The 57,671-nt window shown below is 59.4% G+C and carries 47 protein-coding genes (2 of these 47 only partly in view); 24 read left to right on the forward strand and 23 right to left on the reverse strand.

Features of this window, described 5'->3' with window-relative positions:
- Window positions 1-1,049, reverse strand: partial view of a TraB/GumN family protein gene (locus tag WDZ78_RS16460; protein ID WP_425673608.1) — the 5' portion only. The gene continues 52 nt to the left of window position 1, outside the view; 1,049 of the gene's 1,101 nt are visible here — the first part of the coding sequence; the start codon lies at window positions 1,047-1,049; its stop codon lies off the left edge, out of view.
- A gap of 80 nt (window positions 1,050-1,129) precedes the next feature.
- A complete protein-coding gene (locus tag WDZ78_RS16465) occupies window positions 1,130-2,077 on the reverse strand; it encodes a tyrosine recombinase XerC (protein ID WP_077998708.1) in 948 nt (315 codons plus the stop codon).
- 121 nt (window positions 2,078-2,198) lie between these two features.
- Here WDZ78_RS16465 and WDZ78_RS16470 point away from each other — a divergent pair, with 121 nt between their 5' ends.
- The 8 genes from WDZ78_RS16470 (at window position 2,199) to fdhD (ending at window position 11,336) form a co-directional block, all read left to right on the forward strand.
- Window positions 2,199-4,415: a primosomal protein N' gene (locus tag WDZ78_RS16470; RefSeq protein ID WP_425673609.1), complete on the forward strand. Its 2,217-nt coding sequence runs from the start codon at window positions 2,199-2,201 to the stop codon at window positions 4,413-4,415.
- Window positions 4,416-4,494: 79 nt separating this feature from the next.
- Window positions 4,495-4,881, forward strand: a complete 387-nt coding sequence (locus tag WDZ78_RS16475) for a phage infection protein (protein ID WP_020010884.1) — start codon at window positions 4,495-4,497, stop codon at window positions 4,879-4,881.
- Window positions 4,882-5,142: 261 nt separating this feature from the next.
- On the forward strand, window positions 5,143-5,709 hold the full coding sequence (locus tag WDZ78_RS16480) for a F0F1 ATP synthase subunit delta (protein ID WP_026363766.1): 567 nt from the start codon (window positions 5,143-5,145) through the stop codon (window positions 5,707-5,709).
- A complete protein-coding gene (gene atpA / locus WDZ78_RS16485; protein ID WP_004443771.1) occupies window positions 5,709-7,238 on the forward strand; it encodes a F0F1 ATP synthase subunit alpha in 1,530 nt (509 codons plus the stop codon). The genes WDZ78_RS16480 and atpA overlap by 1 nt, the downstream gene beginning before the upstream one ends.
- A 30-nt stretch (window positions 7,239-7,268) precedes the next feature.
- Window positions 7,269-8,147 (forward strand): F0F1 ATP synthase subunit gamma, encoded by an 879-nt coding sequence (locus WDZ78_RS16490; protein ID WP_020010887.1) that lies wholly within the window; start codon window positions 7,269-7,271, stop codon window positions 8,145-8,147.
- A gap of 23 nt (window positions 8,148-8,170) precedes the next feature.
- Window positions 8,171-9,625 (forward strand): F0F1 ATP synthase subunit beta, encoded by a 1,455-nt coding sequence (gene atpD / locus WDZ78_RS16495; protein WP_026363767.1) that lies wholly within the window; start codon window positions 8,171-8,173, stop codon window positions 9,623-9,625.
- Window positions 9,626-9,755: 130 nt separating this feature from the next.
- Window positions 9,756-10,166, forward strand: coding sequence for a F0F1 ATP synthase subunit epsilon (locus WDZ78_RS16500; RefSeq protein WP_003492358.1), 411 nt, complete (start codon window positions 9,756-9,758; stop codon window positions 10,164-10,166).
- Window positions 10,167-10,520: 354 nt separating this feature from the next.
- Window positions 10,521-11,336, forward strand: a complete 816-nt coding sequence (fdhD, locus tag WDZ78_RS16505) for a formate dehydrogenase accessory sulfurtransferase FdhD (protein ID WP_020010890.1) — start codon at window positions 10,521-10,523, stop codon at window positions 11,334-11,336.
- Window positions 11,337-11,382: 46 nt separating this feature from the next.
- On the opposite strand, the gene WDZ78_RS16510 is transcribed toward fdhD, so the two are convergent.
- From WDZ78_RS16510 to WDZ78_RS16530, 5 genes are all read right to left on the reverse strand, one after another.
- Window positions 11,383-13,152, reverse strand: coding sequence for a methyl-accepting chemotaxis protein (locus WDZ78_RS16510; RefSeq protein ID WP_425673610.1), 1,770 nt, complete (start codon window positions 13,150-13,152; stop codon window positions 11,383-11,385).
- Window positions 13,153-13,477: 325 nt separating this feature from the next.
- Window positions 13,478-13,954: a chemotaxis protein CheW gene (locus WDZ78_RS16515; protein ID WP_003504949.1), complete on the reverse strand. Its 477-nt coding sequence runs from the start codon at window positions 13,952-13,954 to the stop codon at window positions 13,478-13,480.
- A 265-nt stretch (window positions 13,955-14,219) separates the two neighbouring features.
- Complete coding sequence (locus WDZ78_RS16520) at window positions 14,220-18,380, reverse strand: translocation/assembly module TamB domain-containing protein (RefSeq protein ID WP_425673611.1); 4,161 nt, start codon at window positions 18,378-18,380, stop codon at window positions 14,220-14,222.
- Window positions 18,381-18,425: 45 nt separating this feature from the next.
- On the reverse strand, window positions 18,426-20,351 hold the full coding sequence (locus WDZ78_RS16525) for an autotransporter assembly complex protein TamA (RefSeq protein ID WP_425673612.1): 1,926 nt from the start codon (window positions 20,349-20,351) through the stop codon (window positions 18,426-18,428).
- A gap of 175 nt (window positions 20,352-20,526) precedes the next feature.
- Window positions 20,527-20,778 carry a YMGG-like glycine zipper-containing protein gene (locus WDZ78_RS16530; RefSeq protein WP_003504940.1) on the reverse strand — a complete coding sequence of 84 codons (252 nt, stop codon included), beginning with the start codon at window positions 20,776-20,778 and terminating at the stop codon, window positions 20,527-20,529.
- 371 nt (window positions 20,779-21,149) lie between these two features.
- On the opposite strand from WDZ78_RS16530, the gene hemA reads away from it, so the two are divergent.
- Window positions 21,150-22,367 carry a 5-aminolevulinate synthase gene (gene hemA / locus WDZ78_RS16535; protein WP_003504938.1) on the forward strand — a complete coding sequence of 406 codons (1,218 nt, stop codon included), beginning with the start codon at window positions 21,150-21,152 and terminating at the stop codon, window positions 22,365-22,367.
- Window positions 22,368-22,402: 35 nt separating this feature from the next.
- On the opposite strand, the gene dxr is transcribed toward hemA, so the two are convergent.
- Window positions 22,403-23,596: a 1-deoxy-D-xylulose-5-phosphate reductoisomerase gene (gene dxr, locus WDZ78_RS16540; RefSeq protein WP_425673613.1), complete on the reverse strand. Its 1,194-nt coding sequence runs from the start codon at window positions 23,594-23,596 to the stop codon at window positions 22,403-22,405.
- A gap of 188 nt (window positions 23,597-23,784) precedes the next feature.
- Here dxr and WDZ78_RS16545 point away from each other — a divergent pair, with 188 nt between their 5' ends.
- On the forward strand, window positions 23,785-24,486 hold the full coding sequence (locus WDZ78_RS16545) for a phosphatase PAP2 family protein (RefSeq protein WP_020010896.1): 702 nt from the start codon (window positions 23,785-23,787) through the stop codon (window positions 24,484-24,486).
- Window positions 24,487-24,516: 30 nt separating this feature from the next.
- Entirely contained in the window at window positions 24,517-25,770 is a 1,254-nt protein-coding gene (locus tag WDZ78_RS16550) for an FAD-dependent oxidoreductase (protein ID WP_425673614.1), read from the forward strand.
- Window positions 25,771-25,776: 6 nt separating this feature from the next.
- Here the strand turns inward: WDZ78_RS16550 and WDZ78_RS16555 are convergent, their stop codons facing one another.
- Genes WDZ78_RS16555 through WDZ78_RS16575 form a run of 5 tightly spaced genes read right to left on the reverse strand, consistent with a single transcriptional unit; the run spans window position 25,777 to window position 30,075 of the window.
- A complete protein-coding gene (locus WDZ78_RS16555) occupies window positions 25,777-26,703 on the reverse strand; it encodes an ROK family protein (protein WP_020010898.1) in 927 nt (308 codons plus the stop codon).
- Window positions 26,704-26,706: 3 nt separating this feature from the next.
- The gene (gene nagA, locus WDZ78_RS16560) at window positions 26,707-27,879 is read right to left on the reverse strand and encodes an N-acetylglucosamine-6-phosphate deacetylase (protein WP_425673615.1); all 1,173 of its coding nucleotides are present in this window, start codon (window positions 27,877-27,879) and stop codon (window positions 26,707-26,709) included.
- Window positions 27,876-28,898, reverse strand: a complete 1,023-nt coding sequence (locus WDZ78_RS16565; protein ID WP_425673616.1) for an SIS domain-containing protein — start codon at window positions 28,896-28,898, stop codon at window positions 27,876-27,878. The genes nagA and WDZ78_RS16565 overlap by 4 nt, the downstream gene beginning before the upstream one ends.
- 26 nt (window positions 28,899-28,924) lie before the next feature.
- Entirely contained in the window at window positions 28,925-29,677 is a 753-nt protein-coding gene (locus WDZ78_RS16570) for a GntR family transcriptional regulator (RefSeq protein ID WP_425673617.1), read from the reverse strand.
- Window positions 29,674-30,075 (reverse strand): hypothetical protein, encoded by a 402-nt coding sequence (locus WDZ78_RS16575; RefSeq protein ID WP_425673618.1) that lies wholly within the window; start codon window positions 30,073-30,075, stop codon window positions 29,674-29,676. The genes WDZ78_RS16570 and WDZ78_RS16575 overlap by 4 nt, the downstream gene beginning before the upstream one ends.
- 53 nt (window positions 30,076-30,128) lie before the next feature.
- On the opposite strand from WDZ78_RS16575, the gene WDZ78_RS16580 reads away from it, so the two are divergent.
- The 5 genes from WDZ78_RS16580 to WDZ78_RS16600 all read left to right on the forward strand — a co-directional run bounded on the left by WDZ78_RS16580 (window position 30,129) and on the right by WDZ78_RS16600 (window position 35,632).
- Window positions 30,129-31,310: a Gfo/Idh/MocA family protein gene (locus WDZ78_RS16580; RefSeq protein ID WP_425673619.1), complete on the forward strand. Its 1,182-nt coding sequence runs from the start codon at window positions 30,129-30,131 to the stop codon at window positions 31,308-31,310.
- An 11-nt stretch (window positions 31,311-31,321) separates the two neighbouring features.
- The gene (locus WDZ78_RS16585) at window positions 31,322-32,206 is read left to right on the forward strand and encodes a carbohydrate ABC transporter permease (protein WP_020010903.1); all 885 of its coding nucleotides are present in this window, start codon (window positions 31,322-31,324) and stop codon (window positions 32,204-32,206) included.
- Window positions 32,203-33,060, forward strand: a complete 858-nt coding sequence (locus WDZ78_RS16590; protein ID WP_004443724.1) for a carbohydrate ABC transporter permease — start codon at window positions 32,203-32,205, stop codon at window positions 33,058-33,060. The genes WDZ78_RS16585 and WDZ78_RS16590 overlap by 4 nt, the downstream gene beginning before the upstream one ends.
- A 38-nt stretch (window positions 33,061-33,098) precedes the next feature.
- On the forward strand, window positions 33,099-34,331 hold the full coding sequence (locus WDZ78_RS16595) for an ABC transporter substrate-binding protein (RefSeq protein WP_425673620.1): 1,233 nt from the start codon (window positions 33,099-33,101) through the stop codon (window positions 34,329-34,331).
- Between the two features lie 188 nt (window positions 34,332-34,519).
- Entirely contained in the window at window positions 34,520-35,632 is a 1,113-nt protein-coding gene (locus WDZ78_RS16600; protein WP_425673621.1) for an ABC transporter ATP-binding protein, read from the forward strand.
- 151 nt (window positions 35,633-35,783) lie between these two features.
- Here the strand turns inward: WDZ78_RS16600 and WDZ78_RS16605 are convergent, their stop codons facing one another.
- Window positions 35,784-36,269, reverse strand: coding sequence for a hypothetical protein (locus tag WDZ78_RS16605; protein WP_425673622.1), 486 nt, complete (start codon window positions 36,267-36,269; stop codon window positions 35,784-35,786).
- Window positions 36,270-36,512: 243 nt separating this feature from the next.
- Here WDZ78_RS16605 and WDZ78_RS16610 point away from each other — a divergent pair, with 243 nt between their 5' ends.
- From WDZ78_RS16610 to WDZ78_RS16635, 6 genes are all read left to right on the forward strand, one after another.
- Window positions 36,513-37,376, forward strand: a complete 864-nt coding sequence (locus WDZ78_RS16610) for a MurR/RpiR family transcriptional regulator (RefSeq protein WP_425673623.1) — start codon at window positions 36,513-36,515, stop codon at window positions 37,374-37,376.
- An 84-nt stretch (window positions 37,377-37,460) separates the two neighbouring features.
- The gene (locus WDZ78_RS16615) at window positions 37,461-38,243 is read left to right on the forward strand and encodes an SDR family oxidoreductase (RefSeq protein WP_425673624.1); all 783 of its coding nucleotides are present in this window, start codon (window positions 37,461-37,463) and stop codon (window positions 38,241-38,243) included.
- Window positions 38,244-38,287: 44 nt separating this feature from the next.
- On the forward strand, window positions 38,288-40,207 hold the full coding sequence (locus WDZ78_RS16620; RefSeq protein WP_425673625.1) for a beta-N-acetylhexosaminidase: 1,920 nt from the start codon (window positions 38,288-38,290) through the stop codon (window positions 40,205-40,207).
- A 12-nt stretch (window positions 40,208-40,219) separates the two neighbouring features.
- Window positions 40,220-41,653, forward strand: a complete 1,434-nt coding sequence (locus tag WDZ78_RS16625) for a M81 family metallopeptidase (protein WP_425673626.1) — start codon at window positions 40,220-40,222, stop codon at window positions 41,651-41,653.
- Window positions 41,654-41,716: 63 nt separating this feature from the next.
- Window positions 41,717-42,922: an MFS transporter gene (locus WDZ78_RS16630; protein WP_425673627.1), complete on the forward strand. Its 1,206-nt coding sequence runs from the start codon at window positions 41,717-41,719 to the stop codon at window positions 42,920-42,922.
- A gap of 26 nt (window positions 42,923-42,948) precedes the next feature.
- The gene (locus WDZ78_RS16635; RefSeq protein WP_425673628.1) at window positions 42,949-43,689 is read left to right on the forward strand and encodes a copper homeostasis protein CutC; all 741 of its coding nucleotides are present in this window, start codon (window positions 42,949-42,951) and stop codon (window positions 43,687-43,689) included.
- On the opposite strand, the gene WDZ78_RS16640 is transcribed toward WDZ78_RS16635, so the two are convergent.
- From WDZ78_RS16640 to WDZ78_RS16670, 7 genes are all read right to left on the reverse strand, one after another.
- A complete protein-coding gene (locus WDZ78_RS16640) occupies window positions 43,655-44,806 on the reverse strand; it encodes a glycosyltransferase family protein (protein WP_425673629.1) in 1,152 nt (383 codons plus the stop codon). The genes WDZ78_RS16635 and WDZ78_RS16640 overlap by 35 nt on opposite strands.
- Window positions 44,803-46,050 carry a glycosyltransferase family 4 protein gene (locus tag WDZ78_RS16645; protein ID WP_425673630.1) on the reverse strand — a complete coding sequence of 416 codons (1,248 nt, stop codon included), beginning with the start codon at window positions 46,048-46,050 and terminating at the stop codon, window positions 44,803-44,805. The genes WDZ78_RS16640 and WDZ78_RS16645 overlap by 4 nt, the downstream gene beginning before the upstream one ends.
- A gap of 43 nt (window positions 46,051-46,093) precedes the next feature.
- Complete coding sequence (locus WDZ78_RS16650; RefSeq protein WP_020010915.1) at window positions 46,094-47,302, reverse strand: glycosyltransferase family protein; 1,209 nt, start codon at window positions 47,300-47,302, stop codon at window positions 46,094-46,096.
- Between the two features lie 72 nt (window positions 47,303-47,374).
- The gene (locus WDZ78_RS16655) at window positions 47,375-48,550 is read right to left on the reverse strand and encodes an ABC transporter permease (protein ID WP_020010916.1); all 1,176 of its coding nucleotides are present in this window, start codon (window positions 48,548-48,550) and stop codon (window positions 47,375-47,377) included.
- The gene (locus tag WDZ78_RS16660; RefSeq protein ID WP_026363773.1) at window positions 48,547-49,545 is read right to left on the reverse strand and encodes an ABC transporter permease; all 999 of its coding nucleotides are present in this window, start codon (window positions 49,543-49,545) and stop codon (window positions 48,547-48,549) included. The genes WDZ78_RS16655 and WDZ78_RS16660 overlap by 4 nt, the downstream gene beginning before the upstream one ends.
- A 1-nt stretch (window position 49,546) precedes the next feature.
- The gene (locus WDZ78_RS16665; RefSeq protein WP_425673631.1) at window positions 49,547-51,448 is read right to left on the reverse strand and encodes an ABC transporter substrate-binding protein; all 1,902 of its coding nucleotides are present in this window, start codon (window positions 51,446-51,448) and stop codon (window positions 49,547-49,549) included.
- Window positions 51,445-53,337: an ABC transporter ATP-binding protein gene (locus WDZ78_RS16670; protein ID WP_020010919.1), complete on the reverse strand. Its 1,893-nt coding sequence runs from the start codon at window positions 53,335-53,337 to the stop codon at window positions 51,445-51,447. The genes WDZ78_RS16665 and WDZ78_RS16670 overlap by 4 nt, the downstream gene beginning before the upstream one ends.
- A 210-nt stretch (window positions 53,338-53,547) precedes the next feature.
- On the opposite strand from WDZ78_RS16670, the gene WDZ78_RS16675 reads away from it, so the two are divergent.
- A complete protein-coding gene (locus WDZ78_RS16675) occupies window positions 53,548-54,510 on the forward strand; it encodes a glycosyltransferase family 32 protein (protein WP_425673632.1) in 963 nt (320 codons plus the stop codon).
- Here the strand turns inward: WDZ78_RS16675 and WDZ78_RS16680 are convergent.
- Both WDZ78_RS16680 and WDZ78_RS16685 read right to left on the reverse strand, forming a co-directional pair.
- Entirely contained in the window at window positions 54,502-55,245 is a 744-nt protein-coding gene (locus tag WDZ78_RS16680) for a polysaccharide deacetylase family protein (protein WP_425673633.1), read from the reverse strand. The genes WDZ78_RS16675 and WDZ78_RS16680 overlap by 9 nt on opposite strands.
- Window positions 55,242-56,339 carry a glycosyltransferase family 4 protein gene (locus WDZ78_RS16685; RefSeq protein WP_425673634.1) on the reverse strand — a complete coding sequence of 366 codons (1,098 nt, stop codon included), beginning with the start codon at window positions 56,337-56,339 and terminating at the stop codon, window positions 55,242-55,244. The genes WDZ78_RS16680 and WDZ78_RS16685 overlap by 4 nt, the downstream gene beginning before the upstream one ends.
- 127 nt (window positions 56,340-56,466) lie before the next feature.
- On the opposite strand from WDZ78_RS16685, the gene WDZ78_RS16690 reads away from it, so the two are divergent.
- On the forward strand, window positions 56,467-57,671 hold the 5' portion of the coding sequence (locus WDZ78_RS16690) for a nucleotide sugar dehydrogenase (RefSeq protein WP_425673635.1). It continues 136 nt past the right edge of the window; only the first 1,205 of its 1,341 coding nucleotides appear in the window; it begins with the start codon at window positions 56,467-56,469; its stop codon lies beyond the right edge, outside the window.

Here is a 57,671-nt window from a genome sequence, read left to right on the forward strand (position 1 = left end):
CCTTCCTCGCCGGGCAGATGCAGCGCGCCGACGGCCATGAAGACATTGCCCCTGGCAAGCTCGGGGGCTGCCCGCTCCGCCATGACGTGGTTGCGGTCGGTAATGATGCGCTGTTCAAAAGCGGCGTAGCCCTGTTCGTTTTCAGCCGCGGCCTTCTTGGGATCGAGGCTTTTCAGCATCGGCATGGTCATGCCGATATCGCCGGCGACGTAAAGATCGGTCATGGTCGTCATCACGTCATCCATGCGCTCCCCGAGCTCAAGCGTTTCGATCAGCGCCTGAAGATGAAATTCCATCGGCAGTTCGGACATGGCCGTCAGCTGCTCGACCATGGTTTCCAGCCCGACAAGGCGCTTGCCGTCCGCAATCGCATCTTCGGCCAGCTTCTTGTCCAGAAAGGAAAGGCCGGTCGCCTTGCGGGCGAATTCGCAGGCGGGAAGGGCGACGAAGCTCGAAAGCATCCACGGCTTCATCCGCGAAACGGCATTCAGCGGAATGCCGCGTTCCTTGAGGCCTTTTTCGAGGCGGGCGACATTTTCGGGCGACAGAATGTCGGTGATCGATTTGCCATCCAGAAACATGGTGAGCTCAGGCTTGCTCAGCAACGAGGTCGCGACCTTCTTGTCGTCAACGATTTCGTCCGACTCCACGATGACAATCGCGGCTTTTTCAAAGGCGGGGCTGGCGGCGGCAGGCATTTCGAGAACACGCGGATCGGTGACATGCATGGTGCCGAGAAGATAGGACGGAGCCATGCCTGCCTTTTCGATGCGCCAGAAATTGCCCTTGCCGTTCGGGATGGCGGCCGCTTCCTGTTCGATCTTTGCGAAGGCCTGCGGATCGGTCTTGCGCATTTCCACGAGAATGTCATTGCCCGTGCACGTGATCTGCTGCTGCTCTGCGGCTTCCGCTTGCCCCAGCGAAAACAGGGTCATGAGCAGGATTGCAACGGCCGTGACATGCAGGGCCGCAAGCAGCCAGAGCAGGGCATCGCCGGTCTTGCCCATCAGGGTGGCGGTGAGATTTTGTGGTCTTATCAGGCTGTGCATCGGTCCAATCCGGTTGTCCTTCGCTTATAGAACGGCGGCTTGGATGTCTGGTTAATGATTATGGTTAACCATTTCCTGCTTCATGCGCGCGGGTGGGCATTGTCGTAGATTTCCAGCAATCTTGCGGTATCGACACCGGTGTAGACCTGTGTGGTGGAAAGGCTGGCGTGGCCGAGCAGTTCCTGAATGGTGCGCAAATCCCCACCGCCGGCCAGAAGATGGGTGGCGAAGGAATGGCGCAGCGCATGTGGCGTGGCGTTTTCCGGCAGGCCGAAAGCGCCGCGCAGCTTCTGCATTTCCCGCTGGATGATGGCGGGCTGCAGCTTGCCGCCGCGTGCGCCGAGGAACATGGGCTCATCCGCTGACAGGGCATAGGGGCAGAGCTTCTTGTAGGCGTCGACCGCTTCCGTCACCACCGCCAGCAGGGGCACGATCCGCGTCTTGTTGCCCTTGCCGGTAATGCGCAGGCTGCGGGCACCGGGTGGGAAATCAGATGGCGTAAGACCCAGCGCCTCGGAAATGCGCAGGCCGCAGCCATAAAGCAGTGAGAGGACTGCCGCGTTGCGGGCGGCGATCCAGGGCTCTTCGTTCAATTGCGCCTCGGCAGTGGTGATTTTCAGCGCCTGCCGGTCGGTCAGCGGTTTCGGCAGGGATTTCGGCTGTTTTGGCGCGCGCATGGCAGTCGCGCCTGCCGCGTTGACGAGGCCCTTTTTCTGCAGGTGGTGCAGCAGGGAGCGCAAGCCGGCCAGATGCCGGCCGAGCGATCGCGCGCCCGCACCCTCCTTGCGCCTGTTGGCCAGAAAGGCGCGAAGGTCCACCGGACGCAGATCGGCTATGTCGCTTATAGCCGCGGGCTTGCCGATGTAACCGGTGAGGAAAGTCAGGAACTGGCGGGTGTCGCGCTCATAGGCTTCGACGGTATTGTCCGCAAGTCGGCGTTCGCCGGCAAGGGCGGTGAGCCAGGACTGGCGCTCGTTCAGGAGATCGGGTTCAGCAAATGTCAGGATTTCGGTCACACGGCGCTCCATTCCATGTCTCGAAACTATGCGCTTATGATCAGCATTTGGTTAAGAGGTGGACTTTGCAAGACGCGCCCACTACATCCGGGCGGTTTCCTTTTTCCTGTCGCCGGGGCATGGTCGCCACATCATGGCAAAAGATTCGTCCGATCTGTTTGGGGCTCTGTTCGACCCGCCGTCGCCCACGCGCACGGTGCCCGTTCTTGTGCCCATGCCGGCGCCCGGGCCCTACAGCTACGCCGTGCCTGAAGATATGGTGGTAGAAACCGGTTCCGTCGTTCAGGTGCCGCTTGGTCCCCGGCAAGTCTTCGGTGTGGTGTGGGACGATGCCGGCGAAAAGGGTGTCGATCCGAAGAAGCTGCGGCCCATCACCAAGAGTTTTGAATGCCCGCCGCTGAAGGCGGAGATGCGCCGTTTCATCGATTGGGTTGCCGCCTACACGCTTTCTCCGCCCGGTCTTGTGGCACGTATGGCGCTGCGTGCGCCTGCCGCCTTCGATCCCGAACCGATGATCGAGGGGTTGCGGCTGACCGAAGGCAGGCCGGAGCGCCTTACCCCCGCCCGCGAGCGGGTGATGGAGCTGGCGGCCGAAGGACACGGCTGGACGAAGAGCGGACTTGCCCATGCCGCCGGTGTCTCGACCAGCGTCATCGATGGCCTTGTCAAACAGGGCGTGTTTGAGACGGTTTTTCTGCCGGCGCCGCCTGTCGTCGCCGAGCCCGACCCAGACTATGTCGAGCCGCGCCTGGAAGGCCCGCAGAAACAGGCCGCGTCGGAGATACTGGAAGATGTGCGCAAGGGTGGTTTTCACGTCTCGCTCATCGATGGCGTGACCGGTTCGGGCAAGACCGAGGTCTATTTCGAGGCGGTGGCCGAGACGCTGAAGCAGGGCAAGCAGGTTCTCATCCTGTTACCGGAAATTGCTCTGACGGCAGCCTTTCTCGAGCGGTTTCAGGACCGCTTCGGCGCAAAGCCGGCGGAATGGCATTCGGACCTGTCACCGCGCATGCGTGAAAAGGTCTGGCGGCAGGCCGTCACTGGTGAAGTGAAGGTGGTTGCCGGTGCGCGTTCGGCGCTTTTCCTGCCTTTCGACAATCTCGGTCTCATCATCGTCGATGAAGAGCACGACCCGGCCTACAAGCAGGAAGACCGCGTCTTTTATAATGCTCGTGATATGGCCGTCGTCAGGGCGCGGATCGCCGAGTTCCCGGTCGTGCTGGTGTCGGCCACGCCTTCGGTTGAAAGTCAGGTCAACGGCAGTTCGGGACGTTACAATACCATTCACCTGCATACCCGTTTCGGCGATGCGGCGATGCCGGATCTGCATCTGGTCGATATGCGCCGCCATCCGCCGGAAAGGGGAGGATTTCTCTCACCCGTCCTGCTGCGTGGCATCGGCAAGACCATCGAAAAGGGTGAACAGGCGCTGCTCTTCCTCAATCGTCGCGGTTATGCGCCGTTGACGCTCTGCCGTGTCTGCGGCCACCGTTTCCAGTGCCCGCAATGCTCCAGCTGGCTGGTGGAGCACCGCTTCCGCAATCAATTGCAGTGCCACCAGTGCGGCCACAGCGAGCCGACGCCCGATCATTGCCCGGAATGCGGCACCTTCGATCATCTGGTGGCCTGCGGTCCCGGCGTGGAGCGTATCGCCGAGGAGGTGGAGAAACATTTCCCGGAGGCCCGCACCATCGTGCTCTCTTCCGATCTCATGGGCGTCAAGAGGTTGCGTCTGGAGCTGGAGGCGATCGTCAAGGGTGAAGCGGATATCGTCATCGGCACGCAGCTGGTCGCCAAGGGGCACAATTTCCCCCTTATGACGCTCGTCGGCATTGTCGATGCCGATCTCGGACTTGCCAATGGCGATCCGCGTGCGGCGGAGCGAACCTTCCAGCTGCTTTCGCAGGTGACGGGGCGCGCCGGGCGAACGGGGCGCAAGAGCCACGGTCTGCTACAGACCTATCAGCCGCAGCATCCCGTCATGCAGGCCATCGTTTCTGGCGATGCCTCGGCCTTCTACGAACGTGAGATCGTGGAGCGGGAAAAGGCCGTTCTGCCGCCCTTCGGGCGTCTTGCCTCGATCATCGTTTCCGCCGATACGCGCGGGGAGGCGGAGACCCATGCGCGGGGTTTAAGGGCCGCGGCCCCACAGGTTACCGGCATCATGCTGCTTGGCCCCGCGGAAGCGCCGCTTGCGCTCATTCGCGGCCGCTACCGTTTCCGCCTCCTGGTGCATGGGCGGCGCAATTCCGACATGCAGTCTTTTCTTCGTACGTTGCTGGCCAATGGTCCGAAGGAGCGGGGCAGCGTGCATGTGCAGCTCGATATCGATCCGCAAAGTTTCCTTTGAACTTCGCCGACGAGGCGTTTTCCCGCTGTCATGACCGTGTCATAACGCAGCAGGCAATCAAAATGATTTGGGGAACGAGATGGAGTTTTATTTTCCCGCCGAGTTCGGCGAGCAGCTGGCCTTCGGCGCGGCGGTGGTATCGGTCGTGATGGGCCTTTTTTTCATGTTTGCGCCGGGCATTACGCTGCGCGCCTTCGGTCTGCAGCCGGCTGGTGAGCGCAGGGACGGTTATACACTCGTGCGTTCGTCGCTTGCGGGGTTCTATCTCGGTCTTGGCGCTGCCGCCCTGCTTCTCGCGCAGCCTATGGTCTATCTCGCCTTTGGTGCGGCATTCGGCCTCAGCGTGTTCGGCGGCATTCTCTCCATATTGTCAGATGGTGGCGCAACCATGCGGAATTTCTTACTTCTGGTTGTACACTTTCTGCTGTCCGCACTCGCGTTGAGCTACGTGTTCGGGCTGGTCTGAGACGGGCTTTTTGGCTTTTGTGCCGCACCAGAGCCGCATCCCGAGCGAAATCGGAAAATTTAAACGCATTCCCCCTTGCCCAAACGGCGCTTTCCGCTATTACGCGTGTTGCGAGTCCCGGCGTCCTATGCTAGACGGACCGCGAAATTGGGAAAAGGCAGGGGGGAATTCCGGTCTTTTTCGGGGAAATTGAAACGATTTCAAGAATTTGATGCGGTGGAGCCCCATCGCTGATGGTCTTGGACGATTAGCAGGGAAAAAGTGCCCGTGGCAGAGACCTCCCAGGGAACATCCGGTGTAGCGGAAAGGTATGCGTCGTCGCTTTTCGAGCTTGCTTTGGAAGCGGGGGCGGTCGAAGCGGTTCAGGCCGAACTGGACAAGTTTGGCGCCCTTCTCGACGAAAGCGACGATTTGAAGCGTCTGGTTGCGAGCCCGGTGTTTTCCGCCGAGGATCAGTTCAAGGCAATCACCGCGATCTGCGAAAAGGCCGGCATCTCCGGTCTCGCTCTGAATTTCCTCAAGGTTGTTGCGAATAACCGCCGTCTCTTTGCCGTTCCCGGCATGATCCGCGCCTACCGCACCATCGCTGCCGCCCACCGCGGCGAAATCACCGCCGAGGTTACCTCGGCACATGCGCTCGACGAGGCGCAGGAAACTGAACTGAAAGCGGCGCTGAAGAGCGTTACCGGCAAGGATGTGACGATTTCCGTTACCGTCGACCCGTCGATCCTCGGCGGCCTGATCGTCAAGGTCGGCTCTCGCCAGATCGATACGTCTCTTCGCACCAAACTTTCCACCCTTAAGCTTGCACTGAAAGAGGTTGGCTGATGGATATCCGCGCCGCGGAAATTTCCGCAATTCTGAAAGATCAAATCAAAAATTTCGGCAACGAGGCGGAAGTCTCCGAAGTCGGTCAGGTGCTGTCCGTCGGTGACGGTATCGCCCGCGTCTATGGCCTCGACAATGTTCAGGCCGGCGAAATGGTCGAGTTTCCCGGCGGCATTCGCGGCATGGCGCTCAACCTCGAAGCCGACAACGTCGGTGTGGTTATCTTCGGTTCGGACCGTGACATCAAGGAAGGCGACACCGTAAAGCGGACTGGCGCTATCGTTGACGTTCCCGTCGGCCCGGAACTGCTCGGCCGCGTTGTTGACGCGCTCGGCAACCCGATCGACGGCAAGGGCCCGATCAATGCCGCCAAGCGTTCGCGTGTTGACGTCAAGGCTCCCGGCATCATTCCTCGCAAGTCGGTTCATGAGCCGATGTCGACCGGCCTCAAGGCCATCGACGCTCTCATCCCGGTTGGCCGCGGCCAGCGTGAGCTCGTCATCGGTGACCGCCAGACCGGCAAGACCGCGATCATTCTCGACACGATCCTGAACCAGAAGGCCATTCACGACAATGGTCCTGACGGCGACAAGCTTTATTGCGTTTACGTCGCTATCGGTCAGAAGCGTTCGACCGTTGCCCAGTTCGTGAAGGTTCTGGAAGAGCGCGGCGCACTGCAGTACTCGATCATCGTTGCTGCGACCGCTTCCGATCCGGCTCCGATGCAGTACCTCGCTCCGTTTGCCGGTTGCGCCATGGGTGAGTACTTCCGTGACAACGGCAAGCACGCTCTCATCGGTTACGACGACCTTTCCAAGCAGGCCGTTGCCTATCGTCAGATGTCGCTTCTGCTGCGTCGTCCTCCGGGCCGCGAAGCTTATCCGGGCGACGTTTTCTACCTTCACTCCCGTCTTCTCGAGCGCGCTGCAAAGCTCTCCGACGAAATGGGCGCAGGTTCGCTGACGGCTCTGCCTGTCATCGAAACCCAGGGTAACGACGTTTCGGCCTTTATTCCGACCAACGTGATCTCGATCACCGACGGCCAGATCTTCCTTGAAACCGACCTGTTCTACCAGGGCATTCGTCCGGCCGTTAACGTCGGTCTGTCGGTTTCGCGCGTTGGCTCCGCCGCCCAGATCAAGGCGATGAAGCAGGTTGCAGGCTCGATCAAGGGTGAACTTGCCCAGTATCGTGAAATGGCCGCCTTCGCCCAGTTCGGTTCGGACCTCGACGCTTCCACGCAGCGCCTGCTCAACCGCGGCGCCCGCCTGACCGAACTTCTGAAGCAGCCGCAGTTCTCTCCGCTCAAGACGGAAGAACAGGTTGCGGTGATCTTCGCCGGCGTCAACGGTTACCTCGACAAGGTTCCGGTCGCGCAGGTCGGCAAGTTCGAGCAGGGTCTGCTCTCCTACCTCCGGTCGGAAGGCAAGGCGATCCTCGACACCATCCGCACGGAAAAGGCTATCAGCGACGATACCAAGGGCAAGCTCAAGGGCGCTCTTGATAGCTTCGCCAAGTCTTTCTCGTAATCAGGGCTCTTTTACTCGGACGGATAACGGATGCCTTCACTAAAGGATCTGAAAAACCGCATTGCCTCCGTGAAGGCGACGCAGAAGATTACCAAGGCGATGAAAATGGTCGCCGCGGCGAAGCTTCGGCGCGCCCAGGAAGCTGCGGAGGCCGCCCGGCCTTATTCTCAGCGCATGAGCGCCGTTCTCGCCAACATCGCCAAGGCGGTCGAGGCTGACGTTGCTCCGGCGCTGATGACCGGCACCGGCAAGGACGACGTGCACCTGCTCGTCGTCTGCACGGCTGAGCGTGGTCTTTGCGGCGGTTTCAACTCGCAAATCGCCCGTTTTGCCCGCGATCACGCCCGCAAGCTGATTTCGGAAGGCAAGACGGTCAAGATCATCACGGTCGGCAAGAAGGGTTACGACAGCCTTCGCCGCGAATTTGCAGCCAACATCATCGAACGCATCGAACTGCGTGAAGTGAAGAAGGTCGGTTTTGAAAACGCCGACCAGATCGCCAAGAAGGTGATCTCGCTCTTCAACGCGGGTGAGTTTGATGTCTGCACGCTGATCTATTCGGAATTCAAGTCCGTCATCAGCCAGATCCCGACCGGCCTGCAGCTTATTCCCGCCGCAATGCCTGTTGTGGAAGAGGATGCCGCGACGCAGAGCGCCGTCTACGAATATGAGCCGGATGCGGCTTCTATTCTGGAAGACCTTATTCCGCGCAACATTTCGGTTCAGGTTTTCCGGGCTCTGCTCGAAAACGTTGCCGGTGAAATGGGCGCCAAGATGAGCGCGATGGACAATGCAACGCGCAATGCCGGTGAAATGATCAACAAGCTGACGCTTTCCTACAACCGTCAGCGTCAGGCTCAGATCACCAAGGAACTCATTGAAATCATTTCGGGCGCGGAAGCGCTCTGAGGTAAGGAAAGAGGGTAAGGATAATGGCTAAGGCAGCTACCCCCAAGAAAACCGCAGCGGTGAACGGCGCGGGCAAGGTTACCCAGGTTATCGGCGCTGTTGTCGACGTGGCGTTCGAAGGCGAACTGCCTCCGATCCTGAACGCGCTCGAAACCGAGAACAACGGCAACCGCCTCGTTCTGGAAGTCGCGCAGCATCTCGGCGAAAACGTCGTCCGCACGATCGCCATGGACTCGACCGAAGGTCTCGTCCGCGGTCAGCCGGTCAGCAACACGGGCGCTCCGATCGAGGTTCCGGTCGGTCCTGAAACGCTCGGCCGCATCATGAACGTCATCGGCGAGCCGGTTGACGAAGCAGGCCCGATCGTTACGGCCAAGAAGCGCGCCATCCACCAGGATGCGCCGTCTTATGTCGAGCAGTCGACCGAAGCACAGATCCTCGTCACCGGCATCAAGGTCGTCGACCTTCTGGCTCCTTACGCCAAGGGCGGCAAGATCGGCCTGTTCGGCGGCGCCGGCGTTGGCAAGACGGTTCTCATCATGGAACTGATCAACAACGTCGCCAAGGCGCACGGCGGTTACTCGGTATTCGCCGGCGTGGGTGAACGTACCCGCGAAGGCAACGACCTCTACCACGAAATGATCGAGTCCAACGTCAACAAGCTTGGCGGCGGCGAAGGTTCCAAGGCTGCGCTCGTTTACGGCCAGATGAACGAACCGCCGGGCGCCCGCGCCCGCGTCGCCCTGACCGGTCTGACGATCGCTGAAAACTTCCGTGACGAAGGCCAGGACGTTCTGTTCTTCGTGGACAACATCTTCCGCTTCACGCAGGCCGGTTCGGAAGTGTCGGCTCTGCTCGGCCGTATTCCTTCGGCCGTGGGCTACCAGCCGACGCTCGCAACGGACATGGGCCAGATGCAGGAACGCATCACCACCACGAACAAGGGTTCGATCACCTCGGTTCAGGCTATTTACGTTCCCGCCGACGACTTGACCGACCCCGCGCCGGCCACCTCGTTCGCGCACCTTGACGCAACGACGGTTCTGTCGCGTTCGATCGCCGAAAAGGGTATTTACCCGGCTGTTGACCCGCTCGACTCCACCTCGCGCATGCTCGACCCGATGATCGTCGGTGAAGAACACTACGAGGTTGCCCGTAAGGTTCAGTCGACCCTGCAGCGCTACAAGTCTCTCCAGGACATCATCGCCATCCTCGGCATGGACGAACTGTCGGAAGAAGACAAGCTGACGGTTGCTCGCGCCCGCAAGATCGAGCGCTTCCTGTCGCAGCCGTTCTTCGTCGCCGAAGTCTTCACCGGTTCTCCGGGCAAGCTCGTTGCGCTCGAAGACACGATCAAGGGCTTCAAGGGCCTGGTCAACGGCGAATACGACAACCTGCCGGAAGCCGCTTTCTACATGGTCGGTTCGATGGAAGAAGCCATCGAAAAGGCAAAGAAGCTGGCTGGCGAAGCTGCCTGATCATGAATTGGCGGGCGCGTGGTTCAACCGCGCGCCTTGCCGGCAATGACGGCGAAACCGGAACGGCTTTCGCCGGCGTTGTAGAAGACAAGTCCGTGACGCCCGCGTAATTGAAAAGAAGTGAATAGCCATGGCTGACAGTTTCAAATTCGATCTCGTTTCCCCGGAGCGTCTGCTCGTTTCCGAAACGGTTACGGAAGTCGTCATCCCGGCTACGCTGGGTGAAATGACCGTTCTGGCCAATCACGCGCCGACGATGACCACGATCAAGCCGGGTCTGGTGACGGTGAAGTTCGCTTCCGGTGAGACCCATAAATATGTGGTTTTCGGTGGTTTTGCCGATATTTTGCCGACCGGTTGCACGCTTCTTGCGGAATCCGCGGTTTCGGCTGATGATATGTCTCCTGACACGCTGCAGAAGCGTATCGATGCGGCCAAGGCCGAAATCGAAGAGGGCAATCATCACCACGAGCATCTGACCAAGCTTGAAAAGCACCTTTACGAACTGACGAACCTGCATGAGGTTCTCGTCGCTGCTTGAAAGCACCGGGCGGGTTCGAAAGAATGACTGCCCACAAAAAATTCAAAACAGAAAGCGGCCGGTTCGGTCGCTTTTTTGTTTTTGGGCTAGTGTCCGCCGCCCTGTCCAAGCAAAAAATGCCCGTCTCCGCGCATGAGGCCGTCCGTCAGTTCGGCGCGGGCGTCGGAATGTCGCTAGCGAATTACGCCGACGATTCACGGGCAGACAATGGGTAAAGCAGGGATAATAACGCGCCTTCAACGGGTGAACCCGGAAACCGATTCCGATTTTCATGGCTATAGGTTAGATGTGGTGGCGGGAAGAAATGCTGCTTTGGATCCTTAGCGAGACGAGGCAGATTTTCGTCATGGAGGAGTGCTCAGCGTGTCGGCAAAGGCAAGTTACCGAAGGGTCGCAAGAACCGCTCTGCGGGAAGGGGCCATAGTCGAGGGCGAGCGGGCGGTGCCTGAGGAGGTGCCGGTTGCCTTTTCTTATGGCGGCAGCACCCACGCGGTGATGATGGCAAGCCCCGCCGATCTTGTCGATTTCGCAATCGGTTTCAGTCTTACGGAGGGTATCATATCCACCAGGGCGGAAATCCGTTCCATTGAAGTGATCGAGGCCGGGCAGGGTTTTGATGTACAGGTGGATTTGCAGGATGCCAACGCGGATGCGCTGAGGGCAAGACGGCGGCATATGGCAGGCCCCGTAGGCTGCGGTCTTTGTGGCATTGAATCTATAGAACAGGCGGTCCGCGTAGTACCGGAGTTGGGCGGCGTGGAAGTCTCCGTTGACGGAGATGACATCGTTGCTGCGGTGAAAGCGCTGAATGAAGCGCAAAGCCTCAATCGCGAAACGCGGGCAGTTCACGGCGCGGGTTTCTACAATCCTCAAAAAGGGCTGCTTGCTGTCCGCGAAGATGTCGGCCGGCACAATGCGCTCGACAAGCTCGCAGGTGCGGTTATCAACGCGAACCTGTCTCCCGACGCGGGCATTGTGGTGGTCACGAGCCGCCTGTCGGTGGAAATGGTCCAGAAGACGGCCATCCTTGGCAGCCCCATTCTGGCGGCGATCTCCGCGCCCACCGCGCTTGCCATTGAAACGGCTGAGAGCTCGGGTATCACGCTTGTGGCGCTGGTGCGGGGTGAGGATTTTGAAATCTTCACCCGGGCGGATCGTATCATTCTATAACGTTGAGGCCGCCGTTTCCCGGCGGCCTTCCGGTTTCAGAGCAGACCTAGAATTCAGCCCATTCCGCTGCTGCATTTCCCTGAGACCTTGGCGCGGCGGCATATCGCGATTGCGGCGCGGGAAGTCTCGTGACGATGGCAGGCTTTTTGTCCGCCGGGCGGGCGGGCGATGCCTCGTGGGATATTCTGAACTGCCGCAGCAATTCGTGCAGATTTTCCGCCTCCGTGGCGAGGCCGTGGCTGGCGGCGGTGGTCTCCTCCACCATGGCGGCGTTTTTCTGGGTGGCCTGATCCATGACATTGACGGCCTGATTGATTTCCCGCAGACCATTCGCTTGTTCGCGCGAAGCTTCAACGATGGCCGAGACATTGGTGTCGATCTCGCCCATCTGCGACTGGATATCCCGCAGGGCGCCGCCGGTTCTGCCAACCAGATCCACGCCATTGGCGACCTGCTCGCGAGAGGTGTTGATGAGGGATTTGATTTCCTTGGCCGCAACGGCGGATCGTTGGGCGAGTTCCCGGACCTCCTGCGCCACAACGGCGAAACCCTTGCCCGCTTCCCCGGCCCGCGCGGCTTCGACCCCCGCATTCAGGGCCAGAAGATTGGTCTGGAAAGCAATATCATCGATAACGCCGATGATGTTGGTGATTTCACCCGAGGACCGGGAAATCGCGTCCATGGCGGAGATTGCCTGCTGGACGATGTCGCCGGAATGTTCGGCATGTTCTCTCGTTCGCAGCACCAGTTTGCCGGCCTCGCCGGCGCGCCGGCTGGCATCGGACACGGTCGTGGTGATTTCCTCCAGCGCGGCTGCGGTCTCTTCCAGCGAGGCTGCCTGCTGTTCGGTGCGTTGCGAAAGTTGATCGGCGGCGATGCGGATTTCGCCTGAGCCGGAGGCGATTGTCGAGGCATTATGGGCGATGTTCTGCATGGTGGCCTGCAGCTTGGCGACGACCTCGTTGAAGTCCGCACGCAGCTTTTCCATGCTGGGCACGAAGCTGTTGTCGAGACGCTGCACAAGATCACCCTCGGCGAGCGCCCGCAGAGCATCGGCAAGCACGCTGATGGCGCTCATGCGCGGCGTGACGTCGGTGGCGAACTTCACCACTTTCACCACCTTGCCGGCCTCGTCCAGCACCGGATTATAGGCAGCCTGGATCCATATCTCCTTGCCGTTCTTTCCATAGCGAACAAATTCATCCGAGATGAATTCCCCCGCCGCCAGCCGCGGCCAGAAATTGCCATAGGCAGGCGAGGCGGCATAGGCGGGATCGCAGAACATACGGTGGTGCCTGCCCTCAATTTCCTTGACGTCGTAATTCACCGTGGCGCAGAAATTCGGATTGGCGGTGATGATGGTGCCATCGGGCAAAAACTCGATGGTTGCCTGGGAACGGGAGAGCGCCTCCAGCTTGCCCGCATCGTCTACGGCCTTGATCTTCTTGGCGGTGATGTCGGTGGCGATCTTCACGACCTTGTAGGGTTTGCCCGAACGGAAAACCGGGTTGTAAGAGGCTTCGATCCAGATGACCGAGCCGTCCTTACGGATACGGCGATATTCCCTGGCCTGGAACTCGCCGCGGGCGAGAGAGGCCCAGAATTCCTGATATGCCCGCGACGCGGCGAGTTCGCTGTCGCAGAAGATGCGATGGTGCTTACCGACGATCTCGGCGAGATCATAACCCAGCGCCGCGCAGAAATTTTTATTTGCAGTGAGAATGTTACCTTTGAGATCGAATTCTATGACCGCCTGTGATTTCGATATGGCATCGAGTATATTTTTATTATCTGCGTTTTTTCCTAACCCCAGCATTACACGTCCCCCAAAATCAGCCCACGGCGCGGCGAGCCGCACAGGACATGCGGTCCACGTCGTATCATATTGAACACGAACAGGTTTTGCCGCCGAAGGCAGCAATGCAGGCACTTTTGTCTCTTCGCCTTGGTCAGGTATTGGCCCGCGTGATAGTCGTGCTGGCGCGATACTGATCTACGGCTTTTAATATTAGATATCCATAATATTAAAATGTTCTTATTCAATAAGGCGGGGTAAAGGAAAACAAAACCGCCGGGCGAGTGCTCCGGCGGTCTAGGTTGATTGATGATCCTCGTCTGGCAAGGCCAGCCAAAAGGCCTGATTAAGCGGCGAGGTCTTCCGCTTCGGTTCCCTTGAACATTTTTGCGAGGTTCAGGAAGCAGATCATGCCGTGTTCGTTGGCGATGATGCCTTCCGAATACGACTTGTCGAAAGAGGCCGAAATCTCCGGAACCGGCTGAACCTGGTTTGCCGGGATCGTCAGAATGTCGGACACACGGTCGACCAGCATGCCGATGACCATGTTGTGCACTTCCGCCACCACGATGGCGCTTCTTTCATTGGCGACGGTGCTTTTCATGCCGAGCTTGTGGGCCAGATCGATGATCGGAATGACAGAGCCGCGCAGGTTCATGACGCCGATGACGTCTTTCGGCGCGTGGGGAATGGGCGTCGAAGGCGCCCAGCCGCGAATTTCGCGGATGGTCGTCGTCTTCACGCAGAATTCCTGATCATGCAGGCGGAACGCGATGATTTCGAGCGTCTCACCGCCAAAATTGGTAGAGTTAATCATAGCCATCAGAATTCTTCCCAATGCTCGCTGTGGAGGCCGGCGCAAGTGCACCGACACTTGCATATGCGGATTTGGCGTTCTGCCTGGTGCCTGAACAACCGGAAACAATATTTCCGTCTTCAATGGAAGATTCGTAACATGAGATGGTTTCGCAAACCTAAATGCGAAGCGGCCCTGGAGTATTTTCGCTTTTCTTCGAATCACGAAAATACTCTCTTTGATTTTACGCATTGTCCGGACGTAAAACCGCTACGCACTTTTATTGGAAATGCTAATATTCCTTCTCGTAAAATATGCCGGCTGCGCCTTCGCCATCGCCACCCGCTTCCCCGCGTAGCTTCACACCCCGCCCGACATCGAGGTTGATGATGGCTTTTGCGCCGGACTCGCCGCTTTGCTGCAGCTCGAGATAGGTTCTTTCGTTCAGATATTTACCGGCGGAAACACGGGCCTGCCCTTCGGAGTCGGTCGAAATATCGAGATCGTCGACGCCGAGATTGCTTCTGAGCTTGTCGAACAGCGAGGTAGAACGCCCGCCGGCCAGCTGGGCGGCGGCGTCTGCGAGCCTCGCGATCTGCAGAGCCGAGAGTTTCGACATGGACTGGCCGAAGATCAGCTGGGCCATCACCTCGTCCTGCGGCAGGGCGGGTGCCGAGGAGAAAGCAAAGGTCGGATCGTTGGCGGTGCCGGAAACGGACACGGTGATAGTCGTTGAGCCGACTGTCGAATCCGCCTTCATATCGAGGACCGGAACGAGGCCGCCACCAAAACTGATATTGCCTGTCGTGAAATCGAGGCGGCGAGTGAGGATTTCCAGCCGGCCGCGGCGCATTTCAAAGCCACCGGAAATGACGGGAACGGCTGCCGTGCCACGGATCGTCAGATTACCCGTGAGTTCCGCATCGATGCCGCGCCCGCGCACGAAGATACCGCTTGGCGCATTCACCTGCAGATCGAGATTGATGGTGGACGAACTGCCGCTTCCGCCCTGATCAGCCCCGAGCGCCTTGGCCTGTGCGCGCACCTTTGGTGGGGCGTTCTTGTGTTTGACATCGATCTCCGTCAGCGAGGCCGGAAGTTTTTCCGGAATGGTGATGGCGCTTCTGTCCAGCGTCAGATTGCCGCCCAGAACGGGGGAATTCAGCAGCGGGCCTTTCAGCGTCAGCGTGCCGCTCACCACCGTCGTTACCAGCGTGCCGTCATTATAACCGGCGCGATTAAGCGTGATCGATATATCGGCGGGGAAACCCGAACCGCCTGATATGCCGACGCTGCCGGTTCCCGATATCGTTCCGCCGCCCGCCAGCTTGCCGGTCAATCGGGAAATGACTGCGCGGTCGCGGTCGAAGGTGATGGTGGCGCCCAGATCGTTGATGGTCAGGTTCCTGCGCACGTCGGTCAGGCGTGTACCATCGGTGGTGATGCTGCCGGTCACGACAGGTGCGGAAGCGCTGCCGGAAATCTTCACATCGATGGCGGCGCTGCCATCCACGTCGAGGCCCTGCGCTGCGGTTTGTGCTGCGACGGCGGAGAATGGCAGCCTGCCGGAAAATGCCATGGAAAGTGGACGATTGCCGGCGATGCCGAGCGAGCCGCCGCCGGAAAGCGACATGCCGCCCTGGCCGGATACATTGGTGTCGATCTGCAAGGTGCCGTCGGCGAAACGGCCATTCGCCTTGATGCCGAGCGCAGCGAGCCCCGCCGCGCGTGTCTGCGCGACCTCGGCATTGGTCCAGTTCAGATTGTAATCGACCGCCGGATTCGACGCCGCACCCTTGGCGCTCACCGTGCCGGAGATACTGCCTGCCGCATCCAGCCCGGTGGCGAAAGCATTTGCGAGACTGGCGGGCAGCGAACGGATATCGGCATTGATGTCGAGCGTTGACCCGGCAGTGCCGTTGACCTCAATGCGCCCTTCGCCCGTGATGACGGTCAGATCGGAAATGCGGGCCGTGCCGTTCTGGATGGCGATGGTGTTTGGTTTTTCAAGCCGTACTGCAATGCCCTTGGGGGCGGCGGAAAAGGCATCGACGCGCAACGTCATCGGCGAACCACCGGTGTCGGCGCTGCCCTTTACCACCAGCGGCGCGTTGTCGTAACGGCCGTTGACGTCGAACTGGGTCGTCGTGCCGGAATGTCCGATGGTGGCATTCAGGCCTGATATCGCGGCGGCGCCCGCATTGACGCTATCGGCGCTGACCTTGCCATTGATGGCAAGAACCTGAAGGTCATCGATGGAAATATCGGCGGCGAGCTTGGAGATCGTTGTCGTGCCCTGGCGGATGCTGCTGCCATTGGCCTTTATCGTCGCGGCGATCCGCCCATTGGCGTTGCTCAGGGCGATGTCGCCAGCAATATCGCCATCCGCCTGCTGCGCGGCGAGTGCGGCGAGCAGCGCAAGGTCGGGGAAATTGAAGGAAAGATTGCCCGATGGCAGGAACTGCTGCGAGAATTGCAGCTGCCCGTTCAGGATATTCCGGCCCACCGCAACGTGCAGCTCGGGCATCGCGGTGCCGTTTTCGGTCTGCACCACATCGGCATTGGCATCGATCTTCTGCCGGTCGAGACTGCCGCTGGCGGTGAGTTTCGCCTGGGGCGCAGCCGGGTCAGCCTTGCCTGTTGCATTGACCTTCAGCGCTTCCAGCGTGCGTCCGGCAAGAATGGCGCTTTCGGAACTCAAGGTGACGTTGAAATCCGGTGCGGCAAGCGCACCACTGGCCTCGATTGCAAAATCGGCGACGCCCTTTGCCTGCGGCGTCAGTTTCTCGAGCGCAGGAAATTTACCCGTGAAGCTGGCGCTTAATGCCTCGTTTTCGAGGCTGACATTGCCCGTGGCTTCGATCGTTCCCGATTTGACGACAAGGTTTTCAACGCTGGTGCGTCCACCGATGGTCAGGTCGATATCGCCCTGGAGGGCAATGGTCGTATCGAATTTTTCCGCCAGCGCCGGTGGAAGGGTGGCGGGCAATGCGAAGAGCTGAATGCTGGAGGTGAGGCGATTGCCGGCGAGATCGAAACTGCCCTTCAGCGTGCCGCCGACACTGGCGCTTTCCAGCGTCGCGCCATCGAAGCCGATAGCGGAAGAGGTGAGGCTGAGCGGCGCCTTGATGGTGAGTGGCGCACGCACCAGCCGGTCGATATCCGGGCTGACGAAGGACGATTGCGCCACGGACAGGACCGTCGCGATCGTGCCACTGCGGTTGGCGACGTTGAGATCGGCGCTCTCGGCCGTCAGTTTGACATCGTCAAGCCGGCCTTGAGGCAGGGAAAGGCTGCGCAACGATACGGTCGTGTTGAGATGTGCAGCCTCCGCTCCACCCTTGAGGGAAAGATCGAGGCCGTTGATGAGAGCCTGAACCTCGCCATTCTCCAGCGGCCAGCGAAAATCCACGGGGCCGGCGGTGCCGATGAGATTGGCGGCAAGATCATTTTCACCGTTCGGATCGACGGAGCCTGATGCCGTCAGCAGCAACGTGCCGGTTTCCAGCGTGCTGCTGCCTATTTCGATGCGGCCCTGCGGCGAAAGGGTCGCATTTGCATCAAGCTTCGTCTCGCCGGCAAAAAGCTGGCGGAAGGCCGGGGGCAGAAGCAGGTCCGGCTGGCCACCGCCCGCAATTTCGATACGGCGTGTGCCATCATCACCAAGAAGGTGGCGGCCGGTCACATTGACGACGGGGTTACCGGCGACATTGCCGCGCAGGCTACCGGTCCAGTCGGAAAGCGGGCCTTCACCGTTGAGGTCTATCGCCACCGCAGGTGTGCCGGGAAGCGAAAGCAATGTGGCGAGAAGCCCGCCCTCGGGCTCCTTCATCTCCGCTTTCAGCTTCAGGACGTTTTCATTCGGAAGGAAAGCAACGTCGGCGTTAACCTCCGCATCCGGCGCATTCAGCCGGTGGGCCGTGAGCGACAGCCTGATGTCGTCCCGGGCGGCCTTGAGGCTGCCTTCCGCGGTCAGGTCGAAAGGACGGCCGAGAAGTGATTGTCCAAGGCTGATATCGGGAAAGCTGAAATTGTCGACGGCGACTTCGATCGGCAGCGAGGAGTTGCCGGAACTCTTGGCTGCCGCCTGCTCTGACGCAAGCGGTTTGCGCTCGACATCGATCGATCCGGCTGAGACGCGCTCGGCATGGAAGGTGCCGGCAAGCAGCGAGAGCGGCGACCAGTCGACGGCGACCTGGTTCACGCGGGCATAGGGGCCCTGCCGGTCTGAAAGCGTGACATTGTCAAGCCGAAGGCGGCCGGTCAAAAGGCCGCTCGGGGGAGAAATCTCGATCACCTGATCGGGCGTGGAAACGAGTGATGAAATCTGCGTTGCGGCGATTCTTGCGCCCATCGGCGTAAAACCGACGAACAGAACCGCGAGCAACACCAGCACCACGCCGAACAAAGCAGCGTAACCCAGCCATTTCAGCAATCGAATCAACATTTTCATAAAGGGTAATCTACACTCTGTTGCAAGGGTGTTCGACTGCGGCGTTTAAAAAGACTGGCCGATGCCAGCATAAATGCCGAAACTGTTGCCACCATCGTATTTTTCAAGCGGCATGGCGACATCGAGACGCAGAGGCCCGAAGGGCGTCGCGTAACGCAGGCCGATACCGGCGCCAGCCCGGATATCGGAAAAATCGGGGGTCACTTCATCCGAAACCACACCCGCGTCGATGAAGGGCACGATGCCGATCGTATCGGTGACCTTGATGCGGGCTTCGATGGAGCCGACCACATAAGAGCGGCCGCCGGTCGCGTCGCCAGCGGCGTTATACGGCGATATTTCCTGATAGCTGTAGCCGCGCACCGATCCGCCGCCACCGGCATAAAAGCGCCTTGTGGTGGGAATGTCCTGCAGATCGCTGCCGCCAACGAGCACGCCACCGGAAAGCTTTCCGGCCATGATCAGCCGGTCTTCGGCGCCAATCCCCTTGTAGCCCGAGATGGAGCCTTCGAAAGAGGAAAAGAACGTGCCGTTCAGCGCTTCATAGCTAGGCTTGGCGGCCACAGAGGCACGGAAGCCTTCGGTGGGGTTGAGCTTGTCGTCGCGTGTATCACGAACGAATTCCAGCGGGATGGAGGTGGTGAGATATTCGTTCTTGCCGAATGCGTCTTCCGTATCGGCCCATTGCACCTCAAGGCCGGCTGCGGCTGTATCGGTATCGTTGAGCTCGTAGGCGAAACCGGCTGTGCCCGTCACTGTCTTGGCGTCGTATGTATCGGGGTGTTCGGTCTTGGCAATCAGGCTGGTCTTGAAGGTGGTGCGCGGATTGAACATGCCGGGCTTGGTGAAAGTGATGCCCGCCGAATAATCCATGCCTTCGACGCTCGATGCTTCGGCGATGCGCGAGACAGAACCTTCGATACGCAGCGATTCCGCCTGTCCGAACAGGTTCCGATGTCCCCAATACCCCTGAAGGCCGATGCCTTCCGTGGTGGAGTATTGTGCGCCGACGCCGAAATAGCGGTGTTTGCCTTCCGAGACCTCGATGGTGAGCGGAATGGTGCCGTCGCGCGCCAGCGTTCCCGCTTCCTTGATGGTCAGGCTGGAAAAGACGCCCAGCTGCCGCAGCCGGTCGGCGGCCTTGCGCAGTTTCTCCGGGGAATAGGGCTCGCTGCCATTGAGGCGCGAGTAACGGCGGATGAAATCGCCATCGACGGTTTTTTCACCTGTCACGGTCACCGTGCCGAGGGGCGCCACGGGACCGCCTTCGGCTGCCATGGTGATGTCGACGGTGTTCGTTGCGTGGTTGGCAACCGCCTCGCGTTTCGTCAGTTTCGCAAGCGGACGGCCTTCGGCCTTCAGATCATCGATCAGCTTGTTACCGGCGCGGATGATGGCGAGAGAACCGGCGTCACCCCCGGTTATCAGGCCGTATTCCTCAAGGTTACGGCCAGTCACATCGCCTTCCAGCCGGACATTGCCGAGTTTGAAGACCGGGCCGGGCGTTACCGTGATCACCACGGGCACGGGAGCGGAATGATCGAACACCGGATTGGGCGGCAGGCTATCCACATCCTTGCCGGCGACGGTGACCTTGACGATTCCGCCGTAACGGGCGTTTTCATAAAGCGCCGCAATCAGCCTGTCCCTGTCGTCTCTTGCCTTTATCAGAAGGCCAAGATCGCCCGAGGCCGGCTTCTCCTTGTCCGCAAGGAGAAGCGAGCTGTTTTCCAGGCTGTCTTTCAGGGATTTATCGGCGTCGGGGGCATCAAGCGTGACGGCATATTTGACCGGATTGATAACCTCGACCTCCGGTTCTTCCGAACCCCAGAGGCGCATGCCGAACAGTTTGAAGGCGAAGGCGTCACGGGTAAATGCCGGATACAGGGCGAACGTCACAGCAACCGCGAGCGCGGTGCCGGCTTTCCGATACGCAATACCTGTCTTCGGGTTAGTTCGTGTTCTTCGCATAAGCTGCTTTATGGTTGAGCTTTTATTGTCGCCCCAACCCGTTTCCTGTCCGTTAACATTGCAATTTAATCATAAATAAACGGCTTTGAGGACCCTCCGCCCCGTCTTTTGCCCGCCATAACGCAAAAAGCCCCGGATGACCGGGGCTTCTGTGCAACGGTATTTCGCGAAGCGATTAGCGGCAACGCGCCGTGTAACGCTGACCGTACTGGTCGCGATAATAGCAATAGCCCGGCTCGGAAGCATTGCCGATCAGAGCGCCGCCAACACCGCCGATCGCTGCGCCAACTGCTGCGCCGCGAACGTTACCCGTGATGGCTCCACCAATAACAGCGCCGGAAACGGCACCGATCGAAGCGCCCTTTTCCGTCTGCGTGCAGCTTGCAAGCGACAGGCCGACCAGCGCAAATATGATTGCCTTTTTCATGAAACTCTCTCCAACGTTACAATGAGCTCTTCGGCTCGGTAGGCGTCCCATATTTATCTGCGGCGACTGCTACCTCCGACCGCCACAGATAACTAACAATTCGATGTCGTTTAGGGAAGCCTCATCTTCCAGGCATTCCTGCGAGCGTAAATCGATTGTGTGCCAGACAACGGCGCCACGCGAAAAAGGTTCCAAATCTCGCGGTTTTTTGATGTGAATCAATTTTGTACTTTTCATCAGCGTCTATAAACGGTTTATTGGAATGGTTCAAAACAACGGCGAATTGACGCAGACGTGGTTAAAGCAGCTCGCAAGGGTTGACGGTCCCGGTGTCGAGGCAGAAAACGATCTGGTCAATTCTGGAGCATGGCATGGACTTCGAGGCATTTTTCACAACGGAACTGCAGAGCCTGCATTCTGAGGGACGCTATCGCGTTTTTGCGGATATCGAACGCCAGCAGGGCAATTTTCCCCGCGCGACACGGTACAACGCCAATGGCGAACGCAAGGACGTAACCGTCTGGTGCTCCAACGACTATCTGGGCATGGGCCAGAACCCGAAGGTCATCGAAGCCATGAAAGCCGCTATCGATCACTGTGGCGCGGGTGCGGGAGGCACCCGGAATATTTCTGGTACCAACCATTATCACGTCCTGCTTGAACAGGAACTTGCCGACCTCCATGGCAAGGAATCGGCGCTGATCTTCACGTCGGGTTATGTTTCCAACTGGGCGACCCTCGGCACGCTCGGCCAGAAAATTCCGGGCCTCATCATTTTTTCCGACGCGCTGAACCATGCATCGATGATCGAAGGCATCCGTTATGGCCGTTGCGAGCGGGTTATCTGGAAACACAACGATCTCGAAGATCTCGAAGCCAAGCTCAAGGCCGCCGATCCGAACGCGCCGAAGCTGATCGCTTTCGAATCCGTCTATTCGATGGATGGCGACATCGCGCCGATCAAGGAAATCTGCGATCTGGCCGACCGTTATGGCGCCATGACCTATCTCGATGAAGTTCACGCTGTCGGCATGTACGGTCCGCGCGGCGGCGGCATTGCCGAGCGCGAAGGCCTGATGGATCGTCTGACGATCATAGAGGGTACGCTCGGAAAGGCCTTCGGTGTGATGGGTGGTTATATTACCGGGTCCACCGCGGTCTGCGACTTCATTCGCTCCTTCGCCTCCGGCTTCATCTTCACGACGGCCCTGCCGCCGTCGCTCGCCGCCGGCGCGATCGCTTCGATCCAGCATCTGAAGGCAAGCCCCTTCGAGCGCGCCCGCCATCAGGATCGCGTGCGCAAGCTGCGCGGTCTTCTCGATGCACGCGGTATTCCGCACATGGACAATCCCAGCCACATCGTGCCGGTCATGGTGGGTGATGCCGCCAAGTGTAAATGGATTTCGGATATTCTGCTCGACAGTCACGGCGTTTACGTGCAGCCGATCAATTATCCGACCGTGCCGCGCAAGACCGAGCGCCTGCGTATCACGCCCACGCCGCTGCACAGCGATGCCGATATCGAGCATCTCGTTGGCGCGCTGCACCAGCTCTGGTCACATTGTGCACTGGCGCGTGCGGTGGCGTGAGGCCGCAGTTAAGATAAAAGAAGACCGGGCCGCGTTTACGCGGCCTTTTCTTTTGTGGCGATCAATTCACGGGCGTGACGGCGGGCTTCCTCATCCGCTGCGAAGACGTCTTCAATGGTCGCGGCAGATCGGCCGTCATGCATGCGGTCCATGACCGTTTCGACGATCTCGGCCATATCGAGAAAACCGATGCCGCCTGCGACGAAGGCGTGGAAGGCGGTCTCTTCGGCGGCATTCAGGGCTGCGCCCTGCAAGCCGCCGCGTTCCAGCGCCGTGCGGGCCAGACGGATCGCCGGGAAGCGGGCTTCATCCGGTGCTTCGAAATCGAGCCGCGCCAGTTTTGCGAAATCCAGCCGCTCGACATTCAGATTGCCGCGTTGCGGATAGGTGAGGGCATAAGAAATAGCGGTGCGCATGTCGGGAGAGCCGAGTTGGGCGATATAGGAACCATCGGTATAACCCACCATCGAATGGATGATCGACTGCGGGTGGACGATCACCTCCACCTGATCGGGCCTGAGATCGAAGAGATATTTCGCCTCGATCATTTCCAGCCCCTTGTTGAACATCGAGGCGCTGCCGATGGAGACCTTCAGCCCCATCGACCAGTTGGGATGGGCGCGGGCGACATCCGCCGTGACATTGGCCATCTCGTCGCGCGACCAGGTGCGGAACGGCCCGCCGGAGGCCGTCAGCACGATGCGCTCCACGGCCTGTTTATGTTCGCCCGTCAGGCACTGGAAGATTGCGCTGTGCTCGCTGTCAACGGGGATCAGTCTGCCGCCGCCCTGCTTGACCGTACGCAGAAAAACATCACCAGCCGAAACCAGGCATTCCTTGTTGGCGAGGGCTATATCTGCGCCACGCTGCGCGGCTGTCAGCGTCGGCGCGAGACCGGGGGTTCCGGCAATCGCTGCCATCACCCAGCCGGCATCCATCGATGCCGCTTCTTCGAGGCCGGATTTGCCTGCCGCAACCTCTATGCCGGTGCCGGCAAGGGCCGATTTCAGCGCTTCGTATTTGTCATCTTCAGCCGTGACTGCCAGCCGCGCGCCGAATTCCCGCGCTTGTTCCGCAAGGAGAGCAATGTTGCCTGCGCCGGTCAACGCCGTGATCTCGAACGCGTCGCGGCCACCCAGCTGACGGACCACATCCAGCGTGCTGGTGCCGATCGAACCCGTCGAACCCAATATTGTCAGCTTGCGTGGCATTTCACTGGCATCCGTCATTTTCAGTCCGTCGGTCGTTTCCGCTTCGCACCTCTTGGTGCCTGTCGTTCTCCCGAAATCGCTACGCACTTTCGGGCAACATGCATTAGCCTCTACTCGCGAAAACCAGCCATAACAAGGACAAAGCCCGGGCTATTGTTTTTGCGGAGGGCAAAGCCATATGCAAGAAAAACAATGAGAGGATATTGATGCGACGTTTCCTGGTTTCCAGCGGGTGGATTTTTGCGGCAAGCCTTGTGCTGGTCCTGGTCTTCATTCCTTTTGATCCGCGTCTTTCCGAAAGTGCGCAGGCCCTGCCGGGTGGGGTGGTTTCCTTTAACCGCGCGATTACCGATTTCGGAACCTTCCGCTGGATGCTCTATTCCACCGGCCTTCTGGCGATATTGGCCTATGTCGCCGCACGGGTTTTAAAGGCACAGACCTACAATGGACGCCTGAGGACGGCATGGCGGCTTCTGGCTTATTTCTTCCTGACGATCGGAACGGCGAGCATTCTCGTCCATACGCTGAAATTCCTGATCGGTCGGGCAAGGCCGGAGCTTCTTCTTGAAATGGGTGCCTACAGCCTCACTCCTTTCACCGGCGACAATCTCTATGAAAGTTTTCCCTCCGGCCATTCGACAGCTGCCGGGGCGTTTTTCGGTGTTTTCGCCATGTTGATGCCGCGCTTCCGCTGGGTGTTTCTCCTGTTTGCCCTCGTCATCGGTGTTTCGCGTGTCATCGTCGGCGCACATTATCCAAGCGATGTCGCCGCCGGACTGTTGCTCGGCATGTGGACGGCCATGGCCTTCGCCTTTATCTTTGCCCGGTCCGAAATGCTGTTCCGGTTCGATGCGCAGGGCTGGCCGCAACCGAAAAATGCAAATCTTCCGGCGGCGGATACACGATAGAGACTTTCAGCGGGCCATAGGGGGAAGGTGATGGAGGAAGCGACAAACGCTCCGGAAAATGACGGCAAGTCCGTTCAGCATATCCGTACAACCGTCGCCGTGGCCGGCGGCGGGCCGGCGGGCATGATGCTTGGCCTGCTGCTTGCGCGCAGCGGTATCGATGTCGTCGTCGTCGAAAAACATGGGGATTTTCTCCGCGATTTTCGTGGCGACACCATCCATCCCTCAACGCTTGAATTGATGGAGCAACTCGGTTTTGTCGATGAGTTCCTGAGCCTGCCGCATACGCGTGCGCCAAGGCTGAATGCCGTCATCGGCGGCGAGCGTGTCACGATAGCGGATTTTTCCCGCCTGCCGGTCCGCCACCGCTTCATCGCCTTTATGCCGCAATGGGATTTTCTCAATTTCATCGTCGGCAAGGCGGGGCAATACGAAAATTTCCGATTGCTGATGAATGCGCCGGTGACCGGCCTGATCGAGCGTGGCGGGCATGTTGGCGGTCTCACGGTCAGCACACCGGAAGGCATCATCGAGATCGAGGCCGATCTGGTGGTGGGGGCGGATGGGCGTAACTCCACCGTCCGCGAGGCGGCGGGGCTGGAGGTGCAGCGTTTCGGCATTCCGACCGAGGTGCTGTGGTTGCGTCTTTCGAAACAGCCCGGTGATCCAACGGAAACCATGGGGCATGCCGGCTCGCGTCAGGGTTTCGTCATGATCAACCGGGGTGACTACTGGCAATGCGGTTATGTGGTGCGAAAGGGATTTTTCGCGGACATAAAGCTGCAGGGAATTGAAGCCTTCAGGGACAGGGTTGCGGAAATCTGCCCTTTCCCGCGCGAAAGGCTGGATGAGCTCAAGAGCTGGGATGACGTGCATCTCCTGACCGTCCGTATCGACCGGCTGAAGCGCTGGTGGAAACCGGGTCTGATCTGTATTGGTGACGCGGCCCATGCCATGTCGCCTGTCGGCGGTGTCGGCATTAATCTGGCCATTCAGGATGCGGTTGCGGCGGCCAATATATTGGTGCCGGTGCTCGTATCCGGCCGCGCCGTTACCGACGACGATCTCGCCGCAATTGAAAAGCGGCGATCCTTCCCGACCAAGGCCACGCAATTTCTGCAGCGGATGATGCGTATTGGCGGCAAAAAGGGACGGGCCGATGCGGAAAAACCGAAAGGACCGCCAGCCTTTGTGCTGGCCATCATGCGGTTTCCGCTCCTTTCACATCTGACCGGCCGGCTGGTAGGGCTGGGTTTCCGCCGGGAAAAGATCGAGACGGTGTGACGCCGCTCAGGCAGCGCCGGCGGTTTCTTTCTCATGTTTCAGCCCGATAACGGCGGAACCGATCAGCCCCGGCTCAATGCGGCAGATCGCGGGCACGACCAGAGGGCGATCGAAGCGTCTGAGAATGCGGCTCCTGACCACCTCGTCCAGAGCCGCGAGAAGCGCCTTCGAATTGGAAAGTCCGCCGCCGACCGGCACGATGGTTGCGCCGGTGACGTTAATTACCATCGCCAGAGGCGAGGCGAGAATATCGATGAGGACATCAATGGTTCTTGTGGCCTTCGCATCGCCCGCCTGCCAGGCCGCAATGATGTCCTCGCTGGTCATCTCCTGCCGGTGAAGATGCGAATGCAGTTTTTCCATGCCACGGGCGCTGCCGATTGCGTCGACGCAGCCGGCAAGGCCGCAACCGCATTCGAAACGCGGCAGTGAAACCGGCGGGTTTCCGGCCAATGTCGCTGCCACCGGTCCGTGTCCCCATTCGCCGGCGAAACCGCCGTCGCTGTTGATGAGCTTGCCGTCGATGACAAGGCCGCCACCGACACCCGTTCCGAGGATAACGCCGAAGACCACGCGATGGCCGCGCCCGGAACCGATTTCCGATTCGGCGATCACGAAACAATCGGCATCGTTCGATACGATGACGGGAAGGTGCAGCGCCTTTTCCAGCTCGTCCTTCAATACCCTGCCGTGGATACTCTGAATATTGGCGACAGTGGCCTTACCGGTGTCGGCGTCGATGACGCCGGCAATCGACAGCGACACGCAGGCGGGTGTACCGCCGCTATTATCGATGACGGATTTCAGGCCGGCGGCGAAGTCTTCAAAACTGGTCTTGGGCGTCGGGATGCGCGGCACGGGGCGAATATCGTCGGGAGCGTATGCAATCGCACCCTTGATGGTCGTTCCGCCTATATCGAAACAAACGATCATGATTCAGGCTCCGAAACGTGCGGCATCGTGGATTTTTTCTCCTGATATCCATGTCGAATGCATCTGAAGGTCGGGTGTCAGCATGACGAAATCCGCATCGAAACCGGGCAGGAGTCTGCCTTTGCCGGAAGCGCCGACCGCGTCGGCGGGATAGGCGGAAGCCATTCTCAAGGCCTCTTCCAAAGGTGTGTCCAGCTTTTCATGCATGAAGCGGATGCAGGAGAGCATATCGATATCCGCCCCCGCCAGCGTGCCGTCTTCAAGCGTCAGCCGGCCGCCGTTGCGATAGACACGCCTGCCATTCAGTTCAAAACCATCATCGTCCGTGCCGATGGTGGACATGGCGTCGGTAACGAGAAAAATGCGGCCGGGACTATTCTTGGCGCGAAGCGCGATGCCGATCGCCGTGGGATCGACATGGAAACCGTCGGCGATCAGTCCGCAATCCAGCTTGCCGTTCGAAAGTGCCGCTCCCACCAGCCCAGGCTCGCGGTGGCCGAGCGGGCTCATGGCGTTGAAGAGATGTGTCACCATGGAGGCGCCGGCCTCGGCATAGGCCGTCGCCACGCCGAGACCCGCATCGGTATGGCCGAGGCTGACAACGATACCGGCTTTGCGCAGCGCTGCGACTTGCTCTTCGGTTACGTTTTCCGGGGCGATGGTTGTCAGCACGAAAGGAAGTTTCGCCTTGCAGCCGGTCAGAATCGCAAGGTCGGCCGTTTCCATCTTTCGGATCAGCGCTGGATCATGGGTGCCCTTGCGGGCGACGGAAAGATGCGGCCCTTCGAAATGCAGGCCGAGGAAGCCGGGCACCCCAGCCTTGTGGGCGGCGATGCCGGCTTCGGCGGCTTTGGCTGTTATATCCGGCCGGTCGGTGATGAGGGTGACCATCAGCGCCGTGGTGCCGAATTGCGCATGGGCCGAGCAGATGCGGGCAATGCCCTCTACATCCGGCTTGTTGTTGAACATCACGCCGCCGCCGCCATTGACCTGAAGGTCGATGAAGCCCGGCGCAATGAGCAGTTCTTCCGCATCGATAATGTCGGCGTCCGCGGGCACGGACACGCGGTCGACGATGTCGCCGACACGGCCGTCGCTGATCACCAGCACCTTGCCATCGTGCCATGCGGCGCCATCGAAAATGCGGGCGCCGACAAATGCCTTGCTGCTGCTCATTGGGTTTCCGTCACCTTCTTCAACGCCACGGGCGCATCCGGATTGAAGCCCCGTGCGCGCGACAATTGCTCGATGAAGCCGTAAAACGGCGCGATCAGCAACAGGGCGTCGGTGAGCGGGTGATTGGTTTCCACAAACGGCAGGGGCTTGGCCGGGCTGCCTTTTGTGGAAGTGACGAAAACGCTTGCGCCCTTGCCGGCGAGACCGGCCGCTATGTCAGTCACGGAGGTTTCGGCGCGGTCACGCGCGGCAAAAGCGATGACGGGAAATTTCGGCGCGACCAGCGAAACGGGGCCGTGCATGACTTCCGCCGACGAATAGGCCTCCGCGTGCAGTTCGCAGGTTTCCTTGCATTTCAGGGCGGCTTCCGCAGCGATGGCGAGGGCCGGACCGCGGCCCAGCATATAGAGCGATTCCTCGCCCTTGACTGCTTCGCCGATCTGGCTCCAGTCCAGCGCGATGGCCTTGGCGAAATTCTGCGGCAGGGCGCTGACGGCCTTGGCAAGCAGGCTGTCTTCCGTCCATTCGGCAAGGATCGCGAGGCCGGCGACGATGGAGTTGACGAAAGATTTGGTTGCCGCCACAGCTTTTTCAGGACCCGCCTGGATGTTGATGGCGTGATTCGCCGCGTCGCCGAGCGGGGAGGGTAGGGTGTTAACGAGCGAGAAGGTAAGCGCGCCACCCCTGCGGGCGCTTTCTGCGAGAGCGACGATGTCAGGGCTTTTACCGGATTGTGAGACGGCGAAGGCCGCCGCCCGTTCCAGCCGCAGCTTCGTCTGGTAGATCGAGGCGAGCGAGGGGCCGAGCGAGGCGACCGGCAGCCCGGTCTGCAATTCGATCGCATATTTCAGGAAATGCGCGGCGTGGTCGGAGGAACCGCGTGCGATGGTGACGATAACGGCCGGGTCACGGGCCTTCAGGTGAGCGCCGGCTTCCCGGAAATCGGCATCGGCATTGTCCAGCAGGCGGGCGACTGCATCGGGAATCTCATCGATTTCCTGGCGCATCAGGGTTGTCATCGTTTCGTGTCCTTGATCAGGGTTTGTCACTCGGGACCCATCGTCAGTTCGGCGACGAGGTCATAGGCGTCACTGCGGTACAGTGCGCGGGATATTTCCATGAGGCGCCCGCTTTCCAGATAGGCCATTCGCTGAACGGAAAGCGCTGCCGAGCCCGGCGGGACCCCAAGCAGCAATGTTTCCTCATCGGTGAGATTGCGGGCGGAGATGCGCTGAATGGCGCGCACGGGGCGGATGCCGCTTTTCTCGAGCTCCAGATAAAGCGAGTTTTCAACCAGTTGCGGGTCGGGCAGAATATCGCCTGGCAGGCTCGTGACTTCGAGTGCGATCGGCTGGTCGTTGGCGAGACGCAGACGTGTGAGCCGCGCCACCATGGCGGATTGGGAAAGCCCGAGCGCCATCATCTCGTCGCCGGTCGGGTGGAACAGGCCCCTGTCCAGCCAGCGGGTGCTCGCCGTCATCCCGCGCCGGCGCATGTCCTCGGTAAACGAGGTGAGCTTGGTCAGGGGCTGCTGCATGCGGGCGATGGGCTTGACGACAAAAGTGCCTGAGCCGTGCCGGCGGACCAGAAGACCATCGCGGACGAGATCGTCCACCGCCTTGCGCACCGTGACGCGGCTGACGCAGGCGCTTTCGGCAATATCGCGCTCCGGCGGCAAAGCGTCGCCATGTTTCAGGCGGCCGCCATTGATGGCGTCTTCAATCGTCTGGCGCAGTTTCAGGTAAAGCGGGCCGCCGCCTGATTGCAGGTCATCCAGATTAAGCGCTGCCCCGTTCATCCATAACCTCTGTCACGATCCATGTGGTCGGCGATATGGCCGGCTCTGGCTATATCATATGCCGCGTAATCGGCAATACCAAAATAAAACCATTGTCGGATTTGTACGATTAATCGGTGATTTTTTCGATATTTTGCCTGATAATAAGGCTGGGTGCTTGATATTTTCGCATTAACCAAAAAAAATTTCTCGATAACGGAATTGCTCTGGACGATTGGCATTTTTTTGGTATTGTTTTTTTGCGTTGGTGGCCGCGGCGATCTGTTTCGCGCCGGTCTCGACGAAAAAGTCGGTTTCGAGCTGGCGGCAGCATTTGTGAAATCGAATTTAACTTGACCGTCGTGAAAATTAATTTCATCGTGGCGGAAAATTATCGCAGATAACTGGATGGCCAGCACAGAAATGGTCGCTTCTGCGAAAATGAATTACGAATGAACAGGGAACAAAGTTCATGAAGGTGGGAATTATCGGACTCGGATTCCGTCTCGGTTATCTGGGCTACGTTTTTCATGAGATCGACAGGGATTTCGAGATCGTCGGTTATGTCGATCCCGCGCCGGCGGGCCTGCCGGGCCTGCAGGAGAAGGGCATTTCGGCCGGCAAGGCTTACGATAGCCCCGAGGCGCTGATCGCAAACGAAAAATTCGATCTGCTAATGATCGGCTCGCCGAACCATATGCATCTTGAGCATATCCGCATCGGGCTTGAGGCCGGTTGCACCATCTTCTCCGAAAAACCCATCGTCGTCAGCATCGAGGAAAGCCTCGAACTCGCCCGGCTGCTCAACAAGCACGGCCACGAGCGGCTGCTCGTTGGTCTGGTCCTGCGTTACTCCCCGCTTTACCGCGATCTGCGCGCCGCGCAGGCCGAAGGCAGGCTGGGTGATGTCGTTTCCATCGAGGCCTCGGAGCATATTCCGCCCTATCACGGCGCATTCTTCATGCGCGACTGGCGGCGTTACGAGAATTATTCCGGTTCCTTCATGCTGGAAAAATGCTGCCACGACCTCGATCTCTATAATGGCGTGGTCGGCGCGCGGCCGCGTTTCGTATCGAGTTTCGGCGGGCGCAAGAGCTTCACGCCGGCGAACGCGCCGCAGAATGACGGCATCAACGACATGGAGGTTTACCATCGCAAGCCGAGCGGATGGATGGGTTCCGACAAGGTCTTCGACAGCGACGGCGACATCATCGACTACCAGACGGCGATCGTCGAATACGAGAACGGCGCGTCGCTTGCCTTCCATACCAATCTCAACGTTCCCGACGATTTCCGCCGCTTCTGCGTGATCGGCGCCAAGGGCATGGCCGAGGGCGATTTTGTTCGCGGCTTCCTGAACGTGCACAACGCCCGGACCAATGAAAAGACCGTCGCCAAGACCTATTCGGCGGCGACCACGCTCTCGCAGCATTATGGTGCGGATGAGCAGATGGCCGAGGATGTTATCGCTCATATCGTCAAGGGTACGCCGCTCCCGGTTTCCGCGCTCGACGCGATCGAGGCCGGAATTCTGGCGCTTGCCATGGATGAAGCGCGCCATGGCCGTAAAGTGATCGATCTCAAGCCGGTGTGGGAGGAATATGATCTGGCGCTGCACGGGCAGCCTAAATCCCCCGCCGTGAAATCGGCTTGAGGGGCGCGGCGATGGATGCGAAACGCAGCGCGGTCGTCTTCGCCTGGCTTCTTCTTCTGCCGGCGCTTTTATACATCACGGTTATCGTTGCTTATCCGCTCGTCGATACCTTCATCCTGTCCTTCACCGATGCGTCGCTTAGAAAAACGACGAACTGGGTGGGATTCATCAACTACGAGAAGATTTTCAACGCGACTTTTGCCGAGGTCATCACGCGGACCTTTATCTGGACGTTCTTTTCCGTCTCGATAAAGATGATCATCGGCACATTTGGTGCAGTCCTGCTGAATTCGGCCGTTCCCGGTCGGGCGCTGTTTCGCCTTTTGACCATGCCGCCATGGATCGTGCCGATGGCTATCGGTATCTTCATGTGGGGCTGGATGTATAACGGCCAGTTCGGCATGATTTCCGGCGTGCTGCAAAATCTCGGGCTTGTGAATGGGCCTGTTGCTTTCCTTGCTTATGGCAACACCGCCTTCTGGGCGACGATCATCACCGACGTGTGGATCGGTGTGCCGATGGTGACGCTTTATCTGCTGGCGGCCATTCAGGCCATTCCGCAGGATCTCTATGAGGCGGCGTGGACGGACGGCGCCAGCCGCGCCTACCGCTTCCGCCGTATCACGCTGCCGCTGATGCTGCCCGCCATGATTACCATGTCGATGATCTCGCTGATTTCGACCTTCAATTCCTTCGATATCATCTGGATCCTGACGCAGGGCGGCCCGACCGGCCAGACCACGACCATGATCATCGACACGTACAAGACGGCGATCGGCTCCTACAAATACGGTGAGGGTGCGGCGCGCGCCGTGCTGATCTGCATCTTCCTGTCGATCTTCACCTATTTCTACTTCCGCATCACCAGCCGTATCTCGCAGGAGGCCAGCCGATGACCGACAAGAATGCGATGATCAACCGCTACAGGTGGTATGAAATTGTCGGGATCTATTGCGGCATCGCCGTATTCCTGACCTTCGTGCTGGCGCCCTTCGTGGAAGGGTTTCTGGTTTCGCTGAAACCGCTGAGCCTGCTTTTCTCCTCGCCCTACAAGTTCTGGCCGACGAACGGTTCCTTCGAGGCCTACCGCACCATGTGGGTCAGCGTTCCGGGCTTTGCCCGCTACGTCTTCAACTCCTTCTTCATTTCGACGATCTCGACGATCATCGTTCTGCTTCTGGTGGTTCCGGCGTCCTATGCCTTTGCCAGGTTCCAGTTTCGCGGTCGCGGGCAATTGCTTGGCGCATTTCTGGCGATCAACATGTTCTCCGGCGCGGTGCTTCTGATCCCGCTTTACCGGTTGATGCGCAACATGGGTGTGCTCAACACCTATCTGGCGATGATCATTCCCGGCGCCGCCTTCCTTATCCCGACCGCCATCTGGCTGTTGCGCACCTACATGCTGCGTATCCCGCGGGAACTGGAAGAAGCGGCCTATGTGGATGGCGCGAGCTACTTCTACACCTTCCGCCGGGTGATCCTGCCGCTGGCGATGCCGGGCATCGCTGTCGTCTCCATCACCACCTTCATCGGCGCCTATGCCCAGCAGTTCATCTTTGCGCTCACCTTCAATTCCAAGACCGAATATATGCCGCTGCCCATCGGCCTCTTCGCCTATTTCGGTCGTCAGGAAGTCATCTGGAATGAGTTGATGGCGGCCAGTTTCGTCGGCATTGCGCCGGCCATGGTCGTGATCTTCTTCATGCAACGATATCTCGTCAGCGGCCTTACCGCCGGCGCGGTGAAATAAACAACAACCGGAACGACCACCAAAACGGGAGACTACCTATGGCACTGAAACATTACGGATTGGCGCTCTGCGCTTTCGCATTTGCCGGTTCCACTGCCCTTACCACGGTGACGGCGCACGCCGCCGACAAGGAGATCAGCTGGATCTATTGCGGCGACAAGATGGACCCTATCCATGAGAAATACATCAAGGAATGGGAAGGCAAGAACGAGGGCTGGAAGGTTGTGCCTGAGGTCGTCGGCTGGGCGCAGTGCCAGGACAAGGCGACCACGCTTGCCGCTGCCGGCACGCCTGTCGCCATGGCCTATGTCGGTTCGCGCACGCTGAAGCAGTTCGCGCAGAACGATCTGATCGTTCCGGTGCCGATGACGGAAGACGAAAAGAAGACCTATTACCCCAATATCGTCGACACGGTTACTTTCGAGGACACGCAATGGGGCGTGCCGGTCGCATTCTCGACCAAGGCGCTCTACTGGAACAAGGATCTGTTCAAGCAGGCCGGTCTCGACCCGGAAGTGCCGCCGAAGACCTGGGCTGAAGAAATCGCCTTCGCCAAGCAGATCAAGGAAAAGACCGGCATTGCCGGTTATGGCCTGCCCGCCAAGACCTTCGACAACACCATGCATCAGTTCATGCACTGGGTTTATACCAATAACGGCAAGGTCATCGACGGCGACAAGATCACCGTCGACAGCCCGCAGGTCGTTGCAGCCCTCACGGCTTACAAGGACATCACGCCTTATTCCGTCGAAGGTCCCACGGCCTACGAGCAGAACGAAATCCGCGCCATCTTCCTTGATGGCAAGGTTGGCATGATCCAGGCCGGTTCGGGTGCTGCAACCCGCCTGCAGGAAACCAAGATCAATTGGGGCATTGCCACGCTGCCGCTCGGCCCTGAAGCCAAGGGTCCCGGCACGCTGCTCATCACCGACAGCCTGGCGATCTTCAAGGGAACCGGCGTGGAAGAAAAGGCGACCGAATTCGCCAAATTCATCACTTCGCCCGGCCCGCAGGGCGAATACGAGTTGCAGGGCGGCGCTGGCCTCACCCCGCTGCGTCCGTCGGCCAAGGTGGATGAATTCGTCGCCAAGGACCCCTTCTGGAAGCCGCTGATCGACGGTATCGCCTATGGTGGTCCCGAGCCGCTCTTCACCGACTACAAGGGCTTCCAGGATACGATGATCGAGATGGTGCAGTCTGTCGTTACCGGCAAGGCGACCCCGGAGGATGCCGCGAAGAAGGCCTCCGCCGCTCTCGAGCAGTATAAATAATCCACAATGCGACGGTTGCGGGTGCAGGTCGCCCGCAACCTCATGAATTCGCCGCGAGAATGCCATCCGCTGTGACGGAAGGGGCTTCCCGTGTTTTTCAACGGTTCCGGTAAGGCGCGGTTTTCCCCCGTGTTGCGGAACGTCTCTGAACGCAGCCTGATGTCGGCTGGTGACGGGAGAGGCAAGTTTTGGGTCAGCTTTATCTCAACAACGTCCGCAAGAACTATGGACATTTCGAAGTCATCAAGGGTGTTCAGCTCGACATCAGGGATGGCGAGTTCGTCGTTTTTGTCGGCCCCTCGGGATGTGGCAAATCCACATTGCTGCGCATGATCGCGGGCCTTGAGGATATTTCCGGTGGCGACGTCGTCATTAACGGCGTGAAGGTCAATGAATTGCCGCCGGTCAAGCGCGGCATCGCCATGGTGTTCCAGTCCTATGCGCTCTATCCGCATATGACGGTCTTCGAAAACATCGCTTTTCCCCTCCGCGTCGAGAAGATGGAGGAGGACAAGATCAAGCAGAAGGTCGAGGGTGTCGCGAAAATCCTCCAGCTCGATCAGCGCCTGCAGCAGCGCCCCGGCATGTTGTCCGGCGGCCAGCGCCAGCGCGTGGCGATCGGCCGTGCCATCGTTCGAGAGCCGAAGATATTTCTGTTCGATGAGCCGCTTTCCAACCTTGATGCGGCGCTTCGCGCCGATATGCGCATCGAACTCACCAATCTTCACCGCACGCTGAAAGCGACGATGATCTATGTCACCCACGATCAGGTGGAAGCCATGACCATGGCGGACCGGATCGTGGTGCTGAATGCCGGTGAAATCGCCCAGGTCGGTGCGCCGCTCGAGCTTTATCACAAGCCAGCCAACCTGTTCGTGGCCGGCTTCATCGGCAATCCGAAAATGAATTTCCTGAAGGTGACCTGTAAATCCGTCAGCGCCGAGGGCGTGACGGTGGAATATGAAGGCCAGACGATTACGGTGCCGGTCGAGCCGCGTGCCGGCCTTGAAGGCGGGCAGTTGACGCTCGGAATCCGCCCGGAACATACCGGCCTCGAAACGGCAGACCTCAATATCAAGGTTGCGCCGAGCGTGATCGAACGGCTTGGGGTCAATACCATTGCTTATGGCGTTGCGCCGACAGGTGAGAATTATTGCGCCCTGCTTTCCGGCTCCGCACCTGTGGTCGTGGATGAACCGATCGTCACCGGCATCAACGCATCGGATTGCCATCTATTCGATGAGAGCGGCGTCGCGCTGGAACGGCGCGTCGATCTCTCAGTTCTCAAGCTGATCCAATAGGGGCAGGAACCGGGCCATGAAATCTGTTTCCCCGTGCCCGGCTGTTCCTGACGCGATCCGTCTCAGGCAGTATTTTCCCGTTCCTTCCAGACGAAAAAACAACGCCGGGCTTTTGGCCCGGCGTGCAAAACCTTACTGCATGTGCGCTGGATCACGGCATGGGGTTGGGCATGTAGCCGGTGAAACCGCTGATCTTCCAGCGTCCCTCATGCAGCCGGCAATAATAGAGCGTCTGCCATTTCATGACGTCGAAGCTGTCGTCCGCCTTGCGAAGCCCGCCGTCGAACTTCTTGCGCGCCAGCGCGGTCTCGCCTTCCACTTCGATTTCTTCCAGCGTGGTGGTCGCAAAGATCGCATCGCGTGGCTTCTCCGCGAATTGCTGGGTTTGAAAATCCCGCGCCTGCCGCAGCCATTCGTCGCGATAGGCGGTAAGCGAAGGGAAGGACAGGCGCCAATTGTCCGGGTTCGCATCCCGGTTGGCGTTGATGCCGAGAAAGCCGTCCTCGACGAAATCATCCGCGACCTTCGACCAGTCGGCGGCGAGGAATGCGTCGATGTCCCGCGTCACCAGCATCTCCCAGATGGAATGGCGGGCGACGTCCGTTGCGGGAAAGGGGTTTTTGAAGGGGTCACGCATGGTTTGGGTCCGTTTTTGAAATTATTTTCAAGATTTGGAGTTTTCTCTGGCGATGGTTGTTGGCATATGCTCATTTGTCAATCAACAGAGAAAATAATTTTCAAATCAGAGGTGTCCGCCGTGTCGTCAGTGGGACGAAACAAGGTCGATTCAGGGGTCTATGCGGTTGACGGGCGCGCTTTATTAGGGTGCATCGGTAACAGGGCCAGGCTTTAAGTTTTGGCGGAACGGAGACCGATGAGCATGGATATTTTCGCAAGGATACAGGAAGACAAGGGGCAGTTCTCGCAATCGGAACGGCGGATCGCCGATATTCTGGTTTCGGACTTCGAATTCGCCGTCAATGCCTCGATCATCGAGCTTGCGGCCCGGGCCGAAGTGTCTCCGCCGACGGTGACGCGGTTCTGCCGGCGTCTCGGCTGCCAGAGCTTTTCAGATTTCAAGGTCAGCCTCGCCAAGACCGCCTATGTGGGTATCCGATACCTCACCTCCGAACCGTCCAGCACTGGTCCCTCGGATGTTGCGGAAGAGGTGCTTGCCAAGGCGCAGGAAGCGCTTTTCCTGCTGCACAGGACGCTCGATCCCGCCCTTGCCGATGAAGCGGCGATCAGGATCGCCAATAGCGGCATGATCTATGCTTTCGGCGCAGGCGGCAATTCCTCGATGATCGCTTCGGAAATCCAGAACCGGCTGTTCCGCCTTGGCCTGCGTGTTTCGACCAGCGCCGATCACAGCATGCAGCTGATGATGACGGCTGCAGCGCGCAAGGAAGACGTCATCATCGGTTCGTCCTTTTCCGGCCGCAACATGGAACTGGTGAAATGTTTCAGGCTGGCGCGGGAAATGGGGGTAACCACCATTGCGCTCACCCAGAGTGACACGCCTGTCGCTGCGGCCGCCGACATGGTGGTGGCCGTCAATGTACCCGAGGGAAACAATATCTTCCGCCCCACCTCATCGCGCTACGCCTATCTGGCCGCCGTCGATGTTCTGGCGACGCTTGCTGCTTATCATCAACGGCAACGATCGATGGTGACTTTGCGTCACATCAAGCAGCAGCTCGTGGAACACCGTGACCCGGATGACAAGCAATTGCTCGGTGATTGAGGGCGGTATGCCGAAAAATACAGGCTGCTTTGCCTGAAACCCGGCTTTTTGGCGGGTCGGAAAGCTTCAAGGGAGTGGTAGGAGATGAAGGACAGGAAAGATCAGCTCGCCGTCGTTACCGGCGCAGCAGGTGATATTGGCCGGGCAATTGCCGTGGCGCTCGCTGAAAGCCATGCAAAGGTAGTGTTGGTCGATATCGATTCCGACGCTCTTTCGGGCGCGCTATCCCTGCTTTCCGGTCCGCATTTCGTTGCGAAAACCTGCGATGTCACCGATCCGCAGGACCTTGCGAGGCTGGCCGCTGAGGTTGCGGAACTGGGCGATGTTGCGACCCTCATCAACAATGCGGGTGCCGCAAGGGCCGTCAGCCTGCATGACACGACCGCCGATATATGGCGCAAGGATAATGCCCTCAATCTCGAAGCGCCGTTTCTCTGCTTCAGGGCTTTCGAGGACGCGCTGAAGCGGACGCAAGGGTCGGTGGTCAACATCACGTCTGTCAATGGCATGGCGGTATTCGGCCACCCGGCCTACAGCGCGGCGAAGGCCGGGTTGATCCATCTGACGAAGCTGATCGCTGTCGAATACGGCAAATTCGGTATCCGCTCCAACGCCGTTGCGCCGGGCACCGTGCGCACGCAGGCATGGGAGGCGCGGGCCGCCGTCAATCCTCAGGTCTTTGAGGAGGCAAAGCACTGGTATCCGCTGCAGCGGATCGTGCGGCCCGAAGATGTGGCCAATGCGGTCGCTTTCCTCGCCAGTCCGCAGGCCGCCGCCATCAGCGGCGTGTGCCTGCCGGTTGATTGTGGTCTCACGGCAGGGCAGGCACCGCTTGCCCGGACTTTCTCGCAATCCGAACACTACTGATCAAAACCGTCTCACCGGTTCAATGCGCAATAAAGGGGAGCATCATGGCGCTCGCACAATATCGTCTTGAAAATTCTTGGCATCCGCTCGCAGAGTCCGCATCGGGCGGCTTTACCTTCACCCTCGTCAATCTTTCCGGCGCGCCGCTGAAGGATTTCCGTATTGTTTACACGTCGCTGACGCGTACGGTGGACAAGCCGGTGTGCGGCAATGCCGTTTATCTGCGCCGCAACGCCAATTTCCATGAATTTGCACCGCCGCCGGGCTTTATGCTGGAGCCGGGAAAATCCTGGCGCTTCACCGTCGATGGCCTGCTGCGGCCGGCCAGGCATCGCACGGATGGCGCGAAATCCGCCTATATCAGCCTTGCCGATGGAACGCATCGCGCCGTTGATGTCGGTGACCTGATGCTGGATGGGCGTCACAGCGAACCCGCACCGGTATTGCTTCCCGAGGGAAAGCTCGATTTGCCCTTCTCCATCCAGCCCTGGCCCGCTGAAATTGACGCCGAACCAGGCGAGGGTTTTCCCGTCGCGCTCTTCCCGGCGGAAGATGCGAGCGCAGAAGAAGTGCTTGCAGTGGAAGCCGTGCTTTCGCTGTTCCGCCGGCTTTTTGCCGTTGGCCATGTGCCTTTCAGCCTTGCGCCGGTTCATGAGGGAAAACCGCTTCGTTTCAAGCAGCATAGCGGGCTGGAAGCGGAAGGTTATCGCCTCAGCTTTTCCAAAGAAGCAGTTGTCGTGGAATATTCGGCCGCTGCCGGTCTGCAATATGGCCTGACGGTTCTGGCGCAGTTGCTGCATGGCGCGCGCATCGACCCCAAATTTCGCTTCCCGGCCTCCGGCGCCATTAGCGATGCGCCGCGTTATAGCTGGCGTGGCTGCCATCTCGATGTTTCGCGGCAATTCTATCCGACAGGCGATGTCCTGCGGCTTATCGATATTCTCGCATGGCTGCGCATGAACCGCTTCCATTGGCATCTGACGGATGACGAGGCATGGCGGCTCGAAATCAAGGCCTATCCGCTGTTGACCAGCGTTGGGGCAACCCGCGGTCCGGATGCGCCGCTTCTGCCGCAGCTCGGTAACGGGGCTGAACCCGTGTCCGGCTATTACACGCAGGACGATGTGCGCATGGTCGTCGCGCATGCGGCGGCATTGAATATCGAAATCGTGCCGGAAGTCGATATTCCCGGCCACAGTACGGCGGCTCTTGTCGCCTATCCGGAACTGACGGACGGGCAGGAAGCGCCGGACAGTTACCGCTCTGTGCAGGGATATCCCAATAATGCGCTGAACCCGGCCATTGAGCCCACTTATGAGTTCCTCGGCAAGATATTCGACGAGATGGTTGAGCTCTTCCCGTCGCGGCTGATCCATATTGGCGGCGACGAGGTCGCGGATGGGTCGTGGCTCGCCTCGCCGCTTGCCAAGGCGCTGATGGAAAAGGAGGGGCTGGATGGCACCTTCGGCATCCAGTCCTATTTCATGAAACGTATTCAGGGGATGCTGCATGAGCGCGGCCGCCAGCTTGCCGGCTGGGACGAAGTTTCCCATGGTGGTGGTGTCGATCCGGCCGGAACGTTGCTGATGGCATGGCAGAAGCCGGAAGTTGGGCTTGAGCTTGCGCGCCAGGGTTACGACGTGGTTATGACGCCGGGTCAGGCCTATTATCTGGACATGGTGCAGGATGAAGCCTGGCAGGAGCCGGGCGCAAGCTGGGCCGGCACCGTTCCGCCTTCGCATACTTATGCCTATGAAGCCGTCGGCGAATTTCCCGAGGAGTTGAAGGAGCGGATGAAGGGCGTTCAGGCCTGCATCTGGTCGGAACACTTCCTCAACCGTGCCTATTTCAACCATCTGGTTTTCCCGAGGCTGCCGGCCATCGCCGAGGCGGCGTGGACACCAAAGGCGCAGAAGGACTGGCTGCGTTTTTCCGCCATCGTCCCCTTGAGCCCGGTTTATTGAGGGGAAACCGACATGCGTATTGCCGTTGGTGGAATTCATACCGAATGCAGCACCTATTCGCCGGTGCTGATGGGGCAGGAAGATTTTCGTGTCTTTCGCGGCGTCGAACTGCTGGAGGCTGAGTATTTCAATTTCCTCGGTGAGGGCGTGGCAGACGTGCTGCCGCTTCTGCATGCGCGTGCGGTGCCGGGCGGACCGGTGTCGCGTGCGGCCTATGACGCGTTCAAGCGGGAATTCCTTGAACGTCTGAAGGCCGCGCTGCCGCTTGACGGGCTTTATCTCGCCATGCACGGCGCGATGAATGTCGAAGGCATGGACGATGCGGAAGGAGACTGGATTTCCAGCGCGCGCGCTGTGGTGGGCCCGGATGTAATCGTTTCCGCGAGCTACGATCTGCATGGTAATGTCAGCCAGACGATCATCGACCAGCTCGACATATTTGCCGGCTACCGAACTGCGCCGCATATCGACGTGCGCGAAACGATGGTGCGGGCCTGGACGATGCTGCTGAAGGCCCTGAAGACCGGCGAAAAGCCCGGCGTGGTATGGGCGAAAATTCCGGTTCTGCTGCCAGGTGAGAAGACCTCCACGGAAGATGAGCCTGCCAAAAGCCTTTATGCGGTTCTGCCGGATCACGATGCACTACCCGGCATTTGGGATGCGAATTTCATGATCGGTTACGTCTGGGCCGATGAACCCCGGGCAACGGCCTGCGCCGTCGTGACGGGAACGGACAAAGCGGCAGCACAGGCGGTCGCGACCGAGATCGCGCAATCCTACTGGAATGCCCGGCAGGACTTTCGTTTCGGCCCCGTGACCGAGCCGCTTGAGGCCATCCTGGATATTGCCGAAAACACGGCAACGCGACCGATCATTCTCGCCGACTCGGGCGATAATCCGACCGGTGGCGGGGTTGGCGATCGCGCCGATGTTCTGGCTGCGCTGATTGCGCGCCACTGGCAGGGTGCGCTGCTGGGCGGCATCACAGACCGGCCGGCGGTCGAAGCCTGTTTTGCGGCCGGCGAAGGTGCAACACTTTCCCTGGAGATCGGCGGCAGTCTCGATCCGCAGAGCGCGTCTGTCACCGTCGAGGCCCGCGTTGTGAAACTGGACGACCCAGGTGCTGCGGAAGAGCGGCAGGCGGTGGTCGCCATCGGTGGCATCACGGTCATTCTGGCGGCGCGGCGCAGGCCTTATCATATGATTTCGGATTTCACCCGTCTCGGCTTTAATCCAAAGGACGTGGGGCTGCTGGTCGTCAAGTCCGGTTATCTTTCACCGGAACTTGCACCGATCGCCAATCCCAACCTCATGGCGCTGACGGAAGGGGTTATCAATCAGGATATCGAAAATCTTCCCAATCGCCGCCGGGATGGCGATTTTTACCCATGGAAGCCGCATTTCGACTATACCCCCCAACCCATCCTTTCGGCCCGCTGGCGATGACAGCGGTCCGGTAGCTTTTTACCCAGCGATCCGGCGGTGCCGGATCATCTCAGGCGAATCTCCATGCCGTCGGCTCTTTCCATCGTCATCAATAATCCGTCGATCCGCATCGGGGCGCTCGCCATCCTGTTTTTCGGGTTTTCGAATGCGGCGACCGCCCCCTATCAGGCGGTCATCGGCATTCGCGAAATCGGGCTGAGCAACAGCGTCTATTCGCTGTTGATGCTGTTTGCCGCCGTCATCAATGTCAGCGCCAGCGTGCTGATGGGCATCGTCGCCGACAGGCTGGGCGAATATCGCAAGCCAATGCTCTATATCGCACTCTTTGGCGTCAGCGGTTATCTGCTGGTTTATCTGGCTGGCAACGCCACTGCCTTCATCGCGGCGAAGCTGGTGCTTCTGCCGATTTTCGGGGCGATGAATTCGTTGATCTTCGCGCATGTGCGCGCCGACGCGCGCAACCTTTCGACGGGTGAGATGATCGCGGTGAATTCGATCATGCGGGCGACCATCTCGCTTTCCTGGGTGCTGGTGCCTGGTATTGTCGGTGTTTTTCTGGTGAATTCCGGCAATATGCTGATGGCTTTCCTGTTTTCGGGCATCTGCGCGCTTGTCTGCTTTCTGCTCGTCGCCTTTTGTCTGCCGCGGGCCGCCACGCCGGCATCGGTAAATACCGAGGCGCGGTTCGGCCTGCGCGCCTCGCTTGCGGAAATCGGATCACGGCGGGTGCTGCTCAGGATCATCGCCATCGCGCTTATCTGCTCGATGCTGCATCTCAACGATTCCGTGCGCTCGCTTATCATAACCGGACAGGCCAAGGGCACGGTGGCGGATATCGGTATTGTTGCGGGTATCGTCGCTGCGCTGGAAATCGTCTTCATTCTCCTCTGGGGCTGGATCGAGAAGAAGGTTCCGCAAACGCTGACACTTGCGGCGGGAGCGGGGCTTTATGCCATCTATCTCATCCTGCAGGGGCTTGCTTCCGCGCCGTGGCATATTTACGCGCAGACGGTCATCAGTGCGCTGGGCGCTGCCGCGATCATCAGCATTCCCATTACCTACCTGCAGGAATTGATCGCGGACCGGCCGGGGCTCGGAAGCTCGCTGATCGCCGTCAATATCTTCCTCGGGGCTGGTCTGGGTGCGTTGATTTTTGCCGTTGGAACCCTGGTCTCCAGCTATTCGGGAACTTCCATATTGGGAGCAATCGTGGGGCTCGGCGGCGTTTATATGCTTTACGCGCTTGATGGAAAGGGCCGCCGCAGGTAACGGCCACCCAAATGAAAGAGGTTACGATGATTCTCGAGATTTGTGTGGACGATGTCGCCGGTCTGGAAGCGGCGGTCAGCGGCGGGGCCGATCGCATCGAGCTCTGTGCGGCGCTGTCGGGCGGCGGTGTGACGCCATCGGCGGGTTTCATGCAACGCGCGGCGTCCTGCGGGTTGCCGGTGAGCGTCATGATCAGGCCGCGCGCCGGTGATTTCGTGTTCACACGCGACGAAGCGGATGTGATGAAACGCGACATCGATGCGGCGCGTGCTGCAGGCCTTTCCGGCGTGGTGCTTGGCGCGTCGCGTGGCGATGGTTCACTCGATATTGCCTTGCTGGAAGAACTGCGCAGTCATGCCGACGGGCTGGATGTGACGCTGCATCGGGCTTTCGATGTCGTGCCTGACATGGAAGAGGCGCTGGAAGCCGCCATCGCATTGGGGTTTCCAAGAATTCTCACTTCCGGTGGCGCGCGTTCAGCGCTTGAGGGGATGGAGGCTCTGGCGCACCTGTCCGAGGTGGCCGCAGGCCGGATCGTCATCATGCCCGGTGCTGGCGTGCGTCCGCAGAGCGTTCAGACATTGCTGGATCGCTTCCCGATCACGGAAATCCACGCATCCTGTTCCGCCGTTCCGGCCTATGATCCCGACAGCAGGGTGGCGAAGCTAGGCTTCACCGGCGCAGGGCGTAAGGTTACCGATGAGGCGGCGGTTCGCGAGTTGAAGACGATCCTCACCGCTCATCATAGAGGCGGCGCAGCGCTCTAGCCGTTCCGGCCGCGCCATCGAGATCGAGCGTGACCGTGCCGGGTGCCGGCAAGGCCATCGTCGCCTTGATGGCATCGGCCATCGCTTGCGCGGAAATATCCTTTTCCTCCAGCACATGCGCCAGCCCCAGCCGCGCCAACCGTTCGGCACGGGCGCTCTGTTCGGTTTCGCCCCCGGCCGCGAAGGGGATCAGAAGCGAGCGGCATTTTGCCTGAAGAATATCGCAGACGGTATTGTAACCGGCCTGTGAAATCGAAAGCCGTGCCCCGGCGAGCAAACTTGCGAAATCCTTGCGGAAACGGAAGACGGACACATTCTCGGTCGCCTGTGCCGAGATCGCATCGAAATCCGCCTGCGGCATGTTTGGACCGGTTACGAGGCACCAGTTCTTGATGCCATCAAGCAGAGGGGCGGCCTCCAAAGCAGCCCGTATGAGTGTGGCACCCACTGCGCCGCCGCCCGCGGAAACCACGATATCGAATTTTTCCGCCGGTTCCGGCGGCGGAAGGGGAGCGACGAGGCCGGTATAGACGATGCGCTGGCTGATTTCGCCAGCAAGCGGAAAGGTGTCTTCCAGCCGGGCGAAATCCGGATCGCCATGGACGAGCACCGCGTCGAAATGTTTCTTCACCAGCGACACGGTCTCTTCGTCCCGTCCCGGTTTGGTTTTTTCCTGGAGAATATCGCGCAGCGACGCCATGACGAGAGGGCGCGGTTCGCTGTCCTCAATCTCACGGAGAAGCGGCATCAATTCGAAACGCACCTGTCTTCGGCCAAAAGGAAAAGCCTCGATGACAACGATATCGGGTTTGGCGCCGTGATAGGCCCCGATCAGCATATCGGTTCTAAGCTTCTTGAAGTCGTCATCCACCGGTTTGCCGGAACTGTCGACCAGGCCGGCAAAGCTGCCGTCGCTGACGGCGATGGGCGGCAATTCGACATGGCGGATGCCTTCGCCCGGAAAGCCCGGGACCGGGGTGCCGCCCGTCACCAGAACCACATCAAAACCGTCCGCCTGCAGGGCGTTGGCAACGCGGCTGGCGCGGGCGATATGGCCGATGCCGAGAAGATGCTGCACGTAAAAGAAGACGCAGGGGCGTTTTTCCGTATCGGTCATGGCGTTTTTTCCCACTCGGTCTCGAACAGGGCCTTCAGTTCGGCAATGCTGGTGCGATGGTCGAAGGCGGTGCGCACACGGTTTTCGGCGGCGCTGCCAAGACGCTGGCGCAATTGCGGATCGGTGATGGCCATGCGCAGCGCCTCTGCAAAAGCGGCCGGATTGTCCGGTTCCGTCAACAGGCCGTTTTCACCGCTGACGAAGAATTCCGGGATGCCCGATATGTTGGTGGAGATGCAGGTCAGCGCCTGGCTCGCGGCCTCGACCAGCACATTGGGAAGGCCATCGCGGTCGCCATCGCTGGTGATGCGGCAGGCAAGGGCGAAGAGGTCCGCCTCCCGGTAGTTTTCCAATACCTGTTTCTGGTCCATCGCCCCGGTCCAGACGATCCTGTCGGCAATGCCGAGTTCGTCGGCAAGTTTCTTCAGTGCGGCGAGTTCATCGCCGCCGCCGATATGGGTGAAACGCCAATGGATATTCTGGGGAAGCGAGGCGAGCGCGCGCAGCAGAATATCGATGCCCTTTTTCTTGACGGCTCGGCCGACGCTTAAAATCCTGACAGGATCATCGGCGTTCGATCCGTCCCTTACCGGACGCGGTGTCTTGAAATGCGGGAAGCGGGTAAGATCCAGCCCGTGATAGCTCAGATGCACATTCTTCTTAGCCCCGGAAAGGGTCTGCAGATGCTGAAAACCGCCGGCGGTGCAGGTCACAGCCCAGCGTGCGCTTTGCAGCTTGGCGGCAAGGTCGCGGTCGTTCGAGGTCCAGATGTCCTTCGCGTGCGCCGAGATCGTCCAGGGCGTGCCTGTCATCAGATGGGTATAAGCAGCGACCGAGGCGGGCGTGTGGATGAAGTGAACGTGCAGCCATTCGGCATCGTCCGGCCATTCATGTGCGAGCACCGCGGCCTGCCCGAAACGGCGGAAGCGGTTGCGGCTGAGGTCATGCGGCAGGTCGCTGAAAAAGCGGCGAAGCGCTTTGGTGAAGCCCGGCTTTTTGCGGCAGGCCCATAGCGCCCTCAGAACGCGCAGCGGTTCCTCGTGCAGATACTCCGGCAAATAGGTAACGGGCGCGCGGATTTCATCGTGAACGGGATGGCGCTTCTTGTCCGTGGGTCGGCGCATCGACATGAGTTCGAGCTTCAGGCCGGCCTTTTCCAGCCCGAGAAGCTCCTGAGCTATGAATGTCTCGGACAGGCGCGGATAGCCCTTGAGGAGCACCACGATTTTTTTTGTATCGGTCACGTTGCGCGTGTCTCTTTTGAAGTGGTGTTTGTCGGGGAACCGGTCACGCGGTTAGCGTGATCGGCGCCTTGTCGCCCTCGGGCGGCAGCCATTCGGCGATCCGGCGCGATATGTTTTCCAGACCATCCAGCTTCAGCCCGCGCGCATTGACGGAAGGCGGCGCGCGGTTTGGCAGTGCCTTCAGAGCTGCTGCCATCTTTGCCGGATTTTCGGCGTCTTCCGGTAGAAGCATGTCGAAAAGGCCAAGCTCCGAGGCGCGGCTGGCGCGGATAAGCTGCTCTTCGCGCGGCACCGTGCGCGGCACGACGAGGGCGGGTTTGTCGAAAGACAATATCTCGCAGACGGTGTTGTATCCGCCCATGGAAACAACGGCCTGCGCGCCGGCGACGAGATCTTCCATGCGATTGTCGAACTCGATGATCTCGATATGCGGGATATCGGCGACGCTGTTCATGAAGCGCTGGCGCTGATCCGCCGGCATATAGGGGCCGAGCACCACCAGCGCCTTATGCGTCAGTTCGCTGTCATGGCGATAGGCGTTGATGACGTCATCGATCAATTCGCTGCCATCACCGCCGCCTCCGGTGGTGATGAGAAGATAATCGCCTTCCGGCCGGTGCGCCACGGTTTCCGCCTGTGTTTTCGACCGCTGCAGGAAACCGACGAAATCCATCTTGTCGCGCACGGTGTTAGGAACATCGAGCCCCGTCAGCGGGTCGTGGAAATCCGGCGGGCCATAGATCCAGACATGGTCGTAAAACTGGCCGATCTTTGTCATGACATTGTTGCGCTTCCACTCCGCTTCGAGCAGCTGCGGCGCATCCATGACGTCGCGCAGGCCGATGACGAGCTTGGTGCCCTGTCCCTTGAGATAGGCGAGCGTTTCCTCCACCTCGCCGCGCAGGCCCATGGGCTCCTTGTCGACGATGAAGATATCCGGCTGGAAGCTTTCAGCGGTGTGATAGATGATGGAGCGGCGCATCTTCAGCGTTTCCTGAAGATCGATATGCCTGTCCATCGAGGTATATTCACCGTTGCGCAGTTTGATGACGCTCGGGATTTTCACGAAATCGACGCGGGCGCGATAATCGAAGGCGCCGGCAATTGTCGCACCTGAAATGATGAGGACGTTGAGGCCGCGATAGTCCTCCACCAGAGCATGCGCAATCGTGCGACACCGCCGCAGATGGCCGAGGCCGAAGGAATCATGGCTGTACATGAGAATGCGCGCGTCGTTCAAACGGGAGCTCATGGGCCAGACCTCTTTTTGCCTTTCACGATGAAGGCGGCGTCGGAAGGGCAGTGTATCAAGACGTATTCCATTTTATTTGAAGGGGTCCGCAGCATCACGTAGTCCGTCACCGAAGAAATTAAAGGCCAGAATGACGAGAACGACCGGGATCGTCGGTATTAGAAGCCACGGATATAGCGCAATGACGCTGACGCTGCGCGCCTCTGTGAGCAGAATTCCCCAACTTGTGATCGGTGGTCTGAGACCAAGCCCGAGAAAGCTCAGTGCGGTCTCGCCCAGGATCATGCCCGGAATTGTCAATGTGGCAGAGGCGATCAGGTGTGACATAAAGCCGGGAATAAGGTGTCTGCCGATAATGCGCGGCGTGCCCGCGCCCATCAATTGTGCAGACAAAACATAGTCTTCTTCGCGAAGCGCCAGCAGTTTTGAGCGCACGGCGCGCGCCAGCCCCGTCCAGTCCAGCATGCCGAGAATGATGGTGATGCCGAGATAGACGAGGATGGGGCTCCACGTCACCGGCATGATGGCCGCAAGCGCCAGCCACAGCGGAATGCTCGGGATGGATTGCAGGACTTCAATCACACGCTGGACAATCAGATCGAAGGTGCCGCCGCGATAACCCGCAAGACCACCGATCACAATGCCGAGAACGAAGCTCATGGCGACGCCAAGAAGACCGATCGTCAGCGAAATGCGGGCGCCATAGATGATGCGGGACAGCACGTCACGGCCAAGACGATCCGTCCCGAGCAGGAACAATTCACCGCCTTCCGCCGGGCAAACGAGATGGGTCCTGCCCTCGAACATGCCCCAGAAGCGATAGGTATCGCCCTTGCAGAAGAAACGCAGCGGCTGGATATCTGTCGGCACGTCCCGATAGACCCGCCTCAGATTGTCCATGTCGAGCGTCATTTCCCGGCCGTAAACGAAGGGGCCGACAAATTTTCCGTCGTTGAACAGGTGAATGGCCTGCGGTGGGGCGTAGATGTGCTCGATATTGCGGGTATGGAGATTATAGGGCGCGAGGAACTCGCTGATCAGGATCGAAAGGTAAAGCACCACCAGAAAAGCGCCGGACCAGACCGCGATCTTGTGCTGGCGGAACTGCCACCACATGAGACGCAGCTGCGAGGCCTTGCTGAAGGCCGCCATTCCTGACGTGTTGGGTTCGATCAGCGAGGGGTCGAAGGGCGCTGTCGAGACATAATGGGGCAGCGCTTCGCCGGGGTTCGGAATGGATGAAGTCATTTGACGTTACCACCTCCGAAGCGGATTCGCGGGTCGAGTATGGCAAGGGCGATATCCGACACCAGAACGCCGATCACCGTCAGGAAAGCAAGGAACATCAGGAACGAACCGGCCAGATACATATCCTGGCTCTGCAACGCCCTGATGAGCATCGGGCCGGTGGTTTCAAGCGACAGGACGACGGCGGTGATTTCCGCGCCTGATATGATCGCAGGCAGGATCGAACCGATATCGGAGATGAAGAAATTCAGCGCCATGCGCAGCGGATATTTGGTCAGTACCTTGAATGGATGAAGCCCCTTGGCCCGGGCCGTCACCACATACTGTTTCTGCAATTCATCGAGCAGATTGGCGCGCAGGCGGCGGATCATGCCGGCCGTACCTGCCGTTCCGATGATGAGGACTGGGATCCAGATATGTTCGAGGATCGATTTGAATTTCGCCCAGCTCATCGCCTGGTTCAGATATTCCCGGTCCATCAGATGGCCGATGGAGATGCCAAACCAGATATTGGCAAAATACATCAGGATCAACGCCAGCATGAAATTGGGAATGGCGATGCCGAGCAGGCCGAGGAAGGTAAGCCCGTAGTCACCCCAGCTATATTTGTGCGTGGCGGAATAGATGCCGATTGGAAAAGCGAGGATCCAGGTGACGATGATGGTGACGAAGGACACCAGAACCGTCAGCCACAGGCGGTCTCCCACCACATCGCTGACCGGCAGCTGATATTCGAAGGAATAACCGAAATCGCCAACCAGCATCCCTGTCGCCCAGCGGAAATAGCGGATCGGTGCCGGCTGGTCGAAACCGTAACGGACGCGCAGCTCCTCGATTTCGGCAAGGTTCGCCGTCTCGCCCATGGCGCGCAGCTCGGCGACATAGCTTTCGAAATAATCGCCCGGCGGCAATTCGATGATGGTGAAAACCAGCATCGAGATCAGGATCAGCGTCGGGATCATGACGAGGATGCGCTTTAAAATATACCGCAGCATATCAGGCGTCTCCGTCATACCAGAAGCTATCCGGCATATAGACGCCGAGATAGGATGTGGGCTCGTAACCGAAAAGCGCCTTGTCCGGCACATTTCGCATGCGTTTGACGTGAACGACGGGTTGTAGCGCGCCGTTGACGATGCCGATGGAAAACACCTGCTGGGTATAGATGCCCAGCATTTCCAGCCAGATGGCTTCGCGCTCCTGTTCGGTGACGCTTCTGCGCCATTTTTTCAGGAGATCGAGCAGATGCGCCGCCTCCGGCAGATCGGGCTCCTTGCCCTCGCGGCCGCCAGAAAGATAATGCACACCCCAGACCGGCCATTGCAGCTGGTCGTCACCGGTGGGCGCAAGGCCGGAAGGCAGCATATCAGGTGTCGGCACACCATTGTCCATGCCCATCCATACCGACATCAGCACCTCGCCGCCCATGGCGCGTTTACGGAAAACATCGCGCTGGGTGGGGCGCACGGAAACAGCAATACCGATATGCCGCCAGTGATCCGTCACCAGCTCCATCACGTCGGTTTCGAGCGTGCTTTCGCCAGTCGTCTCGACGATGATATAGGCCGGACGCCCATCCGGCAGGAGCCGAAGGCCGGCGCTGTCGCGCTTGTCGAGACCGGCTTCATCGAGCAGCCTGTTGGCGGTTGCGCGGTCGAAGGCGCTCCAGGCGTCCGCAAATTCCTGCCGGTAAAGCGGGCTTTCCGGCAGAACGGTATCGGCGCTCTCCTTCGCCAGCCCGTAAAAACATACCATGTTGATTTCGTGCCGGTTGATCGCAAGGGACAAAGCACGGCGCACGCGTACGTCCTGAAAAGCACTGCGCCAGACCGGATCGGCGCAATTCAGATTGGGAAGAAGCGCGACGCGCGATCCCTGTGAGCGCTTGTAGAGGTTGACCTTCAGGGGAAAGCGCTTTTCCGCGTCCTTCAAGAAGGTGTAGTCGGCGAAATCGAGGCCGAAATATTGCAGGTCGCTGTCGCCGGACGCCGTCTTGGCCGAGATGATGTCGGACGACGTGACGTTCAGCAGGAAGCGGTCGAGATAGGGCAATTGCAGGCCGTTTTCGTCGACACGATGATAATAGGGGTTGCGTTCGAACACGAACTGTTCGGCTGGCGGCGCGGTTGTGTTGCGCCAGGCATCCAGTGTCGGCAGAGCTGGGTTTTCCGGGCGCACCTGCCGCGACATCTTGATATGCAGCCCGCTCCAGTCGTCCGCCTTGTTTTTCTTGATGAGTTTGGCGAGGTTTTCCGCAGTCTGATATTTGACGTGGAACTGCTTCATATAGGCGGCAGGCAGGAACAGCCGCGCCGGTGAGGCGGCCGCGAGCTTCGCCAGAAAATCCGGGTTGGGGCCGTCCCAGGTGTAACGCACCGTCAGCTGGTCAATGACCTCGATCAGAGGCGGCTTGTTATTGACCAGAAGTTCGATCGGGGGACCGCCCTTGTGGATTTCCTTGTTGAGGGCGACATCCTCCCAGAAATAGCGGAAATCCTCAGAGGTGAAGTCGCTGCCATCGGACCATTTGTGGCCCTCACGCAGCTGGAAGGTGAAAATGCGTTCGTCCTGAACCTCGTAGCTTTCCAGAATATCCGGATGAAGCTCGAATTTTTCGTCATAACCGACAAGGCGGGCGTAATTGCTGATCGGCATGAGCCTGATATCACGCTGGCCGCCAATGAGCATGCGCACAGAGCCGCCATGTTTTCCCGGCTCACGGCCAAGCGCTTTCATGTCGATGACGCGCGGGTTTTTCGGCAGCCGCTCGGCCACATCGGGCAATTCACCCTTTTCCCGTTTTTCCTTGAAATAGGCGGGGTCGGTATAGGCGGCTCGCGCATAGGCCGGCAGGAAGACAGAGGCCAGCAAAGCAAGGGTGGTGCGGCGCGTGATCAAGGGCGAAGCTCCCGGATGTCGGCATTGCCGTTTGCGAGAACGAAATGGCCGTCGCCCAGATCGGCGGAGATCATGTCCCCATCACCCTCGTCCCGGAACTGCTTGCCCCAGTCGAATTTGCCCGTCGCGCTGATCTTGCCGATGGTGCGGAAATCGAGCGGACGGTCGAGATCGGGGAATGGCACAGCCGCCAGCAGCGATTTGGTATAGGGATGCACGGGAGCGCGCATCATGATTTCCCGCGGGGCCAGCTCGACGATGCGGCCCTCGCACATCACGGCCACGCGGTCGGCCATGTAATCCACCACCGCCAGATTGTGCGAGATGAAGAGATAGGTAAGCCCGAGGTCTTTTTGCAGATCCTTGAGCAGGTTGAGAATTTGCGCCTGCACGGAGACGTCGAGAGCGGAGACGGGTTCGTCGCAGATCAGCAGTTCGGGTCCGAGCGCCAATGCTCTGGCGATACCGATACGCTGCCTCTGTCCGCCGGAGAAACTGTGGGGGTAACGGTTCAGCGCGCTTTCGCCAAGCCCGATAGCCCTGACGAGATTGCGGACTTTCTCCGCGCGGTATTTCGCATCGCCCCGTCCGTGGATTTCGAGCGGCTCGCTCAGAATATTGCCAACGGTCATGCGTGGAGACAGCGATGATATCGGGTCCTGAAAGACCATCTGTATCTTCGACCGCAGCTCCTTGAGGTCTCCATCCCTGGCATTGAGGACATCGATATCGCCCTCGGGCCGATGAAAGGTTACCGAACCTTCATCCGGGCGCACGGCGCGCATGAGGATTTTGCTGACGGTGGTCTTGCCGCTGCCGCTTTCGCCGACCAGCCCGAGGCATTCTCCGCGGCGGATTTCAAAACTGACGCTGTTGACCGCCTTGGTGGCGTTGGCGTCGCCCTTGCGGAACCAGCTGGATTTGCGGGTCGTGAAGGTCTTGCTGATATTGTCCACGGTCAGGAGCGGGCCGGGGGTTTTATTGACCGCGGCGGTCTTCTTGCCGACAAGGCTTTCGTGGTCAATGTTGATTTCGCGCAGCGCCTTCAGCCTTTCGCCGGGCTTCATGTCGAAATGCGGCACGGCGGCCATCAGGCCCTTGAGATAGGGATGGCTTGGCGACTTGAAAATGTCATCGACCGTGCCCGCCTCCATGATTTCACCCTGATAGATCACGGCGACCTCATCGGCGATATTGGCCACCACGCCGAGATCGTGGGTGATGAGCAGCATGCTCATGTTCAGCCGGCTCTGGAGATCACGCAGGAGCTTGAGGATTTGCGCCTGTATCGTCACATCAAGCGCCGTCGTCGGCTCGTCGGCAATCAGGAGCGCGGGGCGACAGATCAGCGCCATGGCAATCATGGCGCGCTGGCGCATGCCGCCCGACAATTCGAAGGGATACATGTTCACGACCTTCTTGGGTTTGGAAAACCCAACGAGGTCGAGCGTTTCATACATTTTTTCCGCACGTTCGGCGGGCGACAGGATGCTGTGGATTCTGAGCGCCTCGTCGATCTGGTTGCCGATCGTATGCAGCGGCGAAAAGGACGTCATCGGTTCCTGAAAAATCAGGCCGATGCGGTTTCCGCGTATCGAGCGGATTTCCCGCCCGTCTTTCGGCAGTTGCAGCAGATCGATAGGGCCGGCTGCGGCATTTTCCGGATCGGTGAACAGCACACGGCCGTCCACGCGCGCCGTCTTGGGATGAATGCCCATGATGGTCTGGCCGATGACGGACTTTCCCGAGCCGGACTCGCCGACGAGAGCAGTGACTTTTCCCGGAAGAATGCGAAGACTGGTGCCCCTGACGGCATCGATGGTGCCGCCCATCAGAGAAAACGAAACCCGCAGATTTTCAATACGGAGCAAATCTGCGCCTGCGCTCATGCCAAAGGGTTCCTTGCCGTCTCTTTATTGTTACGTTGTGACAATTGCTCAGGAGGGCTTAAATCCACGTTATCGCAGGGTTTGTTGTCTGTCTATGCCTCTGAAACATCGAATTGTTTAGCAAATTCAAAGCCGGCTTCCGAAACGCGACGGCTTGCCTGACGGCATTTGTTTGGCGATATGTTAACGAGCGTTTTTGGATGAGGATCCATGTCCGACAAGAAATATTACGATATCCAGCTGGACAAGGCCCGGCAGTTGCAAAATGACGGCCAATATGTGGAAGCCAATGCGCTTCTCTTATCGCTGGTTGCAGCAAAGGACGGCCACCTGATGGGTGAGCAAACGGTGCTTGGCCTGCCGCGCCGGCTTCATGCGGCGAGGCTGCGTCTCGCCAAGGCCGAGGGTGATATGATCGCCAGGATCGGCTATCAATATACGCTGGTTCCGCCGCCGCAGGCGCTGGCAAAATATGCACAGTTTTCGCCGGAAGAGCGCCGCATAATCAGCTTGAAAAGCAGGGAGGATGTGCCAAGGCTTATCCACCAGATATGGATCGGGGAAAACGCCCCGCCGGTATCGGTTGAGGCATGGGCCGCACACGCTTCGAACCATGGTTACCACTATCACCTCTGGCGGGAGGCTGATCTTGAGCGGGAAGGCGTGTTTTCGAACGGCATCTTCAAAACCATGCTGGACAAAGGCGATTATCCGGGCGCGGTGGATGTGGCCCGTTATATCCTGCTGGCGCGTTTTGGTGGCATCTATCTCGATTGTGACTGGTATCCGGCGCGGGACGATGTGAGCTTCGATACATTCCTGCCCTTGGCGGGGCTGACGGTGTTTGACGAAAAAACGCCGCGTGACACGGGGCAGGGCAGCATGCTGCTTGCCAATTCCTTCATCGCTGCGCCTGCCGGACATCCGGTCTTTGGCAAGATGCTGGAGGCCTTTCCCGGGATTATCGAAGACATGCCGCGCGCGCCTGCCTGGTGGTCGACCGGCCCTTTGATATTCACCGTTATCGCCCGGGCCGGAAGCATCAGCCTCGCGCCGGCGTCCTTCGTCGCCGCGTCTCTTCCCGACCGCGCAGCTTTCGATGAGGTGGAAGCGGTCAGGCGGAAACTTTCCACTGAGGCGGGCGGGTTGCTGATCGCCTGGAAATCATGGTGAGATTTCGTCGACAAGGTCCCTTGAAGAACGCCAGCGCGCGGCTGGATGTTCGGCGGTCACTTCGAAAAGCCGTCTCAGGAAGCGCCAGACATTGTCGTCATGCACGAGATGATGGGTGAGGATGCCGGTCGCGCCGCCATTTTCTGCGGCCCTCAGGATGCGGGCGGCGGTTTCGGAAAACAGGATACCGTCGTCACGGCCACCGCGGCTGCCGCGCCAGTCGATCACGTCGATATGGGTGTTCAGGCAGGGCGGCAGGGTGCTTTTCTCCGGGCCGAAAACGGACAAGGCGCGATATCCGAGGCCCGCCAATTTCTTCACGATATCGGCATCTATGCGGTTCCATGGCGGCACGAGCATCGGCACCAAACGCCTGCCATGCAGGTCGTGGAGTTTATCCAGCCCGGATTGCAACTCATCAAGAACGATGGCCGGATCGCGATGTGATCCGAGTTCCTGCTTCTTTTCTTTTTCCCCGGCATAGTTCGCATGGGACCAGCCATGGACGGCGACCTGGGCGATATCAGACACATCCAGATGCTGCGCGAGCCTGTCTGTCGTCATCTCGGGAATGACCGCGAGCGTGACCGGAGCGGAAAAGCCGGCGCACAGATCAAGCAGCGTGTCGAGGGCCGGTGTCGGCTCCACCGCATCGTCGTCCCTGAGCCAGAGATCGGCCTTTATGCCGCGCCGCTCACATTCGTCCAGTGCCGCAACGAGTGTTTCCAGACTCATGATCTTCGCGCCTTTGCTTGCAGCAGGATATGGTTCAGCTCTTTTGCGGCGTTTTCCAAAGACCGTTCGTTCCTGACGAATTGCCGGGCCGCCCTTGCCAGTTCTTTACGCCTGTTGTCGTCACCGATCAGGGTTTTAATCGCGTCGGCATAAGCGGCTTTATCATTCTCCGGTGTCAGTAATCCTGTGGCGCCGGATTTTACCACTTCGGGAACGCCCGCCACTTTTTCGGCCACGACGGGCAGGCCGGCGGCCTGCGCTTCGAGATAGGCAAGCCCATAGGCCTCGCCATGGCCCGGCCAGACATAAAGGGACGCTTTTGAAAGAAGCACGGCGATCTCGGACGCGGTTTTTTCCCCGTGCCAGACAAGGCGATGATCCGGAAAAACGCTGAGCATGGCTTGTACGGCCGCGCGTTCCGGCCCATCGCCGACGATATCCAGCGTCCAGTTGATATCCTGGGGCAAAAGGGCAAGTGCTTCGGCAAGGGTGCGATAGCTGTCGAGCTTATCACCCGCCCGCATCATGGCGACGGCAATCAGCTTTGCCGGGGTCGGATCGGGCGCGTTTTTTAGAAAGGCCCCGGCATCGATAAAGGGCGGAAGCATGGCCCATCGAAGGGCCGGAGAGGCCCGCACAAGCCCCTCGCGATCCCGCGCAGTGAAGCAGATATTGATCGATGCGGCATTCAATGCGGCCAGCAACCGGTCCTGAACTGCCTGCCAGCCCATCCCGTTGCGCTTGGGCGAATAGGAGGACTCGGCGGTGACGTAGGGGATATCGAAACGTCTGGCCAGTTCCGGTCCAAGCAAGTCGAGGGCCTTGTAATAGGGGTGATAACAAAACCAGAGGTCCGGTGCGCCCTCCAGCTGCCAGCGCTGCGTGATGGTCTCGATTTCGCGCTCAGCCGTTTCGGCAAGCGAAGTCCGCGCGGGTTCATCCGGCTGTTTCAGGAAGCTGCGCAGTTCGGAGGCGACTGAAACCTCGTGGCCGCCCATCGTCATGGCCTGCATCAGCAAACGGGCCATCAGCCGGTCACCGGAGGGAACGGGATGGTTGGGCGATTTGAGCGGCGCATAAAAGGCGATCTTCATGGCGATGGTTTTGCGTTGTTGGCGGCTTGGGCGTCAACCGGAATTTGAAAGGGCCGAGCCTTGACAGGTCAGTCATTCTTGCCCAACTGAAAGGCATCTTTTGCACATGCGCGGAGCGTGACACGCTTTGACTTCCCCAGATATTTCCCAGAACCTGCTTTCCAGCATTGAAAACAGAAGCGCCAAAGCGGGGGTGATCGGCCTCGGCTATGTCGGTCTGCCGCTTGCCATGACGATCGCCAAGGGCGGTTTCAAAGTTGTCGGTTTCGATATCGATCCCGGTAAGATTACCGCGATCGAGGCCGGACGCAGCTATATCGAGGCCGTTTCGGAAGAGGTGCTGGCAAGTGTGAGACAGAGTGACGGCTTTGTCGCCACCTCGGATTTTTCCAGGCTGGCAGAATGCGATGTCATCGCCATCTGCGTGCCCACGCCCCTGACCAAATATCGCGAGCCGGATCTCTCCTATGTCGAAAAGACCTGCCGGGATATTGCCGCCCATCTGCGCAAGGGGCAGCTCGTGGTTCTGGAATCGACCACCTATCCCGGCACCACCGACGGGGTGGTGAAGACCATTCTGGAAAGCACCGGGCTTGTCTCCGGCGTCGATTTCTTTCTTGGCTTTTCGCCTGAACGGGAAGATCCCGGCAATCGAGATTTCGAAACCTCGACCATTCCGAAGGTTGTCGCTGGGGATGGTGGGGCCGCTGGAAAGCTGATGGAGGCTTTTTATGGTTCGGTGGTCAAAAAAATCGTTCCGGTTTCGACCAATGCCACGGCGGAAGCGGTGAAAATCACCGAAAACGTCTTCCGTGCCGTTAATATCGCGCTCGTCAACGAACTCAAGGTCGTCTACGAGGCGATGGGTATCGACATATGGGAAGTGATCGATGCGGCGAAAACCAAGCCGTTCGGGTTCATGCCGTTTTATCCCGGTCCGGGTCTTGGCGGCCATTGCATACCGATCGACCCGTTCTACCTCACCTGGAAATCGCGGGAATATGAGTTGCCGACGCGGTTCATCGAACTGGCCGGTGAAATCAATACCGGCATGCCGCGGCATGTCATCGGGCGCGTTGCCGAAGCGCTCGATATTCACTCCGGCAAGGCGCTCAGCCGCTCGAAGGTGCTGGTTGTCGGGCTCGCCTATAAAAAGAATGTGCCTGACATTCGCGAAAGCCCCTCGCTGAAGCTCATCGAGCTTATTCAGGAGCGTGGCGGCGAAGCGGCCTATTTCGATCCCTACGTGGCCGAAATCCCGAAAACCCGGGAATATAGCCATCTGATGGGCATGAAGTCCGTGCCGTGGGACAGGCAGGCGATCGGCGCCTT

The sequence above is a fragment of the Agrobacterium sp. M50-1 genome (genome assembly GCF_049843495.1).
In the GTDB taxonomy this organism is placed as follows: domain Bacteria; phylum Pseudomonadota; class Alphaproteobacteria; order Rhizobiales; family Rhizobiaceae; genus Agrobacterium; species Agrobacterium radiobacter.

Coding starts and splice junctions, on each gene's coding strand:
- WDZ78_RS16465 (WP_077998708.1), bottom strand. CDS start 2,077: ATGGAGCGCCGTGTGACCGAAATCCTGACATTTGCTGAACCCGATCTC.
- WDZ78_RS16470 (WP_425673609.1), top strand. CDS start 2,199: ATGGCAAAAGATTCGTCCGATCTGTTTGGGGCTCTGTTCGACCCGCCG.
- WDZ78_RS16475 (WP_020010884.1), top strand. CDS start 4,495: ATGGAGTTTTATTTTCCCGCCGAGTTCGGCGAGCAGCTGGCCTTCGGC.
- atpA (WP_004443771.1), top strand. CDS start 5,709: ATGGATATCCGCGCCGCGGAAATTTCCGCAATTCTGAAAGATCAAATC.
- WDZ78_RS16490 (WP_020010887.1), top strand. CDS start 7,269: ATGCCTTCACTAAAGGATCTGAAAAACCGCATTGCCTCCGTGAAGGCG.
- atpD (WP_026363767.1), top strand. CDS start 8,171: ATGGCTAAGGCAGCTACCCCCAAGAAAACCGCAGCGGTGAACGGCGCG.
- WDZ78_RS16500 (WP_003492358.1), top strand. CDS start 9,756: ATGGCTGACAGTTTCAAATTCGATCTCGTTTCCCCGGAGCGTCTGCTC.
- WDZ78_RS16510 (WP_425673610.1), bottom strand. CDS start 13,152: ATGCTGGGGTTAGGAAAAAACGCAGATAATAAAAATATACTCGATGCC.
- WDZ78_RS16515 (WP_003504949.1), bottom strand. CDS start 13,954: ATGGCTATGATTAACTCTACCAATTTTGGCGGTGAGACGCTCGAAATC.
- WDZ78_RS16520 (WP_425673611.1), bottom strand. CDS start 18,380: ATGAAAATGTTGATTCGATTGCTGAAATGGCTGGGTTACGCTGCTTTG.
- WDZ78_RS16525 (WP_425673612.1), bottom strand. CDS start 20,351: ATGCGAAGAACACGAACTAACCCGAAGACAGGTATTGCGTATCGGAAA.
- WDZ78_RS16530 (WP_003504940.1), bottom strand. CDS start 20,778: ATGAAAAAGGCAATCATATTTGCGCTGGTCGGCCTGTCGCTTGCAAGC.
- hemA (WP_003504938.1), top strand. CDS start 21,150: ATGGACTTCGAGGCATTTTTCACAACGGAACTGCAGAGCCTGCATTCT.
- dxr (WP_425673613.1), bottom strand. CDS start 23,596: ATGACGGATGCCAGTGAAATGCCACGCAAGCTGACAATATTGGGTTCG.
- WDZ78_RS16545 (WP_020010896.1), top strand. CDS start 23,785: ATGCGACGTTTCCTGGTTTCCAGCGGGTGGATTTTTGCGGCAAGCCTT.
- WDZ78_RS16550 (WP_425673614.1), top strand. CDS start 24,517: ATGGAGGAAGCGACAAACGCTCCGGAAAATGACGGCAAGTCCGTTCAG.
- WDZ78_RS16555 (WP_020010898.1), bottom strand. CDS start 26,703: ATGATCGTTTGTTTCGATATAGGCGGAACGACCATCAAGGGTGCGATT.
- nagA (WP_425673615.1), bottom strand. CDS start 27,879: ATGAGCAGCAGCAAGGCATTTGTCGGCGCCCGCATTTTCGATGGCGCC.
- WDZ78_RS16565 (WP_425673616.1), bottom strand. CDS start 28,898: ATGACAACCCTGATGCGCCAGGAAATCGATGAGATTCCCGATGCAGTC.
- WDZ78_RS16570 (WP_425673617.1), bottom strand. CDS start 29,677: ATGAACGGGGCAGCGCTTAATCTGGATGACCTGCAATCAGGCGGCGGC.
- WDZ78_RS16580 (WP_425673619.1), top strand. CDS start 30,129: ATGAAGGTGGGAATTATCGGACTCGGATTCCGTCTCGGTTATCTGGGC.
- WDZ78_RS16585 (WP_020010903.1), top strand. CDS start 31,322: ATGGATGCGAAACGCAGCGCGGTCGTCTTCGCCTGGCTTCTTCTTCTG.
- WDZ78_RS16590 (WP_004443724.1), top strand. CDS start 32,203: ATGACCGACAAGAATGCGATGATCAACCGCTACAGGTGGTATGAAATT.
- WDZ78_RS16595 (WP_425673620.1), top strand. CDS start 33,099: ATGGCACTGAAACATTACGGATTGGCGCTCTGCGCTTTCGCATTTGCC.
- WDZ78_RS16605 (WP_425673622.1), bottom strand. CDS start 36,269: ATGCGTGACCCCTTCAAAAACCCCTTTCCCGCAACGGACGTCGCCCGC.
- WDZ78_RS16610 (WP_425673623.1), top strand. CDS start 36,513: ATGGATATTTTCGCAAGGATACAGGAAGACAAGGGGCAGTTCTCGCAA.
- WDZ78_RS16615 (WP_425673624.1), top strand. CDS start 37,461: ATGAAGGACAGGAAAGATCAGCTCGCCGTCGTTACCGGCGCAGCAGGT.
- WDZ78_RS16620 (WP_425673625.1), top strand. CDS start 38,288: ATGGCGCTCGCACAATATCGTCTTGAAAATTCTTGGCATCCGCTCGCA.
- WDZ78_RS16625 (WP_425673626.1), top strand. CDS start 40,220: ATGCGTATTGCCGTTGGTGGAATTCATACCGAATGCAGCACCTATTCG.
- WDZ78_RS16630 (WP_425673627.1), top strand. CDS start 41,717: ATGCCGTCGGCTCTTTCCATCGTCATCAATAATCCGTCGATCCGCATC.
- WDZ78_RS16635 (WP_425673628.1), top strand. CDS start 42,949: ATGATTCTCGAGATTTGTGTGGACGATGTCGCCGGTCTGGAAGCGGCG.
- WDZ78_RS16640 (WP_425673629.1), bottom strand. CDS start 44,806: ATGACCGATACGGAAAAACGCCCCTGCGTCTTCTTTTACGTGCAGCAT.
- WDZ78_RS16650 (WP_020010915.1), bottom strand. CDS start 47,302: ATGAGCTCCCGTTTGAACGACGCGCGCATTCTCATGTACAGCCATGAT.
- WDZ78_RS16655 (WP_020010916.1), bottom strand. CDS start 48,550: ATGACTTCATCCATTCCGAACCCCGGCGAAGCGCTGCCCCATTATGTC.
- WDZ78_RS16660 (WP_026363773.1), bottom strand. CDS start 49,545: ATGCTGCGGTATATTTTAAAGCGCATCCTCGTCATGATCCCGACGCTG.
- WDZ78_RS16670 (WP_020010919.1), bottom strand. CDS start 53,337: ATGAGCGCAGGCGCAGATTTGCTCCGTATTGAAAATCTGCGGGTTTCG.
- WDZ78_RS16675 (WP_425673632.1), top strand. CDS start 53,548: ATGTCCGACAAGAAATATTACGATATCCAGCTGGACAAGGCCCGGCAG.
- WDZ78_RS16680 (WP_425673633.1), bottom strand. CDS start 55,245: ATGAGTCTGGAAACACTCGTTGCGGCACTGGACGAATGTGAGCGGCGC.
- WDZ78_RS16685 (WP_425673634.1), bottom strand. CDS start 56,339: ATGAAGATCGCCTTTTATGCGCCGCTCAAATCGCCCAACCATCCCGTT.